This is a genomic window from Rheinheimera sp. (genome assembly GCF_037442525.1).
Taxonomy (GTDB): domain Bacteria; phylum Pseudomonadota; class Gammaproteobacteria; order Enterobacterales; family Alteromonadaceae; genus Pararheinheimera.
On the sequence record NZ_JBBIQD010000014.1, the window covers coordinates 40,944 to 88,558 of the forward strand.

The window sequence follows — 47,615 nt, forward strand, 5'->3', positions numbered from 1 at the left end:
ATGCTGAGATCCCGTCTTCACCCAGCTTTTTGCAGTTGCTCGACGGCATGCACTATCGTATCGTCTTGTTGCAGGCGAACCAGTTCAGTTTGATAGATGTCTTTGACTAAGCTCATAAAATGTCTCCCGTTGTGTATACCCGTCGTACTTGAAGCTTCGGCTTTGTTGGCAGCACCATCTCGCCCCAGTCACATAGGTTGCTATGCTCCTGGGGTCTCACTGGCTTGCCGCCTCCCCGAAACTTCAAGTTACTTGGGGATATAACGGCAGAGTAAAGCAATGAGTGTTATTAATTAAAACGAATTAAAGTGCTTGTGTGCATCTGGAATAGTGAATAAACAGCGAGGCGTCCCGAGTGAATAGAGGAAAACGGCGGAATTCTGTGCAGTCAGTGCAAGGGCAGGTTGTTTTTGCTTTACCTTTCATAGCTGTTTTGTATAATGGCGGCCTCAACGCTAGGGGCATAGTTCCAATTGGTAGAACAGCGGTCTCCAAAACCGATGGTTGGGGGTTCGAATCCCTCTGCCCCTGCCACTTCTAAACAGACTTCACTATGAAGTTATCACCACAACAGCATCAGTTCTTACAGCACAACGGTATTCAGGCACTCACTTTGCATGCTGATTTTTCGTATTTGCAGTTGGCGTCGTTTGCTGAGCCATCGGAATATTTTCCTGAGCATGCTAATGAGCCGGTGGCAGAGCTTCCGGTTCAGTTGCACGTGAAAGTACCTGACGCTGAGACCCTGCTGAGCCAGGATATTCAGCGTGCCTTGCACTCTTATGCGCCGTCACTGACATGGCGTCTGGCTGACACCACTATTCAAGTCGGATCTGATCAGTTACTGACCCCTGCAACATTGGATGCCGGGCAGAAACGTCAGCTTTGGCAACTTATTACGCAGTACCATGAGGAACAGAGTGACAGCACAGATCCGCAGCGCAACTGAAGCCGATATAGCGGCCATGTTGGCGGTTGAGCAGGCCGCCAATGCGTACCCCTGGACCGAAGGCAATTTCAAAAGTTGTTTTTCCGAGCGTTACTTTAATGCGGTGCTGGAACAGCAGGGTGAAATTCTCGGGTTTTATGTGGGGCAACAAGTCGCGGTTGAAGCCACGCTATTTGATATAGGCGTTACGCCAACGGCGCAGGGTAAGGGTTATGGCCGTTTATTGCTGCAACATTTTTTAGCCCAGGCTGAGGGGAAAGCCGTACTGGATGTCTGGCTGGAAGTCCGTCAATCCAATACCGCCGCCATCGCACTTTACGAATCGGCTGGTTTTATCCAAACAGGATTAAGGCCCAATTATTACCCGACCAAACAAGGTCGCGAAGACGCCATTCTGATGGCGCTGCCTTTGGGTTAAGGTTGCCTCAGGTTCAGATGGCGAAATTCTGGGCCTGCTGTTGGTAAGCTGCTATAATCCCGCCCAATTTTTTAACTCTGCAATTTATCCCGGCCACGCTGTGTGGAAGCGGGGTTTTGCTATTGAAGACAGCCATCTATGAGCACTGAACAGTTTTTGCAGGAAATTAATAAGCGCCGTACTTTTGCGATTATTTCGCACCCCGATGCCGGTAAAACCACCATCACTGAAAAAGTGTTGTTGTTCGGACAACTGATCCAAAAAGCCGGTACGGTCAAAGGTAAAAAATCCGGCCAGTTTGCCACCTCCGACTGGATGGAAATGGAAAAAGAACGGGGCATCTCGGTCACTACTTCGGTAATGCAATTTCCTTATGCCGATTGCCTGGTGAACCTGCTGGATACACCAGGCCACGAAGACTTCTCGGAAGATACCTACCGCACACTGACCGCCGTAGACAGCTGTCTGATGGTAATTGATGGCGCTAAAGGTGTTGAAGAACGCACCATCAAACTGATGGAAGTCACCCGGCTGCGCGACACCCCAATCGTTACCTTTATGAACAAAATGGACCGCGATATCCGTGACCCAATCGACCTGCTGGACGAAGTGGAAAGTGTGCTGAAAATTGCCTGCGCGCCTATTACCTGGCCTATAGGTTCAGGCAAAGAGTTTAAGGGCGTGTACCACATTTTACGTGACGAAGTGATTTTCTATCAGTCGGGTATGGGCCATACCATTCAGGAGGTCGATATTATTAAAGGCATCGACAACCCGGAACTGGATGCGCGTATTGGTTATTTTGCGGCCGATTTACGGGAGCAGATGGAGCTGGTGAAAGGTGCCAGCCATGAGTTTGATCAGGATGCCTTTATCAAAGGTGAACTGACCCCAGTGTTCTTCGGTACTGCCTTGGGTAACTTTGGGGTGGACCATATGCTGGACGGCCTGACCGACTGGGCGCCAGCACCACAACCCCGTGCCACCACCAGCCGCACCGTGCAGCCGGACGAGCCGGGCTTTACTGGTTTTGTCTTTAAAATTCAGGCCAATATGGACCCGAAACACCGTGACCGCGTTGCTTTCTTGCGTATTTGCTCCGGCAAGTATGAAAAAGGCATGAAGATGCACCATGTACGCATTGGGAAAGATATTCTGGTGCCACAGGCGCTGACGTTTCTGGCGGGCGACCGTGAGCATGTCGAAGAAGCCTACCCGGGCGACATCATTGGTTTGCATAACCACGGCACCATTAAAATTGGCGACACCTTCAGTTCAGGCGAGAAATTCAGTTTTACCGGTATTCCGAACTTTGCGCCTGAGTTGTTCCGCCGTATCCGCCTGCGTGACCCGTTAAAGCAAAAACAATTGCTTAAAGGCCTGGTGCAGTTGTCGGAAGAAGGCGCTGTGCAGGTATTCCGTCCGCTGGATAACAACGACTTGATTGTCGGCGCTGTCGGTGTGCTGCAGTTTGATGTGGTGGTGCACCGCTTAAAATCTGAATATGGAGTGGATGCCATCTATGAAGCGGTGAACGTCAACACGGCCCGCTGGGTCTATTCAGATGATGCCAAAGCGCTGGATGAGTTTAAAAACAAAGCCAGTGCCAACCTGGCGCTGGACGGTGGGGATGCGCTGGCTTATATAGCCCCCACTATGGTGAACCTGAATCTGGCGATGGAACGCTATCCGAAAATCAAGTTCCATAAGACCCGCGAACATTAACAGGCGACGCAGTCGTAACAGGTTAAGAATTTTATGAATATCAAAGAATTATTATCGGCAAAAACTCAGGCAGCCATGGTGGCTGTCGGTTTGCCGGCCGACACCAATACGGCGGTGACGCAAAGCACGAAAGTGGAGTTTGGGGATTACCAGATCAATGGCGCCATGGCAGCTGCTAAATTGCTGAAAACCAATCCGCGTGCGTTAGCCCAGCAGTTGGTGGAGCAGCTCGATTTGGGCGAGATGGCGGAGAAGGTTGAAATTGCCGGCCCGGGTTTTATCAATGTGACTTTAAACAAAGACTGGCTGGCCCGGCAACTGGCAGGGGCTGCACAAAATCCGCGTTTAACCGTCAGCAGCAATCCGGCACCACAGAAAGTGGTGGTGGATTATTCGGCGCCAAACCTGGCCAAAGAGATGCACGTCGGTCACTTGCGTTCCACCATTATTGGTGACGCCTTAGTACGCTGCCTGGAGTTCTGGGGCGACAAGGTCATTCGACAGAACCATATGGGGGATTGGGGCACGCAATTTGGCATGCTGATAGCGCATCTGGAAGACAAACTGGCGGCGGGTGTCGACCTGGAGCAGGTGGCGTTGGCCGACCTGGAAGAGTTCTATCGCGAAGCGAAAAAACGTTTTGATGACGAAGCTGGCTTTGCCGATAAATCCCGTGATTATGTGGTGAAATTACAAAGTGGTGATGCGCACTGTAAAAAGCTGTGGCAGTTATTTATTGACACCTCGGTCAAGCACAGCGAAGAAGTGTACCGCACGCTGAATGTGACCCTGGGGCATGAGCATATTAAGCCGGAAAGTGCGTATAACGACATGCTGCAGCCTATTGTGGATGATCTCAAAACCAAAGGTCTGGCGGTTGAGGATCAGGGCGCGCTGGTGGTGTTTTTGCAGGAGCTGGCTGACAAAGAAGGCAACCCTTCGCCTTTTATTATCCAGAAAACCGGCGGTGGTTTCCTGTATGCCACCACCGACCTGGCGGCCTGCCAGTACCGCAGTCATGGCTTAGGTGTTGACCGTATTGTGATTTTCACCGACGCCCGCCAGGCGCTGCACTTTAAACAGGTGGAGCTGGTGGCCCGTAAAGCCGGTTTGTTGCGGGATGAAACGGCGTATGAACATGCGCCTTTTGGCACCATGATGGGCGAGGACGGCAAGCCGTTTAAAACCCGTACCGGTGGCACTGTGAAACTGGCTGAGTTGCTGGAAGAAGCTGTCAGTCGAGCCGCCGAGGTGGTGAAACAGAAGTCGTCTGAACTGACACCGGACGAAATGGCGGAAGTGGCGCGTAAAGTCGGTATTGGCGCAGTAAAGTTTGCCGATTTATCGAAAAACCGTACCAGTGATTACATGTTCAGCTGGGACGCCATGCTGAGTTTTGAAGGCGCGACCGCGCCTTACCTGCAATATGCCTATACCAGGATCAGCAGTATTCTGCGTAAAGCCGGCGTGGATCTGAGCTTTGATGCGGCGCTGGTGTTGGTGGAAGAGCAGGAAAAACAACTGGCGGTGAAACTGCTGCGTTTTGAAGAAACGCTGCAGGCGGTGATGAAAGATGCAGTGCCTAACCTACTGTGTAACTACCTGTATGAACTGGCCAGCCAGTTTATGAGCTTCTATGAAGCTTGCCCTATTTTGAAAGAGGGCGTTGCACCGGAGCACAAACAAAGCCGCTTAATGCTGAGCATTCTGGTGGCCCTGACCTTAAAGCAGGGGCTGGAGCTGCTTGGCATTGAAGTCATGGAGAAGATGTAACAAAACCTGGGGTCAGAGTACTACTCTGACCCCACTAGTTGGGAGCTGGCCATGAAAATTGATGATATCCGCCGCAGTTACACCTTAAATAAACTGGATGCAGAGCAGCTGAACCCGGATCCTATTGCTCAGTTTGAGTTGTGGCTTAAAGACGCGATCGCCGCCGAATTGCCGGACCCGACCGCTATGTGTGTGGCAACGGTCAGCCCGGATGGCCAGCCATCGCAGCGCCTCGTACTGCTCAAAGATGTCAGTGCCGAAGGTTTTGTGTTTTACACTAACCTGGGCAGCCGTAAAGCGACAGAGTTATCGCATAACCCCAAAGTCTGCCTGCATTTTCCCTGGCATCCGCTGGAGCGGCAGGTCATTGTCTATGGCAGGGCTGAGCAGGTGCCAACCAGTCAGGTGCTAAGCTACTTTTTGTCCAGGCCCAAAGAAAGCCAACTGGCAGCCTGGGCGTCTGAGCAGAGCCGTCCCGTATCAACCCGTCAGGCCTTACTGCAAAAGTTTGCCGAAATAAAACACAAATTCGAGCAAGGCGAAGTGCCACTGCCGTCCTTTTGGGGCGGTTTTCTGGTACGCCCGCATCAGATTGAATTTTGGCAGGGAGGCGAACACAGGTTGCATGACCGTTTTATGTACAGCAAGACCGATGGCCTGAGTTGGAGCATCAACAGGTTATGTCCATAGAAATAGCGTCAGAGGCAGGCTCAACCCTGCCTTTGTTGTTTGATACCCATTGTCATCTGGATTTGCCAGAACTATTGCCTCAGCTTGAGTTTCATCTGCAGCAGGCGTGCGCCCTCGGCGTGCAGGCTTTACTGGTGCCCGCTGTAGAGCAAAAAAACTGGCTCCCGCTGCTCGCCTTGCAGCAGCAATTTAAGTTTGATATCGCCTTGGGGGTTCACCCCTGGTGGGCGTCCAGTGCGCAGCTGAATGCCTTGGAGCAATTGCCGCAGCTGGCTGCGCAGCCAGAGGTGTGTGCTATTGGTGAAATTGGGCTGGATTATGCACTGGACGAAGCGACGTTCGCTGCGCAAGCGCTGTTTTTCAGTCAACAACTGGCGATTGCCAAAGCACTGAAAAAACCAGTGGTGTTGCATCACCGCAAATCCATGCCGCAGTTGTTGGCCGGGCTTAAAGCACAACAATTTACGGAAGGCGGCATTTTGCATGCATTTTCTGGCAGTTATCAGCAAGGCAAAGCCTTTATTGATTTAGGCTTTAAGTTGGGTATTGGCGGCACCATCAGTTATCAGAGAGCTGAAAAAACTAAAAAGGCGGTGAAGAAATTCCCGTTAGATGCGTTGGTGCTGGAAACCGATGCACCGGCGATGCCACTATCTGGTTTTCAGGGGCAGGTGAATACACCGGCTCAGCTGCTGCTGGTGTTTCAGGCATTGCTTGAGTTACGTTCTGAGCCTGCCACGCAGCTGGCCGCGCAGCTGTGGCAAAACAGTTGTCAGGTGCTTCGGCTGAACGCTCAAAGCAGGTTGCTGGGTTCAGCCTGACGCTTTTTCCACAGCCGCTGCAGCAGGTGCAAAAAGCGGCTCCACAAGCCCCGTACCACAAAAGCGACCAGGCCTGCTACCCATAACATCCAGACCACTTGTTGCATCAGTTGTTGCCAGGCCTGAGTGACAGGCAGCAGGCTGGCATCCAGTTTCATACTGATCTTAATGTAACCAATGACCCGGCCGTCCTGCTCAATTTCCTGCACCAGAGCCAGCAGTTCGGGTTGAAACTGCGGGGCATACATGACCAAAGCCGGAGAGGCGGACTTTGAGGCGGATAGCTTGGCACCGTTGGCGTCGTATACCACGACATCCTGCAAATAGGGGGTATTGGCAATATGGGTGGTCAGTTGGTTCAGGCTTTCCAGCTGATCGTTGACTATTAAATAAGCCGCTGTATGGGATAAGGCCACCAGCGTAGAGCGCATCAACTCTTCACTTTGCTGCTGAAACAACTGCTCCCCTTGTTTATGGCTGGTCCACCACCACTGGCTCAGCACCAGAATACCCAAAGCCACCAGCACCACTTGGGCCAGGCGGTACAAACGGGATTTTTTTTCCTGATTACCGAACTGAAATTGCATAAGTAGGCTTAAGTTTTGCGCTGACATCTGCCGAAAAATGTCGGTAGAATGCCATGGCAACAGATTGAAGTACAGGTGGCAGTTTGAGCTTTTCAGAATCAAAACAAGTAAGTGCGATGTCTATCAATGAGTTAGTGCAGTTGCTTTCGCAAAGCCCGTTGCAATTGCAACTGGGCGGGGTCACTGGTGCGGCTGCAGCTGCCACCAGGGCTGTGGCCCGTATCCGGCTCTTTGGTGGTTCAATAGCCATCAGTCATTTGTCGGAACTCGGTGTTTTGCTGGGCGAGCAAAGCGTTGTATTGAGCCTGGTTCAACCCCATCCGGATTTAACACCCGCTTATCAGTTCAGCCTGAGCAGCATACCAACGCCAGAATTGCAGCAGCATTTGTCGGAGTGGGCAACGGCTGCAGGGCTGGAATTGGTCTGCCAAACGACCTTCCCTACCTTAAGCAAGCCTGGTGTGCTGGTTATGGATATGGATTCGACCGCTATTCAGATTGAATGCATTGATGAGATTGCCACACTGGCAGGCACAGGTGAGCAAGTCGCCGCAGTCACAGCCCGTGCGATGAACGGCGAGCTGGATTTCGCCCAAAGCTTACGGGAGCGGGTGGCTACTTTAGCCGGTGCGTCATCCGGTATTTTGCAGCAGGTGCTGGATGTGCTTCCGCTGATGCCGGGGTTGGAAACTCTGGTAACCAGATTGCAGCAACAACAGTGGCAGGTGGTGATCGCTTCGGGTGGCTTTACCTTTTTTACCGAAGCCTTAAAACAGCGTCTGCAGTTAACCGCCACTTTTGCCAACCAACTGGACATTGTGGATGGGCGTTTAACTGGCCGGGTACTGGGACACATAGTGGATGCTCAGTACAAAGCCAGGGTGGTTGAACTGATCCGGCAGCAATATGACATTGCCCCTGAGCAGACAGTGGCTATTGGGGACGGCGCCAACGACTTACCTATGCTGGCTCAAGCTGCATTGGGCGTCGCTTTTCATGCCAAACCCAAAGTGCAGGCGCAGGCCAAAGCCGCTATCCGGCACGGCTCGTTATTGCAGTTGCTGTATTTACTGGATTAACAGATGCAGCACAGGCAACAGTCCCTTTGGCTTAAGGTCAGCCATTATCAGCTCCATCTGCGCCAGCTTATTCCTGCCCAGCCCAACGGGCACAGAGTGCTGATGCTGCACGGTGCTATCGAAAACAGCCGGATTTTTTACAACGAAAAAGGCCGGGGTTTAGCTTGTTTTCTGGCAGAGATGGGGTTTGAAGTCTATTGTGCTGATTTTGCCGGACGTGGCCAGTCCATTCCTGCCGCCAGCCGCCACTTTAACCATAGTCAGAATCAATTAATCACAGCTGATATTCCGGCTTTGATCCGTCACCTGACGCAGGCCGGGCCTGTGCATCTGATCGCCCACTCCTGGGCCGGTGTGGTGCTGGCGGCGGCATTGGCGCGTCAGCCTGAGTTGGTGCCTTTGGTACGCTCTGTGCTGACCTTTGGCAGCAAACGTTGCATCAGTGTGCAAAGCTGGCAGCGCAGGCTGCATATTGATTGGGTCTGGAACAGGCTTGGGCCTCTGTTATGCAAAGTTTATGGGTATTTGCCCGCCCGGCAATGGCGCTTTGGTGCGGACAATGAACCGGCCCAGTATTTGCTGGATACTATTCCCTGGATCCGTGGTGAGGCCTTTACAGATATCAGCGATGGCTTCAATTATGCCAATGCCTGCAAACATCTGAACTGGCCGCCGAGCTGGCATTTGGCTGCGGTGAATGACCGGCTTTTGGGGCATCCGCAGGATGTGCTGGCGTTTTTGGCTGAAACAGGCCTGGATGCAGGCCGCTTTACGCTGCTGGGCAAAGCGACCGGCTATAAGATGGATTATGATCATATCTCAATGTTGACGGCTGCCACAGCCCGAGAGGACCACTTTGTGCAGTTAGCCGACTGGCTTGGACGCCAGTAACAGCTGGCGCTGCTGGCGTTGCTTTTCAACAAGCTCAGTGGGCACCTGATAACGAGTCATGACTTCTTCAGTGATGTCCTGAACTTCACCTACACCCACCACACTCCAAAGCTCTTCTTCCAGCACTTTGGCTTTATGGATGGCGTAGGTACTGACATAGCCCAGTTCTTTGGCAATATGCTCTGTGTCAGGCCGGCCTGTGCGGGACAAAAATATCCGGTAGGCGAACAGCAAGCCCTGCTGCAGGCTTTCTTCAATAAAGAGTTTACGCTGATTGGCTGTCGGCAAATCAAAGTCAAATTCGGTCAGCAGGCTCTGCTCTGTTGTGCCTTGTTCAGGAAGGTAACGCAAATACACTTCGTAGCGGAAAGGCAGTTCCTGCCGTTTCATCTTTTTCAACTGGTTGGCAAACTGCAGGTTCGTTGCATTGTTTTTTAGCAAAGGTTGCAGGTTAAGCTCACCGTCAGCTGGCGTAAAGCGCTGTAACAGCCGATGCAAGGTGCTTGGAGTTGCGCCTTGCGCCACCACATCCATATGGTAGCGGATACCCTGGCGATGTATGTAAAACACAAAGCAATTCAGGGCTTTGAGGTACATATTGCGCAGCGCAGGCCCTAAACCAGGGAATTTAGGTGTTTCTTCTGCCATGGTCAGTTTGGCGCGATTATTGGCGATCAGTTGCTGGAAAAACTGTTTGCCCTGATGGTCATTCGTTTTATCAATAATGCGCAGGTTCATAATCAGTTTATTTTTGCTGACGGCCATCACCTCATAAGGCAGTTGGGCCAGCTTGTGTTTATTGGTAATTTTCTGCATTTGTGGCAGGGTAATTTCTACCTGGTCGCCGCGTTCAAAATCAACGGGCTCAACACACTCAATTTGCAGGCCTTTACTGGAGAAATCCCGGGTGAACCCCCGCACATCGGCCATTTCTCCGTCACCAACCAACACGTCAGTCCGGTACAGAAAGCGGCTTTCTGAACGCAGATTGACATAATGCACAGCCGCCGCTTCAATGGCGGGCAGGCTGTCCAGCTTGGCATGGCCGAAGATTTTCAGCTGATTCAGCAAACTTTGGTCCAGTGCCGTGCGTTGGTACTGAGCGGTACTTTCAGTGGTGTTGAGTTCAGTCAGGCTGGCGACGTAACGCAGCTCTTTAATAAAATTGGCGATCAGGGGGCTGGGTGGTTGGTTCAGCTTCTGAATTTCCTGACTGGCGCTGCTGGGTAATGACAGTTTGCTGTGTGCATGAGCCGGATTGGTTCGGCTGATATGCAAATGAAAGACGCGCCAGCTGGGCTTTTGTGAACCAAAACCAATAAATACCTGACGCAACGCAGCGGACTGCGCCAGCTCATCTGCTGTCGCTGAATAAAAAAACAACCGCCCTTTGGCCGCATGAGTAAAGGTATACAAAACAGAACTTTGTTCAGCACTGGATAAACACTGTTTCAGGCGCCGGGCTGACAGCAACTGGGACAACACATTCTGACGTTGTTCATCCTGAAAATAATGCAGGACCGATCTGTTGTTTTCTGTCGTCAAAGCGCAGAGTGGTGTCGCTTTGCCGTCATTGACCGCCAGAAAAACCGGTAGTGTGGTCATCCGGGGTAAAAAAAACTGCTCGTAGCCTTTGACATAAACGGCCTGGTAAGTGTTGTCGAGATTCACTTTATAACGGCGTTTGTTGCCATGAATAAAGTTTTGCAGAAAGTCGGTAAAACCTTTTTCATGCTCCAGCGGTAAACGTTTTAACCTCAGGTACACCCCTTTATCGGCTGGTTCCTGTTCTATCACCTGATAAGGAATACCTTCGGTCAGGCCCAAGGCAAATTCCTGCTCAAGGCCCCGGAAAAAGATGGCTACTTTTTGCCCAGGCTGGAAGATGAGTTCCCTTTGCACCTTGATTTTGCAGCCTGAGACTGATAGGTCGCTGGTGGTGGCAAAAAGCCGGTCCTGGTTGTCCAGCACCAACTCGATATCAATGGAAAAATTCATCCGCTCTTCAGCGCGGCTCTGATATTCAGCAAACTTAATCAACTGAACGGTTTTCTGTTCTGTCTGCTCTGTCTCTTCCTCTTCGGCTGTTGCCAGCAGGGGAGAGACAGCCGGGCCCCGGTTTTGTTTGCGTTGTGCCTGCTCTTGTTGGTAACGGACCCGGTGATTGTTGCTGGTGTTACTGACGTCTTCGAATACACCCACAGTGTAACGGCTGTATTGTTTTATACCTTTTTCGAAGGTCCGGATGGCTACATCGTCCATATAGTGGGTCTGTCCGTTAAACTCGTAAGGGCGGACTTCACCATCCACCCGGCCTCGCAGATCAATATAATAAGAACAAGGCTGACCCAGGCGTTTGAGTTCCATTTTGATCAGAAACTGTTTGGACTTTGGCAACTCTTCGGTCAATAGCTTAAACACCTGGTCAAAATCAGGTGTGTTGATCAGGGGTTTTAAGCGTTCGATCACCCCTAAGTGTTCAGCTAAATCGGAAGTTGTCATCTGTATTCTGATCCGTGTTTCGAATGCCACTTCGTCAATAAAGTGTTGTACATTATGAATATTAAAGCTTAAAAGCAATATTCATGCCTTCATAGCAAAGAGAGAAAAATGGCAAAAACCAAAACCGCCTATGTCTGTAATGATTGTGGTGCAGACTTTGTGCGCTGGCAGGGACAATGTACCGAGTGCGGAGCCTGGAATACCATCAGCGAAGTGCGGCTGGCGAGCGCCAGCAAATCAGCCCGGTTTGATGGCTACGCCGGCGCCACTGTGGCTAAAGTAGTGCGGCTGGATCAAGTGGACTTGCAGGAAGTCCCACGTTTCAGCTCGGGTTTTGCGGAATTTGACCGGGTCTTGGGGGGCGGCATAGTGCCAGGCTCAGCCATTCTGATTGGCGGCAGCCCCGGAGCCGGAAAAAGTACCTTGTTGTTACAGATCATGTGTGGCCTGGCGCAATCAGGAAAAGCACTTTATGTCACTGGTGAGGAATCACTGCAGCAAGTCGCGATGCGGGCACACCGTTTAGGTTTACCTACCCAGCAACTGCTGATGCTGGCTGAAACCAGTGTCGAGACTATCTGCCAGCTGGCACAGCAGGAAAAACCTCGCATTATGGTGATTGACTCCATTCAGGTGATGCAGATGGCTGACATTCAATCGGCACCGGGCTCAGTGTCACAGGTGCGGGAAAGTGCGGCTTACCTGACCCGTTTTGCCAAACAAAACCACATTGCTGTCATTATGGTGGGGCATGTCACCAAAGACGGCTCGCTGGCGGGACCCAAGGTGCTGGAGCACTGTATTGACTGCTCAGTGCTGCTGGACGGCGATTCAGATAACAGATACCGCACGCTGCGCAGCCATAAAAACCGCTTTGGTGCTGTCAATGAGCTGGGGGTTTTTGCCATGACAGGCCAGGGCATGAAAGAAGTGAAAAACCCTTCAGCCATATTTTTAAGCCGAGGTAAAGAAGACACCCCAGGTTCCATTGTGATGGTGCTTTGGGAAGGTACCCGGCCTTTGTTGGTGGAAATACAGGGGCTGGTGGATTATTCACCCCTGAATAACCCGCGACGCGTTACCTTGGGTATGGAACAAAACCGCATTTCCATGCTGCTGGCGGTGATGCACCGACACGCTGGTATTCAGATGGCTGACCAGGATGTCTTTGTCAATGTGGTGGGGGGCGTCAGGGTCAATGAAACAGGGGCAGATTTGGCAACCCTGCTGGCACTGGTCTCCAGCTTTAAAAACAAAGCCTTGCCCAATGAGTTGGTGGTATTTGGTGAAGTCGGGCTTTCCGGTGAAATCCGCCCTGTGCCCAGTGGTCAGGAGCGTTTGAAAGAAGCGGCCAAACATGGCTTTAAGCGCGCTATAGTGCCGCATGGCAACGCCCCCAAAGAGCCTATTGCAGGTATGACAGTGATTGGCGTGACGAAATTATCGGAAGCGCTGGACGCTTTATAGCAAGAAAAGGATGGGGGTCAGAGTCTGACTCTGACCCCAAGGTTTAAAATTCAGCGGTATTGGGGAAATTCAGCATCAGTACTGCTTTGGCGTCATCCCGCAGCTTTGTCAGGCCCAGCTCATCGTAACTTTGCACCATCAGCCGCAATGCCTGCTCGACCTGAGGGGAATCCCGGTAATACTCCACCACATACTTGGCGCGGTTGGCCGCAGCCAGGTGGGCTCCACGACGGGTGTAATAATCAGCGATAATCAATTCATGCCGCACCAGTTTCTCTTTAATGCTCTGCATACGCAGCTTGGCATCCTGAGCGTATTTGCTGGTGGGGTAGGTGCTGACCAGAATTTTTAAATCATCAAAAGCCTGACGGGTACTGGCCATATCACGGTCGGCTCTGTCGATACCGACAAACTCGTGGAACGAATTTTCATCAGCCTTTAAGTTGCTCAGGCCCCGCATGTAATAGACATAATCCAGATCCGGGTGATTCGGGTTCAGGCGGATAAAACGGTCGATACTGGCCAGCGCCTGTTTGGTGTCGCCACTCTGGTAATAAGCGTAAATCAGATCCAACTGCACCTGGCGCGATAAAGGTCCAAAGGGATAACGGCTCTCCATCGCTTTGAGCAGCTCAATGGCCCTGCTGTATAACCCGGAGTCCAGCACGTTTTTGGCTTCATCATAAAGTTGCTGGGCGCTTTGGTTGGTATTGACCAGTTGCTCTTCTGGGTCTTTGGTGCCAGCGCACGAGGCCAGCGTCAGTGCCATGGCTATGGCCGCTAAAAAATTCAGTTTCATTGAAAAATCCACTACTACTTTGAGCCTGTTGGCTATTTAGTCCGGCGTAAAACCGTTAAACTAGCGCCTTTGACGGCCTGATTCTAACTCAGACAGCCGAGTGTGCCCACAGGATAACTGGTTCCGACATGACAAAACAGCTAAAACTCGCAGAAATTGTTCCCGATCATTTATTTGGCAAGCGCTTAGATCAGGTGCTGGCCGAAATGTTCCCGGATTATTCGCGTTCCAGAATAAAAGACTGGATCCTGGCGGATTGGGTTCAGGTGAATGGCCGGGTCTGCAATACCCCCAGAGAAAAACTGATGGGGGGCGAGGCCATTCAGATTGATGCCCAGTTACCGGATGATGAGCGTTTTGAAGCTGAAGCCATTGACCTGACTATTGTCTATGAGGATGAGCATATCCTGGTGATCAACAAACCTGCTGGTTTGGTGGTGCACCCGGGCGCAGGCAATCCGGAAGGAACTTTGCTCAATGCGTTACTGCATCATTGTCCTTCAATAGCCGAAGTACCGCGCGCCGGTATTATTCACCGCCTGGATAAAGACACCACGGGACTGATGGTGGTGGCCAAGACCATTCCGGCGCAGGTGCATTTAGTCGATGCGATGCAACACCGCGAAATTACCCGTGAATACGAAGCGATTTGCCATGGCATTATGACGGCGGGTGGCACAGTGGACGAGCCTATTGGCCGTCACCCGACCAAACGCACCCATATGGCGGTCACCACTTCGGGCCGCCCGGCAGTAACTCACTACCGGGTGATGGAAAAATTCCGCGCCCATACCCGGCTGCGTTTGCGGCTGGAAACCGGCCGCACCCATCAAATTCGTGTGCATATGACGTACATCAACCACCCATTGGTTGGTGACCCCGTGTATGCCGGCCGTCCACGCCCGCCACGTAAAGCCAGTGAAGAGTTACTGACTATTTTCCGCAGCTTTAAACGTCAGGCCTTGCATGCAGCTATGTTACGTCTGGCTCATCCCATTACCAGCGAGATTATGGAATGGCATGCACCAGTGCCGGACGATATGGTGCAGCTGACGCTGGCGCTGCGTGCGGATACCGAAGAGCACGGCCTGGATTTTGCCTGATGAGCGGGGTGCTCAGAGCGGACTGGCCAGCGCCTGCCCATGTGCATACAGCCATCAGCACCAGGTTGAATGGTTGCTCTGGCGCTTCTTATGCCAGCCTGAACCTGGGCAGTCATGTGGCCGATGATCCGTTGCTGGTGCAGCAGAACCGGCAGCACTGGCAACGGCTGGCGGCATTACCTGCCGAGCCTTATTGGTTAAATCAGGTCCACAGCACCCTCTGTGTGGATTTGACCCAAGCTGACTTTAGCGCTGGTGCTGTCACTGCAGATGCCGCCTTTACCACAAAAGCACTGCAGGTCGCGACGGTACTGACCGCCGACTGTTTACCTGTGTTGTTCTGTGATCAGGCAGGAACAGCGGTGGCTGCGGCTCATGCCGGCTGGCGTGGCCTTTGTGATGGGGTGTTGGAACAGACGTTGGCACATTTTCCAGACCACTCAGAAGTACTGGCCTGGTTAGGCCCTGCCATTGGCCCAGCCGCTTTTGAAGTGGGTGATGACGTGCTGGCAGCTTTTATAGCGCGGCAGCCGCAGGCAGAGCAGGCCTTTAAAGCGGTAGCCGGAAAATCCGGCAAGTGGCGGGCGGATCTTTATCAACTTGCCCGTCTGCGGTTGCAGGCTGCAGGTGTCCGGCAAATCTACGGTGGCGGTTTTTGCACTTATACAGATGAAGCCCGTTTTTATTCCTACCGTCGCGACGGCCAGACCGGACGTATGGCGTCCTGTATCTGGTTCAGCTGATCTAAGTCAAATTTTTGACGTTTTCCGCTTGAAAAAACAACGGTCAGGCGCAATCTTAGCAAACAACAGCAAAAACTGATTTGCGGAGATCTTTATGAGACTTGACCGTTTTACCAGTAAATTTCAAATGGCGATCGCTGATGCGCAGTCTCTGGCATTGGGGCGCGATCACGCTTATATCGAACCTGTACACCTGATGTATGCGTTGCTGAACCAGGAAGGCAGTTCAGTCAAAGAGCTGTTCAGCAAAATTGGCACCAATCCACATGAATTACGTTCCAAGCTGACGCAGGCGCTGGAGCGTTTACCTAAAGTGGAAGGGGGTGATGCCTCTGTTCAGTTGTCCGGAGCCAGTGGTCAGCTGTTAAATCTGTCGGATAAATACGCGCAAAAACGCAAAGACCAATACATTTCCAGTGAGCTCTTTGTGTTGGCTGCCACTGAAGATAAATCCGAGCTGGGTACTATTCTGCGCCTGTTAGGGGTGGAAAAAGCCGCAGTGGAAAAAGCCATAGAGGAACTCAGAGCAGGCCAGAATGTGGATGACCCCAACGCAGAAGACAGCCGCCAGGCATTGAGTAAATACACTATCGATCTGACCGAAAGAGCAGAAGCTGGCAAACTGGACCCTGTGATAGGCCGGGATGAAGAAATTCGTCGGTGTATTCAGGTGCTGCAACGGCGCACCAAAAACAACCCGGTCTTGATTGGTGAACCCGGAGTGGGAAAAACCGCTATTGTCGAAGGCCTGGCGCTGCGCATTATCAACAAAGAAGTGCCGGAAGGCTTAAAAGACAAGCGGGTGTTGTCGCTGGACATGGGGGCTTTATTGGCCGGTGCCAAATACCGCGGTGAATTTGAAGAGCGCTTAAAGGCGGTGCTGAATGAGCTGGCGAAAGAAGAAGGCCGGGTCATTCTGTTTATTGATGAAATTCATACCATGGTTGGCGCTGGCAAAGCCGATGGGGCTATGGACGCCGGCAATATGCTCAAACCTGCACTGGCCCGTGGCGAGCTGCATTGCCTGGGGGCCACCACTTTGGACGAATACCGTAAATACATTGAAAAAGATGCGGCGCTGGAGCGGCGTTTTCAGAAAGTGCTGGTGGACGAACCCTCAGTGGAAGACACCATTGCTATTTTACGCGGTTTAAAAGAGCGGTATGAACTGCACCACGCGGTTGAAATCACTGATCCGGCTATAGTAGCAGCCGCGACTTTGTCACACCGGTATGTCAGTGACCGTCAACTGCCGGATAAAGCCATCGATCTGATTGATGAAGCCGCCTCCAGTATCCGGATGCAAATAGACTCAAAACCGGAAGAACTGGATCGGCTGGAGCGGCGCATTATTCAGCTGAAGCTGGAAGAAAATGCGTTGTCGAAGGAAACCGACGACGCATCAAAAAAGCGCAAAGACAGCATTCTGGAGCAAATTCGTGAACTGGATGCCAGGTACAACGAGCTGGATGAAGTCTGGACTTCCGAAAAAGCCGCGTTGCAGGGCACTCAAAATATCAAAGCGGACCTGGAGCAGGCCCGGCTGGATATGGAAGTGGCGCGCCGTGCCGGCGATTTAAACCGGATGTCGCAGCTGAAGTACGAACGCATTCCGACACTGGAAAAACGGCTGGATTTAGCCTCGCAAGCCGAAATGCATGAAATGAAACTGCTGCGCCACAAAGTGACGGACAACGAAATTGCCGATGTGTTATCCAAAGCCACTGGCATCCCGGTCAGCAAAATGCTGGAGGGAGAACGCGACAAATTATTGCGCATGGAGCAAGAGCTGCAAAAACGGGTGGTCGGGCAGCAGGAAGCGGTCAGCGCCGTATCCAATTCGATTCGCCGTTCCCGTGCAGGCCTGGCCGATCCGAACAAACCCATTGGTTCCTTTTTGTTTTTAGGCCCGACTGGTGTGGGTAAAACCGAGCTGACCAAAGCTTTAACACAGTTTTTGTTTGATACCGAAGATGCGCTGGTGCGCATTGATATGTCAGAGTTTATGGAAAAACATGCGGTGTCCCGCCTGGTCGGTGCACCTCCGGGGTATGTCGGGTATGAAGAAGGCGGCTACCTGACCGAAGCGGTGCGGCGTAAGCCTTATTCCGTGGTGTTGCTGGATGAAGTCGAAAAAGCCCATCCAGATGTGTTTAATATTCTGCTGCAGGTGTTGGATGATGGCCGTTTAACCGATGGCCAGGGCCGCACCGTCGATTTTAAAAACACTGTGATTATTATGACGTCCAACCTGGGCTCGGATCTGATTCAGGAGCATTACCAGCATCAGAGCTACGACGAGATGAAAAACATGCTGATGGAGGTGTTAAGCCGTCAGTTCAGGCCTGAGTTTTTAAACCGGCTGGACGAAACTGTGGTGTTCCATCCGCTGGACAATGCGCATATCCGACATATTGCAGCCATTCAACTGGAACGGTTGCGTAAGCGTCTGGCGGACAGGGAGTTTGGCCTGGATGTCACAGATGCGGCGCTGGATTTGCTGGCCGAAGCCGGCTTTGATGCGGTGTACGGTGCACGGCCGCTGAAACGGGCCATTCAGCAGCATATAGAAAACCCGCTGGCGCAAACTTTGTTGCGTGGCGAGATAGCTCCCCGCTCTGTGATTCGGGTGGATGCCGCATCAGGGCAATTCAGTATTCAGGCCGCACGAATGCAATAATGCTGTGTTGCGGCAGGATTGCGTGACTTGTGAAACTAAAAAGGCCCGTTTAACCACGGGCCTTTTTGCTGTATTGGTGCAGCTTATTCAGCGGAGAAGGTTTTGCTCAGATTGGCAATTTCAGCCGCTTGTTGGTGCAAACGCTGGTTGGTGTCTGAGACCAGTCCCATATTGCCCATATTTTCCTGAGCAATTTGCTGAATGCTGTCGACATTCTGCGCCACTTCGGCCGCCACCTGGCCTTGTTGAGTGGCCGCAGTAGCTATTTGTGCCGACAGATGGTCAATGGTGTTGACCATCGCGACTATGTCTTTCAGCTGCACTGTACTGCGCTGCGTTTGGGTCACACAATCTTCCACCTGCTCACGGCTTTGCAGCATAGTTTTACCCCAGCTCAGCAAAGTTTGTTGTATTTCCGCGATGGAGCGCTGGATCTGTTCTGTTGCGTTGTGAGTGCGTGAAGACAGAGCCCGGACTTCATCGGCCACCACCGCAAAACCACGGCCATGTTCGCCGGCCCTGGCCGCTTCAATGGCGGCATTCAGCGCCAACAGGTTGGTCTGATCGGCAATGCCCTGAATTTCGGTCATCACGGCGCCAATACGTTCAGCCTCCACCGCCAGGTTATCTGCAGTGCTGGCCGCGCCCTGAACTTCCACCGCCAGTTTTTTCACTGTGCTGGCGGTCAGTTCCATCACCTGTTCTGCCTGCTGGCAGATCTGCTGGGCTTCGCCCACTTTGGCGTTGGTTTCACTTGTGCGAAGGGCAATATCCTGCACTGTATGGCTCAGCTCTAAGGTGGCAGAAGCGATAGATTCCAACTGGACTTTTTGTTGTCCTATGCCGCGCTCTGTCAGGTGTACCGCTTCTTCCAGTGTGTCGGCAATGCGGGTCAGCTGGCTGGTGCTGTCTTTGGTACGGCCCAGTACGGTGCGCAGACGGGCTTGCTGCAATTGATGGCGGAAGGTGGCGACAGAGAATGCCGTGCGTCCGGCATAGACATAACGTGAGACCGAATCAAATTGGTGTTGAATGGCTTTGAGTTCAGCAGGGATAGCCAGTATTTCCTGATGCATCAGTGTCAAAAAAGCCAGTGGCAATAATGCGGCTACCAGGAACCAGGCAGACCATAACAATGAACCTGCCAGCACAGTGACCAGACTCAAAGCCAAAGTGAGCATCAGGCGCAGGCTGGAGTTCTCCCGGAAGCTGTTTACTTTTTTGCCGGTATTGATCGCGTTGTAGCAACGTTCAGCCCGTTGTACCAGTTCATGGGTTGGTTTGACCCGGACTGATTGGTACCCAACCAGTTGCTGGTCGCGATAAATAGGTGTGACATACGCATCGACCCAGTAATAACGGCCATCTTTGCAGCGGTTTTTTACCATGCCTCGCCAGGACTGGCCCAGTTTCAGCTTTTGCCATAAATCGGCAAAGGCTGCTGCCGGCATATCCGGATGACGTACCAAATTGTGGTTTTTTCCGATCAGCTCTTCAGCTTCATAGCCAGCCACCTGGCAAAATGCCGGGTTGGCATAAGTGATGACTCCGCGTAAATCTGTGGTAGACACCAGTTCCAGGCCGGCGTCGTACTGTACTTCCTGATCGACAACATGATGATTGCGGCGATTCATGGCCTATCCTTTCCTTTTTCTAAGTCATTCGGTTAATCTGATGATCTTACTTATTATTTCAAACTCAACCTGAATAAGCGAGTCAGGAACTGTTATGCAAGTGGCTGCCATTATGTCCCGTAAGCTGGTGACTGTGGGTCCGGACGCGACCCTGGCACAGATCCGGGTAATTTTTGAATCGGCGAAGTTTCAGCATTTGCCTGTGCTGGACAGCAGCAAACGGCTGGTGGGTATTTTGTCTGTGAAGGATTACTTTAAAGCCTTAAGCCCAGTGATGGAGACTGCGTCTGAGCCTACACTGGAGCTCTTTCTGTCCAGCCGTCGGGTCAAACACCTGATGACGAGTCCGGTGATCTCTGTGACTGCAGATTACCCTGTGCTGCATGCGGCCGCCTTATTGCTCAAACACAATATCAGTTGTCTGCCAGTGGTCGACAAGGACCTGATTGCGCTTGGAATTGTGTCATGGAAAGACATTATGCGGGTGGTGGTGCTGCAAAGCAGCAAGAGGGCGCGTCTGAACTACGGACGCAGGGAAGAAGAGGAATAACAGCTGCCGCAATGGATACTGCCATTTCGGTGGTGGTTAGCTTGAGATCTGTCGATCTCAGGCCTGGTTTGCAACGCGTCAGCCCACTTGTTTTTTATCTGTTGACTCCCCATAACAGCGAAGCTCAACACTTAACTAAGGATCCAGCTTGAGTCATTTCCTTGAACAGCGCCTGCAGCAGCTTGGCACCGACAGTTTTCGCGCCGCTATCACCGGGATCCGCAGAGGTCTGGAGCGGGAAACATTACGCATTCATTCCGATGGTCGCCTGGCCCAGACTGACCACGCCAAAGCTTTAGGGTCGGCGTTGACCCATCCGCTGATCACCACAGATTTTTCGGAGTCTTTGCTTGAATTTATTACGCCGGCTCAAAGTTCTATTGATATCACTTTGCAACAACTGACGGATATTCATAAGTTTGCGCTCAGTCAAATGGGCGAAGAACAGCTGTGGCCTGGTTCTATGCCCTGTTTTATCCGCGATCAGGATGAAATCAGGTTGGCGCAGTATGGTTCGTCTAATGTGGGGCAGATGAAAACTCTGTACCGTCAGGGCCTGAAAAACCGTTATGGCAGTATGATGCAGGCCATCAGCGGTGTTCATTTTAATTTTTCCATTCCGGCAGAGTTCTGGCGTTTGTATCAGCAGCAGCTGGGTAATACGGACGAATTACAGGATTTTATCTCCACTCAGTACCTGCATCTGATCCGCAATTACAAACGTTATGTATGGCTGGTGGTTTATCTGTTTGGCGCCTCTCCAGTAATGTGTCAGTCTTTTTTGCAGGGCAGGCAGCCGAAGTATCAGTTCCAGACCTTAGGCAAAGGCTCCATTTATCTGCCTTATGCAACCTCTCTGCGTATGAGCGATTTGGGGTACACCAATAACGCACAGTCCAGCCTGAACATCAGCTATAACTCTTTGCCTGACTATATTCAGGGCCTGCGTCAGGCTATTTCGACGCCGTCACCGCAATACCAGCAGATTGGGGTGAAAGTGGATGGTCAATACCGCCAGTTGAACGGCAATATTCTGCAGATTGAAAACGAATTTTACTCAACAATCCGACCCAAACGCACCACCCAAAGTGGCGAGCGACCTACCTGTGCCTTAAAGCGCCGTGGTGTGGAATACATCGAGGTTCGTTCACTGGATGTCAACCCCTTTAGTCCTGTTGGCATCAGTGCCGAGCAGATGCGCTTCCTGGATTTGTTCCTGCTGTATTGTCTGCTCGAGCAAAGCCCCCTGATGACAGCTGAGCAGCAGGCACAGACGGAGCTCAATTTACGTCAAGTGGTCACCGAAGGACGGCGCCAGAGTCTTGAATTGCTGGATGCAGAACATCCAAGGCTGATGCTGGATTGGGCAGAACAAATTTTTGCGGACCTGATGCCAATAGCGCACTGGATGGATGAAGCTCATGGCTCTGACTGGTATCAGAAGGCATTAAAAGAGCAGTATCAGGCCTTGCTTGATCCAGCTAAGACTTTGTCAGGTCGTTGGTTAGGGCAGATTATGTCATTGCAGCGCGACCATGGCTGTTATGCGCTGGAACTGTCGGCAAACTACAAGCAGTATTTTGCCGGGCAGCAATACCGCTTTTATCAGCAATCTCAGTTAGAACAGATGGCTGCTGAATCGCTTCGGCAACAGCAGCAGGTCGAGCAGGCGGATACCCTGAGTTTTGACCAGTACCTGCAAGACTACTTTGTGGATTTATAAATAAAAAAAGGCCAGCGAGGCTGGCCAGGAACACTAAGGATAAGGTAAATCCAGGGATGAAAAACAAAAACTTGGTTGAATCCGTTCAACAGGTTAGTCTGAACCGGCGACAAAAAAGTTCTGGGTCTGATGAAAAAAATTAAAAATTCTTTATTTACCTTAGCCTGTCTTAGCCTATTGAGTGGTTGTGCTGTGTCGCCGCCGCAGAATAAAGAGAACCTCTGCGAAATTTTCCGTGAACATGAAGATTGGTACCATGCTGCGGCCGATGCTCGGGACCGCTGGAAAGTTCCAGTGCATGTGCCTATGGCCATTATGTATCAGGAAAGCAGCTTTCAACACGACGCACAGCCACCGATGCAGTATTGGTTCGGCTTTATTCCGGTTGGGCGAGCCAGTACGGCCTATGGTTATGCGCAGGTGAAAGATGAAACCTGGGACGACTATGCGCGGGAAACCAATGGTTATTTTGCCAGCCGCAGTGATTTTGCCGATGCCATCGACTTTATGGGGTGGTATATCGACAAAAGCAACCGGGTGAATGGAGTGGCCAAAACCGACGCTTACGGTCAGTATCTGAATTACCACGAAGGCTGGGGGGGATATCAACGTGGCACTTACCGGAAAAAAGCCTGGTTGATGCAGACGTCCCGGTTGGTGCAGCAGCGCTCGGCCCGGTACCAGCAACAGCTGCAGTCTTGTGAGGACGAATTTAAACGAGGCTGGTTTTGGGGCTTGTTTGATTAAGATGCAGTGGTTGTGGCTGGTTTGGGCTTTAAACGCACTGTTTTAATCATGTTGTCTTGAATTTCAGTAATTTCTACCACGCAGCCATACAGCATCAGGCTTAAATTGGTTTCTGGTATATCTTCCAGATATTCCAGAACCAGACCATTCAGGGTTTTTGGACCATCGGTCGGGAAATTCAGTTGTAAATCGCGGTTCAGGTCGCGCAGGTTGATACCTCCTTCCACCAGATAACAGCCTTCTTTCTCCAGTTTAATTTCGTCGTTTTGTTGCTGGGCGACGTCTGTGGTGAAGGTGCCGACCACTTCTTCCAGTATATCTTCCAGCGTTACCAGTCCCTGAATGTCACCAAACTCATCAACGACCAGACCGATACGCTCTTTGGAGCTTTGGAATTTTTGCAGTTGAGTATGCAGTGGGGTATTCTCGGGGATAAAATAAATTTCCCGTACTGCCCGCAATAAACTGGCTTTGGTCAATTGCTCTTTTAATGCAAGACGGGCCAAATCACGGCTGTGTAAAAAACCCAAGGCGTCGTCGATGCTGTCGCGGTAGAGCAAAATGCGGTTGTGTTGGCTGCTACTGAGTTGGCGTACAATGTCTTTCCAGTCATCATTGATGTCAATGCCATACAGCTCGTTGCGTGGCACCATAATGTCTTCGACTGTGGCTTTTTCCAGATCCAGCACCCCCACCAGCATGCTCTGATGCTGCTCGGGTAACAAAGCGCCGGCCTCATGCACCACGGTACGCAACTCTTCTGAACTCAGGCTGTGGCCATGGTGTTGCTCCGCCTTGACACCAAGCCAGCCTAACAGGGTGTTACAGATTTTATTCAGTAACCAGACCAGAGGAGCCAGCAGTTTCATCAGAGGCTTGAGCACAATGGAGGCTGGAAAGGCAACCCGCTCAGGGTGAAGTGCGGCCAGAGTTTTGGGAGTAACTTCCCCAAAAATCAGGATCACCAGGGTCAGGCCGACAGTCGCCACTGCGATGCCGTAGTCACCATAAAGGCGCATGCCTATCAGGGTGGCAATGGCGGATGCGGCTATATTGACCAGATTGTTGCCAATCAGGATCAGGCCTATCAGACGATCACGGCGCTCCAGCATCTTGCTGACCCGCAGCGCACCTTTATGCTGCTCATTGGCCTGATGTTTCAGCTTGTACGGATTAACCGACATCATGCCGGTCTCAGAGGCAGAAAAAAAAGCAGAACACAACACCAGCAACCCTAACAGGATAAACAGAGTTGCTGTGGAGATTTGATCCAAACTGGAATTACCTCTTACTGAACTGGAGTTCTATTAAATATGCTGGTGCAGCCTGCAAGTCAAGCGTTAGCTCAGCCGATCTAGCAGGATCTCACGGACAAAGCGGCTGCCAAAATAAGATAAGGTCAGCAAAATACTGCCGGTAAAAGTCAACGCTATCGCTACTCTGCCGCGCCAGCCCAGACGGGCATGGCCCCACAACAGCAGGACAAACACCAAAAAGGCCAGAGAACTCAGTACATTTTTATGCAGGTGCTGCAGTTCAAACCAGTGCTCGGTAAACAAGGCGCCGCTGAGCAGAGTCAGGCCCAGCAGTACGGTACCTGCGAGCAGCAGGCGGAACTGCAGGGACTCTACCTGAAGTAAAGGAGGCAAGAACTGATTACCCAACAGAAAATCTTTCTGTTTCAGCTTATGGCTGATGTAGCTGACCTGTACCGAATGCAAAGTGGCGACTATCAGCAGAGCGTAAGCAACAAAGGCCACAATAATATGCATCAGCAAGGCGGGTGTTTGCTCAAAATGCTGCACCTTCAGTGCACTGGGCAATACCAGAATGGCCAACTGATTGAGCGCCGCAAAACCATAAACAATAGGAAGCAACAGTACAGCCGGGGTGCGCAGTGCTGACAGGGTGATCACAATCACGATGAGCCAGCAGACTAAGGAAATGACATTGAGCAGGCTGAAGTTTTGTCCGCCACCGGCAAAAATGCTGTCGGCCAGAAAGATGCCATGGCAGGCAATAGCCAGCACCGCTAACGCGAACACCAGCTTGTAGTTTAACCCCTTAGGGCTGACCAGCCTGGATAACACCAGCATTGTTGCACTGAGATATGTCAGCAGTGCAACACTGGGAAACAGCATAAAAGACATAAACCCTATCCCGTAATTCCTTTCTTCCCTCATTCTATTGCAAACCGCTCGCATTTGTCAGCCGTTGTTACGGGCTGACGTAAAGAGAGGGCTGGGGTATAATCCGCACAGTTTCTGTTGAGGTAGGCCAGTTATGTTTGAGAATCTGTCGGATCGTTTAACCAAAACGCTGAAAAATATCAGTGGCCGGGGCCGCCTGACCGAAGAAAATATAAAAGAGACGCTGCGTGAAGTGCGCATGGCGCTGTTGGAAGCGGATGTGGCTTTGCCTGTGGTACGGGATTTCGTCAATCAGGTGAAAGAGCGTTCTGTGGGTCTGGAAGTCAGCAAAAGTCTGACACCTGGTCAGGAGTTTCTGAAGATTGTCCGCAAAGCGCTGGAAGAGGCGATGGGGCAGGCTAATGAAGAGCTGGCACTGAACACTCAGCCGCCGGCTGTGGTGCTGATGGCGGGTTTGCAAGGTGCGGGTAAAACCACTTCTGTGGGTAAACTGGCCAAGTTCTTAAAAGAGCGGAAAAAGAAAAAAGTATTGGTGGTGTCTGCGGACGTGTATCGTCCTGCCGCTATTAAGCAGCTGGAAACGCTGGCGAAAGATGTTGGAGTGGAGTTTTTCCCCAGTGACATCAGCCAGGCTCCAGTCGCTATTGTAAACGCCGCTATCGAACACGCACGCCTGAAAATGTTTGATGTGCTGCTGGTCGATACCGCTGGCCGTTTGCACGTTGACGAAGAAATGATGGGGGAGATTAAGGCGCTGCATGCGGCCGTTAAACCTATCGAAACCCTGTTTGTGGTAGACGCCATGACAGGTCAGGATGCGGCTAACACGGCAAAGGCCTTTAATGAAGCTCTGCCGCTGACCGGTGTGATTCTGACCAAAGCGGACGGTGACGCCCGCGGCGGTGCTGCCTTATCCATCCGTCATATCACAGGAAAGCCGATTAAATTTATCGGTATGGGAGAAAAAACCGACGCATTGGAACCTTTCCACCCGGACCGAATTGCCTCCCGTATTCTGGGTATGGGGGACATGCTTAGTCTGATTGAACAGATTGAGCAAAAGGTGGACCGGGAGCAGGCGGCCAAAGTGGCAGCCAAGGTGATGAAAGGCCAGGGCTTCAGCCTGGAAGATTTTCGTGACCAATTGGTACAGATGCGTAACATGGGCGGCATGATGTCGATGCTGGAAAAAATGCCGGGCATGAAAAATCTGCCGGCTGGCGCCATGGATCAAGTGGGTGATAAGCAATTCAAGAAACTGGAGGCCATTATCAATTCAATGACAAAAAAAGAACGCCAGTTTCCTGATTTAATTAAAGGCTCCCGGAAAAAACGTATCGCTTCAGGCTCCGGCACTCAGGTGCAGGATGTGAATCAGTTGCTGAAACAATTTACTCAGATGCAAAAGATGATGAAGCAAATGTCGGGCAAAGGCGGCCTGATGAAGATGATGCGGGGCTTGGGCGGCAAATTGCCACCCGGTATGCTTCCTCCACGTTAAGGAGCTGGAGAACGGCTTTGCGGGCTGCTCAGAAACCCAGCCGTATGGCCCGAAACTCCTTGCAAAACAGGAAAAAATCAGTACAATTCTGCGACCCCACGGTCTGACCGCGGGGTTTGTTATTTTTTAAAAAACCTGAACGATAAATAGAGGACGGTATGGTAACTATTCGTTTACAACGTGGTGGCGCGAAAAAGCGTCCATTTTACCAAGTTGTGGTAGCGGACAGCCGTTTTGCTCGTGATGGCCGTTTCATTGAGCGCGTGGGTTTCTTCAACCCAATCGCTGGCGGCACTGAAGAGAAAACGCGTATTGATTTAGAGCGTGTAGACCACTGGGTTGCACAAGGCGCTTCGTTAAGCGACCGCGTAGCTTCTCTGGTTAAAGCTCTGAAAAAAGCTGCTGCTTAATAGCTAGGCCGGTGGGAGTAAGGGCTTGAAAAGTTCTGATTTAGTTGTCTTAGGTAAGTTTGGTGCTGTTTATGGCATCAACGGGTGGCTAAAAGTTAACTCCTATACCGATGTCCCGGAAGGGATTTTTGACTACACACCCTGGCAGATTCAATTGCAGGGTAACTGGCGTCAAGTGCAAATCTCCAGTTGGAAACGTCACAGCAATGGCTTGATTGTTAAACTGGCTGACGTGAACGACCGAGACCAGGCTCAGGTGCTGGTAAACGCAGAAATCGCTGTAGAGCGGGCGTCATTACCGGAACTGGAGCAAGGGGATTACTACTGGCGTGACCTGATGGGTATGGCTGTGGTAAACCTTGAGGGCTATCACTTAGGTGAAGTGGTCGACATGATGGAAACTGGCTCGAACGACGTTTTAGTCGTAAAAGCCAATAAAACCGATGCATTTGGCAAAAAGGAACGCCTGTTGCCATTTTTGACGGACTCCGTCATTAAAGAGGTGAACAGAGCGGAAGGGCGTATCTCAGTTGACTGGGATCCTGATTTCTGATGTCGCAACAACCCTCTTTGTGGGTCGGAGTGATTACACTCTTTCCACAAATGTTTGATGCCATTACGCAATCCGGAGTTACCAGCAGGGCCGTGAAACAAGGGCTGCTTCAGGTGGAGTGTTGGAACCCGCGGGATTTTACCTCGGACAAACACAAAACCGTCGATGACAGACCTTATGGTGGCGGGCCTGGTATGCTGATGATGGTGCAGCCACTGACAGACGCGATTCGCGCTGCCAAACAGGCTGCAGGGGGAAATGTACACACGATTTATTTGTCGCCGCAAGGCCGCAAACTGGATCAACAAGGTGTACAGGAACTGGCCCGGTACCCGAAACTGCTCTTAGTAGCAGGCCGTTACGAAGGCATTGATGAACGCGTAATCGAAAACGAGATTGATGAAGAATGGTCAATTGGTGATTACGTGCTGAGTGGGGGCGAATTGCCTGCGATGACGCTGATTGATGCGGTGTCGCGACTGGTACCAGGTGTACTTGGGCATGAACAGTCCGCTGAACAGGACTCCTTTGCGTCCGGTTTGTTAGACTGCCCACACTATACAAGACCAGAAGTGTTAGATGGCAAAGAGGTTCCGCCGGTGTTGCTGAGCGGACACCATGAAAATATAAGACGCTGGCGTCTGAAACAGTCCTTAGGCAGGACCTGGTTAAGACGGCCGGATATGTTAAATGCCCTGGCTCTGACTAAGGAGCAACGCAAATTACTGGATGAGTTCCAAAAGGAACACCAGGCGTTGCAGCAACACGATAGTTAATTCCAGGTAAAGTGAGATTGTTATGAGCAAAGTTAGCCAAAACATCATCAAAGAACTTGAAACCGAACAGCTGAAACAAGACGTTCCTGCGTTTGCACCAGGTGACACAGTTGTGGTTCAGGTTAAAGTTAAAGAAGGTGACAAAGTACGTCTGCAGGCGTATGAAGGCGTGGTTATCGCTAAGCGTAACCGTGGTCTGCACTCTTCATTCACAGTACGTAAAATTTCGAACGGCGAAGGCGTTGAGCGTGTATTCCAGACGCACAGCCCGCTGATCGACAGCATCACGTTGAAACGTCGTGGTGCCGTACGTCGTGCCAAGCTGTACTTCTTACGCGATCGTTCAGGTAAATCAGCGCGTATCCGCGAAAAGCTTAACTAAGCACGGAAGGCTGCCTCAGGGCAGCCTTTTTTTATTGCCCTTATGCATGCATCCCGCCTCCCTGAATTACTGAATCACCTGGAAGCATTGCTATTGCAGTCCGATCAGGAAATTAGTGAGCAATGGTTACTCAGCCAGCTTGAGGCATTCTTTCCGTCCTCAGAACGAAGCGAGCTGAATAATTTGCTCTTTCAGCAGCATTTTGTGCTGTACCATCATCTGTTTTTATTGCAACAGCAATGGCAGCAACAGGAAATTGCCCTGTTATGGATAGGCTATGCCAAAGTCCGGGTGTTTCCTTTTGGTTCAAGTCATACCAATTTGCCTGCCCTTTGGTCAGAACAAGCTGATAAGGCGGCATATTATCTGGACTGGCAGAACTTTGTTGCAATGACGGATGAACGGCTGGCGTCTTTGTTAGACGCATTCTGGCAAAAACTGGAACTGTACCGGCAAAACCCACACCTGGATACCGCAAACTTAAAAGACAAATGGCAGCTTCCTCTGGACTGCATGGCAGCAGATATTAAACGCCGGTATCGACAACTGGCTTTGCTGTTGCACCCCGACCGGGGAGGTGACAAAGCCGATTTTCAGTTACTGCACCAGGAGTATCAATGGCTATTGTCGCGCTCTAATGAATAACTTTGCATTGAATCAATCACTTATTGCTCATGGCTCTGGGCTGCTTCAAAAAATATCACTACAATAAGCTGCAGGACAACTTTCTGAGATCCATCCCTTGGACGCCGCCAGCTTTATTGAAAAACGTCGTTTTATCGTCAGATTAGGCAAAATGTTGCATAAATTCGGCACGCCAGCATACCGGCTGGAGTCCCATTTGCAGGAAATTGCCAAATTGCTTCATATAGGCGCCTCTTTTGCCATCACTCCCACAGTGCTGACTTTCGTGTTATGGATCCCCGGTGATGACAACGAGTACACCCATGTGGCCAGGGTCAGTCCGGGCGAACTGGATTTAGGTTCATTGTCGAAAGTGGATGAGCTGGTCGACGCGCTAGCCAGTAGCAAAATGACGTTACGGGACGTTGATTTGAAGCTGGAAGAAATAGCCAATGCGCCGAACCCTTATTCGCGCTGGGCGACCTTTGCTGCGTTTGGCGCTTCCGGTGGTGCTTTTGCCATGTTGATGAGAGCCAGCTGGCATGATGTATTCTGGGCATGCTTACTGAGTCTATTGGTGTATTTGTTTGTCCTCTGGTCGGAACGTTCCAGGCGGGTCGCTCACATGCTTGAGCCATTGGTGGCGTTGGTATCTGCGTTGGCTGCCACTGCAGTGTTCTTGTATTTGGATCCAATGATCAATGTACCTTTGGTGGTGTTGTCCTCCATTATTGTGTTTATTCCTGGTCTGGCGTTAACTCTGGGGTTGGCAGAGTTGGCCGCTCGCCATCTGGTGTCTGGGACTGCCCGGATCATGGATGCCATTATGCTGCTGTTTAAACTCTCGTTTGGTGCTTTCCTTGGGGTTGCCTTCGGCCAGGCACTGTTTGGTCAGATCCCTCCTGAGCTGGCGCCGTCCGTACCGGCCTGGACCAGTTGGCTGGCCATTGCTATTTTGTGTGGCAGTTTGGTTGTCGTGTTTAAAGCCCGGTTAAGGCATGCATTCTGGGGCATTTTATCGGGTTTTATTGCATATGCCGCCAGTTTATGGGGAGCCCATTATCTTGGACTGGCATTGGGGGCTTTTGTCGGTGCTTTTGCTGTGGGGTTGTACGGTAACTTATTCAACCGACTGATGAATGCACCGGGCAGTATTGTCTCTTTGCAGGGCATGATCGTCCTGGTACCGGGCAGTAAAACCTATATTGGGTTAAACGCCTTTGTTTCGGGGCAGCAAATGGTTGCCACGGATGGCTTAGGCCAGCAAACCTTTTTGATCTTTATGTCACTGGTCGCAGGCTTTATTTTCGCGAATGTGGCGTTGCCGCCACGCAAAGCGCTCTGAGCTGCTTATCGCAGCTCGCTCAGCAGTTGTTCAAGACGTTCTTTTAAGTCACTGAACAACAGAGGTTTACGCATCAGTTGCACATTGTCAGGCAAGCCACCGGCTGCTGCAATTTCAGCATCTGTCAGCGCCGTAACCACAATCACTTTCATGTGCTCATGGCGGGGAGATTGCTGCAATTCGCGGATCATCTGAAATCCATCCAGCTCAGGCATTTGCAGATCGGTGATCAGAATTTGCGGCGCCCATTCACCAATTTTAAGCAAACCAGCGATACCATTGGTGACAGATTCCAGAGTAATAGGTAAGCCCCAGGATTCAATTTGCAGGCTGTACAACTGCTTGAGCAATTCGTCATCTTCGGCCAACAGAATACGCACCGAATTATCAGCTGGTAATGTCTGATTTTTCAGCAGCAAACGCTCAACGGAAGATTGAGTGACCCGACGATGTCCACCTGGTGTTTTCCACGCATCCAGGGCACCTTTTTCGACCCAGAGTTGCACTGTACGTAAAGAAACCCCAAGCAAATCAGCAGCTTGTTGAGTGGACAGCAATGGTTCAGTGTGTTTACTTTTGCTCATATCCTATTGTGCAGTATCATATTTTTTATTTTTATCAATTCTAGACGAGAAGTGTCATCACTGTCACTTACTTTTTTCTTCTTTATTTTTCCTGTTCTGAAAACAGTTTTACCGCAGGGAATTTCAGGACTGTGGCGCTGTCACGGCTGGGGTTCTGCTCAGAATTCAATTGTTGCAGTTGCTGCTGCATCAGGTAGATATGACCGAGCATTAACTCATAAGTTCGTTGCAAACGAATTAAAGGTGCAACGCAATGCCTGTGCTGAGCCTGGATTCTGAACAACAATCGCTCCATAGCCAAGCGGCCTTCAGCGGAGGTCTGAGCTTCAAGCATTTCCAAATTCAGTTGTTGCTGGAGTAGCTCCAATTGCTGGGGAGCCTGACGGGCAAGTTGGAGTAATTCGTCAAAACTGGGCAGAGGGGGGGAGGCCTGAGCTGTCATGGTGGATCTCCGGTGCAGCACTTACCTTTAGTTTAGTAATTCAGGCCTGTGACGTATGTTTTTCTCTTGAATAATTATATGTAAATATAATTGTACTTTTTTTGTTTTTCTTGTTTTTGAGTGTTTTGCTGATTTTTTATGGATTACTTGGTTGACTTGGTCTTCTTTGGTTTTTATCATGCTGTTGTTTTGTAATTTATATTATACGTGTTGGCAATAAATGTTTACGGCAGTTTTGCTCTTGATTTGGCAAATGCAGCCCGGCGCTTTGGCAACGCAACAGGCTACAGGAGCACTTTATGAGCAAAATAGTAGATGATTTACGTATCACTTCAGAAACCCTGCTTAGTCCGCCTTCAGTACTGAAGCAGGCCTTACCTTTATCCGATAAAGGCGCTGGTTTTGTGCAAAGGGCCCGTCAGGACATCGCTGACATTATTCATGGTCGTGACTCGCGTTTACTGGTGATCACCGGTCCCTGTTCTATTCATGATCCTGTTTCCGCTATGGATTACGCCCGTCGCCTCAAGCAACTGCAGCTGCAATATATAGACAGCCTGTACATTGTGATGCGGGTGTACTTTGAGAAGCCAAGAACCACTGTGGGCTGGAAAGGTTTTATTAATGATCCGCACCTGAATGATTCCTTTGATTTAGAAACGGGTCTGACCAAAGGGCGGAAGCTGTTGCTGGAACTGGTGGAGATGGAGCTGCCTGCGGCGACTGAAGCACTGGATCCGATCAGCCCACAGTACTTATCCGATCTGATTAGTTGGGCTGCAGTTGGCGCCCGTACTGTGGAATCCCAGACCCACAGGGAAATGGCCAGTGGCTTGTCGATGCCGGTTGGTTTTAAAAATGGCACTGACGGCAACCTGAGTATTGCCCTGAATGCATTGCAGTCGGCCGCCAGCGGCCATAGTTTTATTGGTATCAACCAAAAAGGTCAGGTTGCTTTAGTGCAAACAGCAGGCAATCCGGATGGTCATGTGATACTGCGTGGCGGCAGCAAACCCAATTATGATGAACAGAGTGTCGAAGCCGCTTTAGCTGCACTGAAGAAACACAATTTGCCGCTTGGTTTGGTGATTGACTGCAGCCACGGTAATTCGAATAAAGACCACAATAGGCAACCTTTAGTGGCCAAAGAGGTGATCCGGCAGCGCCGCGACGGCAACCAGAATATTATCGGCATTATGCTGGAAAGCCATATCCATGCTGGCCGTCAGGACATAGTGGACGGCAAAGCGGAATTGTACGGCGTGTCAGTGACAGATGCCTGCATTGATTGGGGCAGTACAGCGGCTTTACTGGCGGAGCTGGAACAGGAACTTTCTGCGGCTGTGACGGCTGCTTAACCTCAGGAGAGAGCTGTGTCTGATCCTATGTCTGCGTTGTTGCCTCTGCGGCAGCAGATTGATGAAGTGGATAGTCAACTGGTCCAGCTGCTGGCTCGTCGGGCGCAGATCACGGCTGAAGTCGGGCGGGTGAAGCAACAACACGCTTTGCCTTTGTATGTGCCTGAGCGGGAACAGGCGTTGCTGAAAGCAAGGCGCGCTGACGCTGAGCAGGCAGGCGTGTCGGCTGATTTGGTTGAAGATGTGCTGCGCAGAGTGATGCGTGAATCCTACCAGACTCAGGAAGCAGGCTTTGTCTGCTGCCGTCAACCCGGGGATAAAGTAGTTGTTGTTGGAGGGGCAGGCGCATTGGGCAGCCGTTTTGTCAGCCTGTTTCGCCGCTCTGGTTATCAGGTTGAAATTCTGGAGTCAGATAATCAGGCTGAAGCGGCTCAGTTGATCTCTGGCGCTGTATTGGTATTAGTGGCCGTGCCCATAGCCCTGACTGAACAGGTGATCCGCCAGCTACCGCAATTGGCTCCAGAGGCTATTCTTGCCGATTTAACCAGTACTAAAACAGGTCCACTGCAAGCCATGCTGGAGGTTCATAGCGGCCCGGTGCTGGGGTTGCATCCCATGTTTGGGCCGGATATCTCGAATATTGCTAAACAGGTGGTGGTGGTGACGCCGGGTCGCCAGCAAGAATCCTGTCAGTGGCTGTTGCAACAACTGCGGGTCTGGGGAGCTGTGCTGACAGAAAAAACTGCGCAGCAGCATGACGAGCTGATGCAGTTAATTCAGGCCATGCGCCACTTCAGTTCTTTGGTTTATGGCGTACATCTGGCTGAAGAGCAGGCTGATTTACAGCAATTGCTGGAGTTGAGCTCACCAATTTACCGGTTGGAGCTGGCGATGGTAGGCCGGCTTTTTGCACAGAATGCTGAGTTATATGCCGATATTATGTTGTCTTCTGCTGAAGTCACTTTATTGTTGCAGCGCTATCAGCACAGATTTAACCGCTTATCGCACCTGCTGGCGGCCAGAGATAAAGCCGGCTTAATGGCTGAATTTGCCAAAGGCCAACAGTTTTTTGGTGAATTAGCCACAGAGTTTTTGCATGAAAGCCGGCAACTGTTGCAAAAAGCTGCGGATGGCCGTTCCTGACTTCTACAACTTCAGCAATGCATTTTCTCGACCAGCCCTTTACCTGAGCTTTGCCAGCCTTTAGTCTGAATGCAGAGTCATGGAGGTTAAGGTGCTGAAGTCGTTCGGTTTATTACTGCTGAAATTGTTGCGTTGGAGCCTGTTGCTGGTATTGACCTGGGTGTTGCTGCTGAGTTTTCTGCCTGTACCCTACACGGGGTTGATGCTGGAGCGCCAGATAGAGTCTTGGTGGCTGGGCCAAGAGTACAAACGCCAACATCACTGGGTACCTTACGACCAAATCTCGCGCCATGCCAAACAGGCTGTTGTGGCCGCTGAAGATCAGAAGTTTGCTGACCATTATGGTTTTGATATGGCAGCCATTGAGAAAGCGCTGGTGTACAACAGCAAAGGCAATAAAGTGCGTGGCGCTTCGACTATCAGCCAGCAAACCGCAAAAAATGTGTTTCTCTGGTCCGGGCGCAGTTGGTTGCGCAAAGGGCTGGAATCGGGTTTTACAGTGTTGATAGAACTGGTATGGGGCAAGCAGCGTATTCTTGAAGTTTATCTGAATAGTGTCGAGTTTGGTCCAGGTATCTATGGCGTGGAAGCCGCTGCCGGGCATTTCTTCGGCAAGTCCGCTGCCAGACTCAGCCGCCAGGAAGCAGCGCTGTTGGCTGCAGTATTACCGAATCCACTGCGTTTTAAAGTAAACCGCCCCTCCCCTTATGTCTATAAACGTCAGCAATGGGTGTTAAAACAGATGAGACAATTGCGCTCTGTTGAGCAGGAATTGGCTGGCGAAACGGCCAGATAGAGCAGGTAAGATGACCTATGTATTCTGCTTAACCATGCAAAAAAAACGAGGCTGTATTCAGCCTCGTAAAACAACAGGGTTTATTCAAGAACACATCCGTGCTGGGAGAGCACAGAGGCATTATGCGCTTATGTGATGGCAGTTTTGTGACGGCAGCACGCGTCTGGGGCTGAATACGTATTCAATCCGGTGACCTGCAAAATTCATTGGCCTGTCATTTAGGTTTTTTGCCGCGTCAGTTAGAGGAATTTTCCTCAAAATGCAGTATCCTTTGCGCACTTTTAACTGCTGTGGGGAACGCCATGCGTTTTTATTTCCCAATTATCATCATTGACGAAGATTTCCGCTCTGAAAACACCAGTGGTTCTGGCATTCGTGAACTGGCTGCGGCTATTGAAGCTGAAGGTATGGATGTGGTCGGCTATACAAGTTATGGAGATTTAACATCCTTTGCACAGCAACAAAGCCGGGCGGCTGGTTTTATCCTGTCCATTGATGACGAGGAGTTTGGTGGAGGCAGCGCAGAAGACTCAGCGTCAGTGCTGGAAAACCTGAAAGGTTTTGTTGAGAAAATCCGTCACCGTAACCCGGACATTCCTATTTACCTTTATGGCGAAACACGAACCTCACGGCATATTCCAAACGCTATTCTGCGCGAGCTGCATGGTTTCATTCATATGCACGAAGACACGCCTGAGTTTGTCGCCCGCCATATTATTCGTGAAGCAAAAAGCTACCTGGATACCCTGGCGCCGCCATTTTTCCGTGCCTTAACCCATTATGCGCAGGATGGTTCCTATTCATGGCATTGCCCTGGACACTCAGGTGGTGTTGCCTTTCTGAAATCCCCCGTCGGTCAGATGTTCCACCAGTTTTTTGGCGAAAACATGCTGCGTGCCGACGTGTGTAATGCGGTAGACGAGTTAGGTCAATTGCTGGACCATACTGGACCTGTGGCGGCGTCTGAGCGCAATGCAGCCCGCATTTTTAACTGCGACCATTTGTTTTTTGTCACCAATGGTACCTCCACCTCCAACAAAATCGTCTGGAACTCCACTGTGGCACCGGGCGACATTGTGGTGGTGGATCGCAACTGTCATAAATCCATTTTGCACGCCATTATGATGACAGGTGCGGTGCCGGTATTTTTAATGCCAACCCGTAACCACTACGGCATCATAGGCCCCATTCCGCGCAGCGAGTTTGACCCGGAAACCATCCGTAAAAAGATGCTGGCGAACCCATTCTGCCGTGAAAAGCTGGAACAAAATCCGGATCTGAAACCTCGGGTATTAACCATTACGCAGTCCACTTATGACGGGGTGCTCTACAACGTAGAGGAAATTAAATCGTTGCTGGATGGCGAAATTGAAACCCTGCATTTTGATGAAGCCTGGCTGCCCCATGCGGCATTCCATGATTTCTACGGCGATTACCACGCCATAGGTGAAGGGCGGCCCCGTTGTGAGACGTCAATGGTGTTTTCCACCCAGTCGACGCACAAACTGTTGGCTGGTATTTCCCAAGCGTCACAAATTCTGGTGCAGGACGCCAAAGAAAACAAACTGGATCAGCATTTGTTCAACGAAGCCTACCTGATGCATACCTCAACCAGCCCGCAATACGCCATTATTGCGTCTTGTGACGTGGCTGCAGCGATGATGGAAGCGCCCGGTGGTACTGCCTTGGTGGAAGAATCGCTGGACGAAGCGTTGGAGTTCCGCCGCGCTATGCGCAAAGTGGACGACGAATACGGCGACGACTGGTGGTTTAAGGTGTGGGGACCGGATGATTTAACGGCGGAAGGTTTGGACCATCGCGATGCCTGGATGCTGAAAGCCGGTGAAAGCTGGCATGGTTTTGGCGATATAGCCGAAGGTTTCAACCTGCTCGACCCTATTAAAGCGACCATACTGACGCCTGGCCTGAACGTAGATGGTAATTTTGCCGACACTGGTATTCCTGCGGCCATAGTTGCTAAATACTTGTCTGAGCATGGGGTGGTGATTGAAAAAACTGGCTTGTATTCGTTTTTTATTATGTTCACCATCGGTATTACCAAAGGCCGCTGGAACACCATGGTCACGGCGCTGCAGCAGTTTAAAGACGACTACGATAAAAACGCGCCATTGTGGCGGGTACTGCCTGAGTTTATTGCCAAGTTCCCGCAGTACGAGCGTATTGGCCTGAAAGACTTGTGCGACCAAATTCACCAGATTTATCGTGAAAACAACGTAGCCAAACTGACGACCGAAATGTATCTGTCAGATCTGGTTCCGGCGATGAAGCCATCCAAAGCCTTTGCTGCGATGGCGCACAAAGAGCTGGACAGAGTGCCACTGGATGAACTGGTTGGCCGTATTACAGCTGTGATGCTGACACCGTACCCACCAGGCATTCCGCTGCTGGTGCCGGGTGAGGTGTTTAACACCACTATTGTGGATTACCTGAAGTTTGCCCGTGAGTTCAATGGCCGCTTCCCTGGTTTTGAAACTTATATTCATGGGTTGGTATCAGAAGAGCGCAATGGCAACACTGAATACTTCGTTGATTGTGTGAAGAATCAGGCTTAATACCTGCGTAGCAAAAAGGCCAGCATCTGCAGGCCTTTTTACCTTACGACACTGCGATTAGTCAGTTATTTCCAGTTCTAACCAGACCATCCGATGGTCTGAACTGCTTTCCCGGTCCGCTACAGTAAAATCTAACGTTTCGCCTTTGACCGGCCAGAATACGCCCCCATTCTTGATGCGAAAGCCGTAGCTGGAAGGCAGCACATAATCCGCCCGCATTCGCCAGGCCGCTGTGTGGTAAGCTCCCTGTGGATTGGTTGGGCTGTTGGCCTTGCCACCGTTGCTTTGAGGAATGAAATTACTGTCAATTCGGCTGTGACCAGTTAAGCCTTGGATTGCTTCTTTGTAAGAATCACCTTCGACGGCTGACGAGTTCAGATCACCCAACACGACAAAGCGTTGCTTCTCGGCCAGGCCGCCTTGAGTACCCTGGTCGTCGTAGATGTAGTTGGCCTGGTTGCCTGACAGATAATCCACCCAGAACCGGACTTCGTCATGGTTGCGTTTGCCATTACGGTCTTCTTTTCCATCAAACACAGGCGGAGTCGGGTGGCTGACCAGCACGTGAACTGGCGTCCCTTTCACATCAATCAGTAAATCCCAGTGCGACTTAGAGGACAATGGCATTTGCTGCCACGCATCTGCTGAGTACCAGTCGCTGCCATCCGCTTTGCTGGTTTTCAGGTAACCCGGCATATCTTTCCACTTAAAGTGCTGAAAGGTTCTGCTTTTACTGAGGTTTATCGGATAACGCGATAATACAACCATGCCATACTGTCCTGGGTATTGACCAAAACCCCAGGCATCAGCTCCGTTAGCGGATACTTTGCCATCGTTATCCAAATCAAAGCCGCTGGGTTGGCCAGTATTTACAGTGGAGTAGTAGAAATAGGGGTAATCAATGGGGTCTTGCCCATGTTGGGCTTTTTGCAGGAAGTTGCGGATAAACAGCTGAACCCCCTGTTCCGGTTGGCTGATATAGTCGAATTCATTCAGCAGTAACAGATCGGGGCGGACATGCTGAATAATGCTGGCAATATTGCGGATTTGCGGGTGTGAGCCCTCTGCCAGCAACTGGCTGAGCAGTGCGGGTTGTAAGGCTGAGCCTCGTGGAAGGTAGTTTTCCGATTCCATGCTGACGTTAAATGTCGCAACTTTCAGACTATTTGTCGCCATCAAAGCTCCTGAATGCACTAAACAACTGCCCAGCAATACGGCTGAAAAAAAATACTTCATACAAAAATATCCCATCAGAAAAGGTGAGCCAGCTTAATGTGATCGCTCGGAAAGTAGCAAAATCCAAGGCCAAGCTACATTTTTTTACGTCTGTTGACATTTAAATTACAGATCCGACCAATACCCTTAAGCACTGTACGACTTTTAACTTTCCTATGTTACACTTGCGTGACAGCCTGGCGTGACACTTAACCTTATAAGAAGTTCCGTTTGCGCCTGGCAAATCGTAAAAAAAACGTAATAATTCTGCGTTATATTTTTTGCCCAAATTAAAGGCCGGATTGCCTTTGGCTTGGCTAAATAAAGAATTTACAACTACCAGGTGAAAAACGATATGAAAATTAAGCATATAGCTCTTGCCATTACTTTAGCACTGGGTGCTAGTAATGTGGCTTTGGCGAATACAGGCCAATCTTCGGCAATACGTGGTGCGATTGTTGACCCTCAGGGAAACCCTGCTGTAGGTACTACTCTTACTATCATTCATACGCCGTCAGGCTCGGTTAAAGAGCTTGCAGTAAATAGTACAGGTCAGTTCAACGTAAGTGGTTTGCGTGTTGGCGGTCCTTACACAATTATTGTTAAAAACTCTGGCTATGAAGGTAAGGTGATTGAAAATATTTACCTTGATATGAACAAACCTTTGCAGCTAAATACTGAGTTAGCAGCAAAGCAAGACGTAGAAACTATTACGGTTACGGGTACCCGTGATTTCTTCTCCAATAGCGGCTCAGCCAGCTATTTCGGTGAAGAGCAAATTGGCAACTCTGCGACATTCAACCGTGATATTAAAGATGTTGTCCGAATGAATCCTCTGGCTGTCTTGGATCCTTCAGGCACTGAGCTCAGCATCGCAGGTAGTAATCCAAAATATAACTCTCTGACGGTCGATGGTGTTGGTCTGGCGGATACATTTGGTCTGAATGCCAATGGTTATCCCGCGCAGCGCCCACCTATTTCACTGGATGCTGTGGAACAGATTTCCGTGGAGTTTGCACCATTTAAAGCTCGTGCAGGTAAATTCAGTGGCGGCAATATCAATGTGGTCACAAAGTCTGGTACTAATGAGCTGGAAGGCTCTGTATTTTATGAATTTGTGCCATGGTCTGGTAAGGCAAAAGACACTGATTTAGTCGCAGGCCGTGAGTTTGATGTTGACAATGAAGAAAAAACTATTGGTGCAACACTTGGTGGAGCTATTGTCGAAGACAAATTGTTTTTCTTTGCTGCTTACGATAAGTGGGAAGAAGATGTTGTATTCAACTACGATTTGAACACGCTGGAAGGGCACGATGTAACAATCGAACAAGCCAATCGAGTTATTGCGATTCTGAACGACGTTTATGGTTTGCAGGACTCAATTGGTAGCACTCCGCCACCTGACAGTGATGAAAAAATTCTTTTCAAGCTGGATTGGAATATCAACAGCGACCATCGTGCTGATTTTACCTATTCGTTCCAGGAAAATACTGCAGCGCGTAATTATACCAATGCAGACAATACGCTGAATTTTGCGTCTAACGGTTGGTCTCAGGATTCTGAAACTACCTTCATCTCTACGCACCTTTACTCCGATTGGTCGGCTGATTTCTCCACTGAAATCAGCTGGACTTATAAAGACTATGCTCAGGCATCAAACACCGCTTCTAACTGGGGTGAGATTAACATTGACGTAGCTCCTGGTTCTCAAAATGGTGCCGACATTGTTGCGGGTCGCGATGAAAACCGCCATGCCAACGTGCTTGAAAACAAAACCATGACTTTAGGTATTCACTCTACTTATTTAGCTGGTGACGTTGAATACAAGTTTGGTGGCGAAATCGAAGACGTATGGAACTACAACTTATATGGTCGTCATGGTGCGGGTACCTGGACATTCAACAGTATCGAAGAGTTTGAAGCCAAAGCTCCGACAAGCTTGGTATACAGCAATGCCTACACCAACAACCTGCAGGATATTGCTTACGATGTAGACAGTTTGCAGTACTCTTTATATGGTGAAGCAACCTTTGAATTGTTCACTGATTTTATGGTGACAGCTGGTTTACGTTATGAATTGTTAACTGTAAGTGGCGAACCTAAATTAAACGAAAACTTTGTTGATACCTATGGTTATGCCAACACTGAAAACATGGACGGTACAGACATCCTGTTGCCTCGTTTAGGTTTTACCTGGAATGTAGCAGACGACGTCACCTTGCGTGGTGGTGTAGGGCGTTTTAGTGGCGGTATGCCGCTGGTATGGGTGTCTAACGCCTACACCAACGACGGTTTTACAAAAGTAAACGCGAATCCTACCGTGGTCCGTGATGCAATTCGAAATCCAGCTAACGTAGACTTCACTCGGGTACCACAGGCTGTAATGGATTCAATGGTACCAGGTGCTGGTAGCACTAACACCATCGCTGACGGTTTCAAAATGCCTTCAGACTGGCGCTATCAGTTTGCAGTAGATTACGTATTTGATTTACCTGTTCTCGGTGAAGGTTTTGCCTGGACAAACGAAATCACTTATGTAGATCGTGAAGACGCGCCATATTGGGTTGATATTTCCCGTGTCAAAACAGGTGAAACCGTTGACGGACGGACTATCTGGGGTTCTGTTTATCAAGGCGGTCTGGCTCAAAACTGGGATATTGAGCTGCGCAACATCGATAACGGTGGTCGCAGTGTGATTCTCACTTCATCTTTACAGAAAGAGTGGGATAACGGTATTTCTCTGAGTACTTCTTATACGAACCAAGACATCACTGAAGTGAATCCGGGGACAAGTTCGACTGCAGAGTCTAACTATCAGTTTGAAGTAACAAAGAACCGGAACGAGCCATTGTTAGGTCGTGCCTATTATGAAATAGAGCACCGGTTTGTTGTCAATCTGGGCTACAAGCATGAGTTTTTCGCCGGCTATGCAACGAATTTTAACTTGTTCTTCGAACGACGTTCAGGTGAACCTTTCTCGTGGACTTTAGGAGCGTTCCAGGACGGCGATTTGGGTGACCAGCCAAACTTTGACGATGCGGATATTTACTTACCATACTTGCCGTCAAGTGCTAGCGATCCGGCTTTTGATTTTGTTAATGGCTTGAGTTACGACGAAATCATGGCTATTGCGGCTGCAGCTGGCGTAGATGGTTATGCAGGTGATTATATTGAGAAATATTCTTCAAACCAACCTTGGCTGACCACCATGGATTTAGCGATTACTCAAGAGTTGCCGGGCCTGGTTGAGGGACACAAAGGTAAGTTGTACTTTGTGATCGATAACTTCGCTAATCTGCTGAATGACGACTGGGGTAAATCGTATAGTATGGCTTTCCCTCAGCGTATACTGTATGACTTTGATGTTAACGCTCAGGGACAATACGTATTACAGGAAGCTTTTGGTGGCACAAACACTAAAAACTTTGATAGATTTGATGTGAGCGAATCAACCTGGAATATCAAACTTGGTGTCAAGTATAACTTCTGATAAGTTGGTCGTCTGTTAAACAAAAACCCGGAATCGTAGATTCCGGGTTTTTTTTATTTATTTTGTAGCCATATTTTCGGATAATGCCGCGATTCATTGTGAACAGGCAGGTTTTTGTGGCCAAAAGTACCATTATTGCCATTGCTGGCGCCTCCGCATCTGGAAAAAGTTTATTTGCCTCCACTGTGTACCAGGAATTGGTGGCTGAATTGGGTGGAGAGCGCATCGCTGTGCTCGCTGAAGATGCCTATTACCGTAATCAGGATCACTTATCCTTTGAACAGCGTTGCCTGACCAACTATGACCATCCTGCCGCTTTTGAACATGAATTGCTGGCGGCCCATTTACAGCAATTAAAAGCCGGACATGCGGTTGAAATGCCTCAGTATTGCTACAAAACTCATACCCGGAAAGCTGAAACTATCCGTGTTCATCCGGCCAAGGTGGTGCTGGTCGAAGGTATTCTGCTGTTAACGGACGAAAAACTTCGGCAGCAGTTTAATATCACCGTTTTTATGGATACCCCGCTGGATGTTTGTCTGCTACGCCGGATCAAACGAGATATGGAGGACAGGGGCCGGACTTTAGGTTCTGTCACTGAGCAGTATGAAAACTACGTACGGCCAGCTTTTTTTGAGTTTATTAACCCGTCCAAGCAATTTGCTGATTTGGTGGTGACTCGCGGCGGCAAAAATGAAATTGCCATCGATATTATTAAAACCAAGATCCGGCAGCTATTGGCGGAATAACCGCAACGGACGGGGAAGGGCACTTCAGGCTGTAACCCGTCGTTTCCCCTCTGTTCACAGCTTTGCAATCAATACAATTCTGTTATAATCGCGCGGCAAAACGTCAAGTTTAGACAACCCCAGAACAGCAATTCAGGCAGTTTTACGTTGAGTCTTTCGACTAATCTGCTCCCGCTAGGAAACTGTAACTACTTGATCTTTTGATGCTATTCTATGGACTTGGCATCACTAGAACAATGAGCCGGCGGTAAACCGGGCCCCGTATCCAAGGAATAATTATGATGAGTTTAGTTGGCATCGTTGCCATCTTGTTAACGGCTTATTTGTTTTCGGCTCACCGAAGCCAAATCAAATGGCGCACCGTTGTTGGCGCTTTCCTGATCCAGATGGCCATTGGTGCTTTTGTACTTTATGTGCCTTTTGGTAAAGATGTGCTGTTGAGCATTTCTGGTTTTGTCGGGCAAATTATCAGTTATGCCCAACAAGGTATTGTATTTTTATTTGGCGATGCCGGTGCGCAAAAGTATGGTTTTGTATTTGCCATTCATGTGCTCACCGTAATCATCTTCTTCTCGTCGCTGATTGCTGTGCTGTATCACATTGGTGTGATGCGGGTCATTATCAGCGTGTTAGGTGGAGGCCTCCAGAAGCTACTCGGAACCAGTCGTCCAGAGTCGATGAACTCTGCTGCCAATATTTTTGTGGGGCAGACGGAAGCGCCGTTAGTCGTGAAACCTTTTATTCCGTCAATGACCCGCTCTGAACTTTTTGCCGTGATGGTGGGTGGTTTGTCGTCTGTTGCGGGTTCTGTACTGGCCGGTTATGCGGGCATGGGGGTCGAACTGAAGTACCTGATCGCAGCCAGTTTCATGGCTGCTCCTGGCGGTTTATTGATGGCGAAATTGCTGTTGCCTGAAACTGAAACGCCGAAAGATGATTTAGCGGCTGCTGTGGCGATGGAAAAAAATACCAATGTGATTGATGCAGCAGCCTCAGGTGCAGCCAGCGGTTTACAACTGGCGTTAAATGTAGGCGCCATGCTGTTGGCATTTGTGGGTCTGATCGCCATGGTGAATGGTCTGATTGGTTGGATGGGGGGCTTGGTGGGCATTGAAGGTTTAACGCTGCAGCAGATCTTTGGTTATGTGTTCCAGCCGTTAGCCTTTGTGCTTGGTGTGTCCTGGGAAGAAGCCCGTCTTGCGGGTAGTTTTATTGGTCAGAAACTGGTGATTAACGAGTTTGTGGCTTATCTGGATTTTATTGAATACGTGAAGGCAGGTCAGCTGAGTGATCATACTCAGGTGATCGTGACTATCGCGTTGTGTGGTTTTGCAAACTTCTCGTCTATTGCCATTCTGTTAGGTGGCTTGGGCGTGATGGCTCCGAATCGTCGATCGGACATTGCAGAACTTGGTCTGAAAGCTTTGCTTGCCGCCACTCTGGCGAATTTGATGAGTGCGGCTATTGCAGGCTTTTTCTTCTCGTTAAGTTAAAACACGGGTTACAACTATGACTCAACAACAAGTCCCTACGCTGGACATCAGACGGTTTGCCACCGACAAAGACAACTTTGTTGCCGAAATTGGCAAGGCCTACACTGAGTTTGGTTTCTGTGGCATCAGTGGCCACGGTATTCCAGATGAAGTGGTGGACAACACCTACAAAGCAATTAAAAAATTCTTTGCGTTGCCGACTGAAGTAAAACGCGCTTACCACGTGCCAGGCCAGGGCGGAGCTCGTGGTTACACAGGGTTTGGTGTTGAGAAAGCCAAAGACAGCAACCATCCTGATTTGAAAGAATTCTGGCACGTCGGCCGTGAGTTGTCTGGCCCGGCGCCGCACGAATGTTTGTATCCGAATTTATGGCCAACTGAAGTGCCAGAATTTAAAGAAGCAACTTATGCTCTGTATCAGGCGCTGGAGCAGTTGGGTACTCAGGTTCTGCAAGCTTTAGCTTTGTTCCTGCAGCAGGATGAACACTTCTTTGACGATAAAGTGAATTACGGCAATTCTATTTTGCGTCCTATTCACTACCCACCAATTCAGGACACATCGACTCAGTCGATTCGTGCGGGTCAGCATGAAGATATCAACCTGATCACGCTTCTGGTGGGATCGCATGAATCAGGGTTGGAAATTCTGCGCCGTGACGGCAGCTGGTTGCCAGTGACGACCATTGAAGGCACCATAGTTGTGAATATTGGAGACATGCTGCAGCGCCTGACCAATCATGTGCTGCCCTCTACCACTCATCGGGTGGTCAATCCTGCCGGAGCTGCAGCAGGTCAGCCTCGTTACTCTATTCCGTTTTTTATGCATCCAAACCCGGATTATGTCATCGAAACTCTGGATAGCTGTATCAGTGCGGAGCGGCCAAACCGTTACCCTGAGTCTATCAACTCAAACGATTACCTGTTGCAACGCCTGGAAGAGATTGGCTTGTTAAAGAAATCGAAATACTGAGTTGAGCTATAGATGAAGAAGAGGTGAACAGGGTTCACCTCTTTTTTTGGCTGAAATACAGCATTTTGTTCGTCGTTGCTGAACATTTCGGCAATCAGCCGAAAAAACTCAGAAATTTTGCGTTGTTCAGTTGACGAGTGCGCTTGTGACGCATAATATGCACGCCGTCAGCGACGCTTGGCCGCGGTGGTGGAATTGGTAGACACACTAGCTTCAGGTGTTAGCGCTTCACGGCGTGGGGGTTCGAGTCCCCCCCCCGGCACCAACTCTAATTAAATTTTTAATACATCTCAGTTTTATTTCAAATTTCCCGCATAGTCAGTTTACAGATGAACCTGCCACATCTATGGTTGAGCTAATTATTCTTCAGGTTAGCTAGTCTTATGCTGTCTCGTCTGACAATAAAAACCCGTCTTGCAAGCATTTTAGTTGTCGCAGTGATCGGCCAGATTTTACTCTGTGTTTTGGTACTGTCTGGGCTGAAAACAACCATTCTCGAAGAAAAGCGTTTATCAACTCAGTATCTGGCGCAGGTGGCAACAGATATCGTGGCTTCTTATCATGCTAAAGTAAACAGTGCTGAACTGACTGAGGAACAGGCCAAAGCCCTGGCACTCAAAGCGCTGCAAGATATCCGCTATAAAGAAGATGATTATTATTTTGTCATTGACCAGCAAGTTCAGATGCTGATGCATCCGTTTCGCCCCGATTTAAATGGCACCAGTGTAGCCGACTTCAAGGATAAAGAAGGAAATCTCCTGTTTAAAGACATGGCTGATGGTGTCGCCGACGATGGCGAGCATAGTGTGTTTTATAACTGGCCCAAGCCAGGGGCGACAGAGCCGGTGCCAAAGATCACTCACGTTGAATTGTTTAAACCCTGGGGCTGGATTGTCGGTACAGGCATCTATGTGGATGATGCTGAGACTGCGTTTTATCAGGTTATGGCAAAGTTACTGAGTTTAGCGGTCATTATTATCCTGGCTTTAGCGGTAATCAGCTGGTTAGTGTCGCGTTCCGTAATTATTCCTCTGACCAAAGTGGTTGATGCGATGCATGATATTGCCAGAGGTGAAGGCGATTTAACGGTTCGGCTGGATTATCAGGGTCAGGATGAACTGGGCAGGTTGGTTTCTTCTTTTAACCTTTTTGTCGGAAAAATAGCGGCTTTAATCAAGACCGTCGGCGATACAGCGGTATCATTAAACCAAAATGCTGACCAAGTCAGTCAGATAGCCACTCAGATCAATCACGAAGGTAGTCAGCAGCGTCAGGAAACAGATATGGTCGCCACTGCTATTACTCAAATGAGTTCTGCGATTTCAGAAGTGGCTCAAAGTGCGGAATTGGCGAATCGGGAGACTGAGCAGGTAGGTCAACTGACCAGTCAGGGGCTGCAACTGATGCAGAACACAGTGAAGAGTATTGAAAGTCAAAGGGAAACCATAGAGCAGAGCGCAGAAGTGGCTCAATCACTGTACCAGGCGTCACAGAATATTAATCAGGTCCTGAGCATCATCAATCAGCTTGCCGATCAAACTAATCTGCTGGCGTTAAATGCTGCTATAGAAGCTGCACGGGCTGGTGAGCATGGACGGGGTTTTTCGGTGGTCGCTGATGAAGTTCGGACATTGGCGTATCGCACGCAACAATCAACTCAGGAAATTGCCGGTATCATTGCTCAGCTACAAAATGATACCCAACGCATGACAAATTCAGTTCAACTTAGTCAGTCTTCAGCATTACAGAACATAGAACGCGCCGACCAGGTTCAGCAGGCACTCACTACCATTAGTCAGTCGATGGCGCAGATTGCTGACATGAACGCCCACATAGCCACAGCTGCAGAGCAACAAAGCGCAGTAGCTTCAGAAGTAGATAAAAATGTACATACGATGAGTGATTTGGTTCATCAGACAGCCAATACCATCAGCCGATGTGATGAATCCACCCGCCAGCTCCATCGACTTAGCCAGGATCTGCAACAACTCGTGAGCCAATTTAAGGTTTAATTCCGGTTAAATTGGTCGATATCAGCCAATAAATGAACATTTCGTTCGTTTGTTGAGCGGTTGAGCGTGGTTATCATCAAAATGTCATTTTATCGCTTGCGTAAAGTTGGAAGCTCCCTATAATGCGCGCCATGCCGACGGGGTGAAGCGAAAGCGACTCTGGTGGTG

Annotated in this window: 40 protein-coding genes and 2 tRNA genes; 33 read left to right on the top strand and 9 right to left on the bottom strand. The window is 50.1% G+C overall.

The genetic code is table 11. The annotated features are described in order from the left end of the window. Positions 1–457 precede the first annotated feature (457 nt). The 7 genes from WKJ03_RS16125 (at position 458) to WKJ03_RS16155 (ending at position 6,376) form a co-directional block, all read left to right on the top strand. Positions 458–534 (top strand) — tRNA-Trp (locus tag WKJ03_RS16125). Between the two features lie 19 nt (positions 535–553). Then, positions 554–949 carry a hypothetical protein gene (locus tag WKJ03_RS16130; protein ID WP_337843264.1) on the top strand — a complete coding sequence of 132 codons (396 nt, stop codon included), beginning with the start codon at positions 554–556 and terminating at the stop codon, positions 947–949. Beyond that, on the top strand, positions 921–1,367 hold the full coding sequence (gene rimI / locus WKJ03_RS16135) for a ribosomal protein S18-alanine N-acetyltransferase (protein WP_337843265.1): 447 nt from the start codon (positions 921–923) through the stop codon (positions 1,365–1,367). The genes WKJ03_RS16130 and rimI overlap by 29 nt, the downstream gene beginning before the upstream one ends. Positions 1,368–1,505: 138 nt before the next feature. Then, a complete protein-coding gene (gene prfC, locus WKJ03_RS16140) occupies positions 1,506–3,092 on the top strand; it encodes a peptide chain release factor 3 (RefSeq protein ID WP_337843266.1) in 1,587 nt (528 codons plus the stop codon). Between the two features lie 33 nt (positions 3,093–3,125). After that, positions 3,126–4,865, top strand: coding sequence for an arginine--tRNA ligase (gene argS, locus WKJ03_RS16145; RefSeq protein ID WP_337843267.1), 1,740 nt, complete (start codon positions 3,126–3,128; stop codon positions 4,863–4,865). Positions 4,866–4,916: 51 nt separating this feature from the next. Further along, the gene (gene pdxH, locus WKJ03_RS16150; protein ID WP_337843268.1) at positions 4,917–5,555 is read left to right on the top strand and encodes a pyridoxamine 5'-phosphate oxidase; all 639 of its coding nucleotides are present in this window, start codon (positions 4,917–4,919) and stop codon (positions 5,553–5,555) included. After that, positions 5,546–6,376 carry a TatD family hydrolase gene (locus WKJ03_RS16155; RefSeq protein ID WP_337843269.1) on the top strand — a complete coding sequence of 277 codons (831 nt, stop codon included), beginning with the start codon at positions 5,546–5,548 and terminating at the stop codon, positions 6,374–6,376. The genes pdxH and WKJ03_RS16155 overlap by 10 nt, the downstream gene beginning before the upstream one ends. Here the strand turns inward: WKJ03_RS16155 and WKJ03_RS16160 are convergent. Continuing rightward, complete coding sequence (locus WKJ03_RS16160) at positions 6,349–6,963, bottom strand: hypothetical protein (protein ID WP_337843270.1); 615 nt, start codon at positions 6,961–6,963, stop codon at positions 6,349–6,351. The genes WKJ03_RS16155 and WKJ03_RS16160 overlap by 28 nt on opposite strands. Before the next feature lie 116 nt (positions 6,964–7,079). On the opposite strand from WKJ03_RS16160, the gene serB reads away from it, so the two are divergent. Continuing rightward, complete coding sequence (serB, locus tag WKJ03_RS16165; RefSeq protein WP_337843271.1) at positions 7,080–8,042, top strand: phosphoserine phosphatase SerB; 963 nt, start codon at positions 7,080–7,082, stop codon at positions 8,040–8,042. 3 nt (positions 8,043–8,045) lie between these two features. Further along, the gene (locus tag WKJ03_RS16170; protein ID WP_337843272.1) at positions 8,046–8,933 is read left to right on the top strand and encodes an alpha/beta fold hydrolase; all 888 of its coding nucleotides are present in this window, start codon (positions 8,046–8,048) and stop codon (positions 8,931–8,933) included. On the opposite strand, the gene WKJ03_RS16175 is transcribed toward WKJ03_RS16170, so the two are convergent. Next, on the bottom strand, positions 8,907–11,435 hold the full coding sequence (locus WKJ03_RS16175) for a PilZ domain-containing protein (RefSeq protein WP_337843273.1): 2,529 nt from the start codon (positions 11,433–11,435) through the stop codon (positions 8,907–8,909). The genes WKJ03_RS16170 and WKJ03_RS16175 overlap by 27 nt on opposite strands. Positions 11,436–11,543: 108 nt before the next feature. Between WKJ03_RS16175 and radA the strand changes: the two genes are divergently transcribed. Beyond that, a complete protein-coding gene (gene radA, locus WKJ03_RS16180) occupies positions 11,544–12,902 on the top strand; it encodes a DNA repair protein RadA (RefSeq protein WP_337843274.1) in 1,359 nt (452 codons plus the stop codon). 43 nt (positions 12,903–12,945) lie between these two features. On the opposite strand, the gene WKJ03_RS16185 is transcribed toward radA, so the two are convergent. Then, the gene (locus WKJ03_RS16185; protein ID WP_337843275.1) at positions 12,946–13,701 is read right to left on the bottom strand and encodes an outer membrane protein assembly factor BamD; all 756 of its coding nucleotides are present in this window, start codon (positions 13,699–13,701) and stop codon (positions 12,946–12,948) included. Positions 13,702–13,829: 128 nt separating this feature from the next. Between WKJ03_RS16185 and rluD the strand changes: the two genes are divergently transcribed. The 3 genes from rluD (at position 13,830) to clpB (ending at position 18,227) form a co-directional block, all read left to right on the top strand. Next, positions 13,830–14,804, top strand: coding sequence for a 23S rRNA pseudouridine(1911/1915/1917) synthase RluD (gene rluD / locus WKJ03_RS16190; protein WP_337843276.1), 975 nt, complete (start codon positions 13,830–13,832; stop codon positions 14,802–14,804). Further along, complete coding sequence (pgeF, locus tag WKJ03_RS16195) at positions 14,804–15,547, top strand: peptidoglycan editing factor PgeF (protein ID WP_337843277.1); 744 nt, start codon at positions 14,804–14,806, stop codon at positions 15,545–15,547. Before rluD ends, pgeF begins: the two co-directional genes overlap by 1 nt. A gap of 94 nt (positions 15,548–15,641) precedes the next feature. Next, positions 15,642–18,227 (top strand): ATP-dependent chaperone ClpB, encoded by a 2,586-nt coding sequence (clpB, locus tag WKJ03_RS16200; RefSeq protein WP_337843278.1) that lies wholly within the window; start codon positions 15,642–15,644, stop codon positions 18,225–18,227. Positions 18,228–18,310: 83 nt separating this feature from the next. Here clpB and WKJ03_RS16205 read toward each other — a convergent pair whose 3' ends face one another. Next, complete coding sequence (locus WKJ03_RS16205; protein WP_337843279.1) at positions 18,311–19,861, bottom strand: PAS domain-containing methyl-accepting chemotaxis protein; 1,551 nt, start codon at positions 19,859–19,861, stop codon at positions 18,311–18,313. Positions 19,862–19,955: 94 nt separating this feature from the next. Between WKJ03_RS16205 and WKJ03_RS16210 the strand changes: the two genes are divergently transcribed. The 3 genes from WKJ03_RS16210 (at position 19,956) to WKJ03_RS16220 (ending at position 22,881) form a co-directional block, all read left to right on the top strand. Beyond that, a complete protein-coding gene (locus tag WKJ03_RS16210; protein ID WP_337843280.1) occupies positions 19,956–20,411 on the top strand; it encodes a CBS domain-containing protein in 456 nt (151 codons plus the stop codon). 148 nt (positions 20,412–20,559) lie between these two features. After that, entirely contained in the window at positions 20,560–22,134 is a 1,575-nt protein-coding gene (gene gshA / locus WKJ03_RS16215; RefSeq protein WP_337843281.1) for a glutamate--cysteine ligase, read from the top strand. A gap of 129 nt (positions 22,135–22,263) precedes the next feature. Next, the gene (locus WKJ03_RS16220; RefSeq protein WP_337843282.1) at positions 22,264–22,881 is read left to right on the top strand and encodes a transglycosylase SLT domain-containing protein; all 618 of its coding nucleotides are present in this window, start codon (positions 22,264–22,266) and stop codon (positions 22,879–22,881) included. On the opposite strand, the gene WKJ03_RS16225 is transcribed toward WKJ03_RS16220, so the two are convergent. Continuing rightward, positions 22,878–24,155 (bottom strand): HlyC/CorC family transporter, encoded by a 1,278-nt coding sequence (locus WKJ03_RS16225; protein ID WP_337843283.1) that lies wholly within the window; start codon positions 24,153–24,155, stop codon positions 22,878–22,880. The two genes, WKJ03_RS16220 and WKJ03_RS16225, sit on opposite strands and share 4 nt — an antisense overlap. Before the next feature lie 66 nt (positions 24,156–24,221). Then, positions 24,222–25,031, bottom strand: coding sequence for a cytochrome c biogenesis protein CcsA (gene ccsA / locus WKJ03_RS16230; RefSeq protein WP_337843284.1), 810 nt, complete (start codon positions 25,029–25,031; stop codon positions 24,222–24,224). A gap of 133 nt (positions 25,032–25,164) precedes the next feature. Here ccsA and ffh point away from each other — a divergent pair, with 133 nt between their 5' ends. From ffh to WKJ03_RS16265, 7 genes are all read left to right on the top strand, one after another. Next, a complete protein-coding gene (gene ffh / locus WKJ03_RS16235; protein WP_337843285.1) occupies positions 25,165–26,532 on the top strand; it encodes a signal recognition particle protein in 1,368 nt (455 codons plus the stop codon). A gap of 158 nt (positions 26,533–26,690) precedes the next feature. After that, on the top strand, positions 26,691–26,942 hold the full coding sequence (rpsP, locus tag WKJ03_RS16240; protein WP_337843286.1) for a 30S ribosomal protein S16: 252 nt from the start codon (positions 26,691–26,693) through the stop codon (positions 26,940–26,942). A gap of 25 nt (positions 26,943–26,967) precedes the next feature. After that, a complete protein-coding gene (gene rimM / locus WKJ03_RS16245) occupies positions 26,968–27,495 on the top strand; it encodes a ribosome maturation factor RimM (protein WP_337843287.1) in 528 nt (175 codons plus the stop codon). A 17-nt stretch (positions 27,496–27,512) separates the two neighbouring features. Then, on the top strand, positions 27,513–28,271 hold the full coding sequence (gene trmD / locus WKJ03_RS16250) for a tRNA (guanosine(37)-N1)-methyltransferase TrmD (RefSeq protein ID WP_337843303.1): 759 nt from the start codon (positions 27,513–27,515) through the stop codon (positions 28,269–28,271). 22 nt (positions 28,272–28,293) lie between these two features. Beyond that, a complete protein-coding gene (gene rplS / locus WKJ03_RS16255) occupies positions 28,294–28,653 on the top strand; it encodes a 50S ribosomal protein L19 (protein WP_337843288.1) in 360 nt (119 codons plus the stop codon). 42 nt (positions 28,654–28,695) lie between these two features. After that, positions 28,696–29,298, top strand: coding sequence for a DNA-J related domain-containing protein (locus WKJ03_RS16260; protein WP_337843289.1), 603 nt, complete (start codon positions 28,696–28,698; stop codon positions 29,296–29,298). A gap of 97 nt (positions 29,299–29,395) precedes the next feature. After that, positions 29,396–30,622, top strand: a complete 1,227-nt coding sequence (locus WKJ03_RS16265; RefSeq protein WP_337843290.1) for a threonine/serine exporter family protein — start codon at positions 29,396–29,398, stop codon at positions 30,620–30,622. A gap of 5 nt (positions 30,623–30,627) precedes the next feature. Here the strand turns inward: WKJ03_RS16265 and WKJ03_RS16270 are convergent, their stop codons facing one another. Together WKJ03_RS16270 and WKJ03_RS16275 are read right to left on the bottom strand one after the other, a co-directional pair. Then, a complete protein-coding gene (locus WKJ03_RS16270) occupies positions 30,628–31,206 on the bottom strand; it encodes a response regulator (RefSeq protein ID WP_337843291.1) in 579 nt (192 codons plus the stop codon). Between the two features lie 82 nt (positions 31,207–31,288). Further along, the gene (locus tag WKJ03_RS16275) at positions 31,289–31,648 is read right to left on the bottom strand and encodes a DUF3135 domain-containing protein (RefSeq protein WP_337843292.1); all 360 of its coding nucleotides are present in this window, start codon (positions 31,646–31,648) and stop codon (positions 31,289–31,291) included. 299 nt (positions 31,649–31,947) lie between these two features. On the opposite strand from WKJ03_RS16275, the gene WKJ03_RS16280 reads away from it, so the two are divergent. The 4 genes from WKJ03_RS16280 (at position 31,948) to WKJ03_RS16295 (ending at position 37,518) form a co-directional block, all read left to right on the top strand. Then, on the top strand, positions 31,948–33,006 hold the full coding sequence (locus tag WKJ03_RS16280; RefSeq protein ID WP_337843293.1) for a 3-deoxy-7-phosphoheptulonate synthase: 1,059 nt from the start codon (positions 31,948–31,950) through the stop codon (positions 33,004–33,006). A gap of 15 nt (positions 33,007–33,021) precedes the next feature. Beyond that, on the top strand, positions 33,022–34,149 hold the full coding sequence (tyrA, locus tag WKJ03_RS16285; RefSeq protein WP_337843294.1) for a bifunctional chorismate mutase/prephenate dehydrogenase: 1,128 nt from the start codon (positions 33,022–33,024) through the stop codon (positions 34,147–34,149). Between the two features lie 91 nt (positions 34,150–34,240). After that, positions 34,241–34,945, top strand: a complete 705-nt coding sequence (mtgA, locus tag WKJ03_RS16290; RefSeq protein ID WP_337843295.1) for a monofunctional biosynthetic peptidoglycan transglycosylase — start codon at positions 34,241–34,243, stop codon at positions 34,943–34,945. Positions 34,946–35,247: 302 nt separating this feature from the next. After that, complete coding sequence (locus tag WKJ03_RS16295; protein WP_337843296.1) at positions 35,248–37,518, top strand: arginine/lysine/ornithine decarboxylase; 2,271 nt, start codon at positions 35,248–35,250, stop codon at positions 37,516–37,518. 57 nt (positions 37,519–37,575) lie between these two features. On the opposite strand, the gene WKJ03_RS16300 is transcribed toward WKJ03_RS16295, so the two are convergent. Next, positions 37,576–38,694 carry an endonuclease/exonuclease/phosphatase family protein gene (locus WKJ03_RS16300; RefSeq protein ID WP_337843297.1) on the bottom strand — a complete coding sequence of 373 codons (1,119 nt, stop codon included), beginning with the start codon at positions 38,692–38,694 and terminating at the stop codon, positions 37,576–37,578. Positions 38,695–39,088: 394 nt separating this feature from the next. Between WKJ03_RS16300 and WKJ03_RS16305 the strand changes: the two genes are divergently transcribed. The 6 genes from WKJ03_RS16305 to WKJ03_RS16330 all read left to right on the top strand — a co-directional run bounded on the left by WKJ03_RS16305 (position 39,089) and on the right by WKJ03_RS16330 (position 47,447). Continuing rightward, complete coding sequence (locus tag WKJ03_RS16305) at positions 39,089–42,223, top strand: TonB-dependent receptor (RefSeq protein ID WP_337843298.1); 3,135 nt, start codon at positions 39,089–39,091, stop codon at positions 42,221–42,223. Between the two features lie 116 nt (positions 42,224–42,339). Then, a complete protein-coding gene (udk, locus tag WKJ03_RS16310) occupies positions 42,340–42,972 on the top strand; it encodes a uridine kinase (RefSeq protein ID WP_337843299.1) in 633 nt (210 codons plus the stop codon). Positions 42,973–43,250: 278 nt separating this feature from the next. Next, a complete protein-coding gene (locus WKJ03_RS16315; RefSeq protein ID WP_337843300.1) occupies positions 43,251–44,465 on the top strand; it encodes a NupC/NupG family nucleoside CNT transporter in 1,215 nt (404 codons plus the stop codon). Between the two features lie 16 nt (positions 44,466–44,481). After that, entirely contained in the window at positions 44,482–45,435 is a 954-nt protein-coding gene (locus tag WKJ03_RS16320; RefSeq protein WP_337843301.1) for a 2-oxoglutarate and iron-dependent oxygenase domain-containing protein, read from the top strand. Between the two features lie 180 nt (positions 45,436–45,615). Continuing rightward, positions 45,616–45,700: transfer RNA gene (locus WKJ03_RS16325), tRNA-Leu, on the top strand. 118 nt (positions 45,701–45,818) lie between these two features. Beyond that, positions 45,819–47,447: a methyl-accepting chemotaxis protein gene (locus WKJ03_RS16330; protein WP_337843302.1), complete on the top strand. Its 1,629-nt coding sequence runs from the start codon at positions 45,819–45,821 to the stop codon at positions 47,445–47,447. Positions 47,448–47,615 lie beyond the last annotated feature (168 nt).

What these genes read in the sequence shown, in the direction of transcription:
- rplS (WP_337843288.1), top strand. Translation starts at nt 28,294, where the DNA reads ATGAGCAAAGTTAGCCAAAACATCATCAAAGAACTTGAAACCGAACAG.
- WKJ03_RS16220 (WP_337843282.1), top strand. Translation starts at nt 22,264, where the DNA reads ATGAAAAAAATTAAAAATTCTTTATTTACCTTAGCCTGTCTTAGCCTA.
- prfC (WP_337843266.1), top strand. Translation starts at nt 1,506, where the DNA reads ATGAGCACTGAACAGTTTTTGCAGGAAATTAATAAGCGCCGTACTTTT.
- radA (WP_337843274.1), top strand. Translation starts at nt 11,544, where the DNA reads ATGGCAAAAACCAAAACCGCCTATGTCTGTAATGATTGTGGTGCAGAC.
- WKJ03_RS16305 (WP_337843298.1), top strand. Translation starts at nt 39,089, where the DNA reads ATGAAAATTAAGCATATAGCTCTTGCCATTACTTTAGCACTGGGTGCT.
- pdxH (WP_337843268.1), top strand. Translation starts at nt 4,917, where the DNA reads ATGAAAATTGATGATATCCGCCGCAGTTACACCTTAAATAAACTGGAT.
- rluD (WP_337843276.1), top strand. Translation starts at nt 13,830, where the DNA reads ATGACAAAACAGCTAAAACTCGCAGAAATTGTTCCCGATCATTTATTT.
- pgeF (WP_337843277.1), top strand. Translation starts at nt 14,804, where the DNA reads ATGAGCGGGGTGCTCAGAGCGGACTGGCCAGCGCCTGCCCATGTGCAT.
- WKJ03_RS16175 (WP_337843273.1), bottom strand. Translation starts at nt 11,435, where the DNA reads ATGACAACTTCCGATTTAGCTGAACACTTAGGGGTGATCGAACGCTTA.
- WKJ03_RS16210 (WP_337843280.1), top strand. Translation starts at nt 19,956, where the DNA reads ATGCAAGTGGCTGCCATTATGTCCCGTAAGCTGGTGACTGTGGGTCCG.
- WKJ03_RS16170 (WP_337843272.1), top strand. Translation starts at nt 8,046, where the DNA reads ATGCAGCACAGGCAACAGTCCCTTTGGCTTAAGGTCAGCCATTATCAG.
- WKJ03_RS16270 (WP_337843291.1), bottom strand. Translation starts at nt 31,206, where the DNA reads ATGAGCAAAAGTAAACACACTGAACCATTGCTGTCCACTCAACAAGCT.
- WKJ03_RS16205 (WP_337843279.1), bottom strand. Translation starts at nt 19,861, where the DNA reads ATGAATCGCCGCAATCATCATGTTGTCGATCAGGAAGTACAGTACGAC.
- serB (WP_337843271.1), top strand. Translation starts at nt 7,080, where the DNA reads ATGTCTATCAATGAGTTAGTGCAGTTGCTTTCGCAAAGCCCGTTGCAA.
- WKJ03_RS16160 (WP_337843270.1), bottom strand. Translation starts at nt 6,963, where the DNA reads ATGCAATTTCAGTTCGGTAATCAGGAAAAAAAATCCCGTTTGTACCGC.
- WKJ03_RS16260 (WP_337843289.1), top strand. Translation starts at nt 28,696, where the DNA reads ATGCATGCATCCCGCCTCCCTGAATTACTGAATCACCTGGAAGCATTG.
- WKJ03_RS16275 (WP_337843292.1), bottom strand. Translation starts at nt 31,648, where the DNA reads ATGACAGCTCAGGCCTCCCCCCCTCTGCCCAGTTTTGACGAATTACTC.
- ccsA (WP_337843284.1), bottom strand. Translation starts at nt 25,031, where the DNA reads ATGTCTTTTATGCTGTTTCCCAGTGTTGCACTGCTGACATATCTCAGT.
- WKJ03_RS16330 (WP_337843302.1), top strand. Translation starts at nt 45,819, where the DNA reads ATGCTGTCTCGTCTGACAATAAAAACCCGTCTTGCAAGCATTTTAGTT.
- argS (WP_337843267.1), top strand. Translation starts at nt 3,126, where the DNA reads ATGAATATCAAAGAATTATTATCGGCAAAAACTCAGGCAGCCATGGTG.
- rpsP (WP_337843286.1), top strand. Translation starts at nt 26,691, where the DNA reads ATGGTAACTATTCGTTTACAACGTGGTGGCGCGAAAAAGCGTCCATTT.
- WKJ03_RS16185 (WP_337843275.1), bottom strand. Translation starts at nt 13,701, where the DNA reads ATGAAACTGAATTTTTTAGCGGCCATAGCCATGGCACTGACGCTGGCC.
- ffh (WP_337843285.1), top strand. Translation starts at nt 25,165, where the DNA reads ATGTTTGAGAATCTGTCGGATCGTTTAACCAAAACGCTGAAAAATATC.
- WKJ03_RS16320 (WP_337843301.1), top strand. Translation starts at nt 44,482, where the DNA reads ATGACTCAACAACAAGTCCCTACGCTGGACATCAGACGGTTTGCCACC.
- WKJ03_RS16295 (WP_337843296.1), top strand. Translation starts at nt 35,248, where the DNA reads ATGCGTTTTTATTTCCCAATTATCATCATTGACGAAGATTTCCGCTCT.
- WKJ03_RS16315 (WP_337843300.1), top strand. Translation starts at nt 43,251, where the DNA reads ATGATGAGTTTAGTTGGCATCGTTGCCATCTTGTTAACGGCTTATTTG.
- WKJ03_RS16280 (WP_337843293.1), top strand. Translation starts at nt 31,948, where the DNA reads ATGAGCAAAATAGTAGATGATTTACGTATCACTTCAGAAACCCTGCTT.
- clpB (WP_337843278.1), top strand. Translation starts at nt 15,642, where the DNA reads ATGAGACTTGACCGTTTTACCAGTAAATTTCAAATGGCGATCGCTGAT.
- WKJ03_RS16300 (WP_337843297.1), bottom strand. Translation starts at nt 38,694, where the DNA reads ATGGCGACAAATAGTCTGAAAGTTGCGACATTTAACGTCAGCATGGAA.
- WKJ03_RS16155 (WP_337843269.1), top strand. Translation starts at nt 5,546, where the DNA reads ATGTCCATAGAAATAGCGTCAGAGGCAGGCTCAACCCTGCCTTTGTTG.
- WKJ03_RS16130 (WP_337843264.1), top strand. Translation starts at nt 554, where the DNA reads ATGAAGTTATCACCACAACAGCATCAGTTCTTACAGCACAACGGTATT.